At 68.0% G+C, this 56,065-nt stretch carries 54 protein-coding genes and 1 pseudogene (1 of these 55 cut by a window edge); 33 read left to right on the forward strand and 22 right to left on the reverse strand.

Going from position 1 to position 56,065, the window contains the following annotated elements; all coding sequences use genetic code 11:
• Positions 1-436: 436 nt before the first annotated feature.
• The 3 genes from CWC60_RS17115 to CWC60_RS17125 all read right to left on the reverse strand — a co-directional run bounded on the left by CWC60_RS17115 (position 437) and on the right by CWC60_RS17125 (position 2,763).
• A complete protein-coding gene (locus CWC60_RS17115; protein ID WP_109795139.1) occupies positions 437-1,645 on the reverse strand; it encodes an MFS transporter in 1,209 nt (402 codons plus the stop codon).
• A gap of 227 nt (positions 1,646-1,872) precedes the next feature.
• Positions 1,873-2,256, reverse strand: a complete 384-nt coding sequence (locus CWC60_RS23725; RefSeq protein WP_109795140.1) for a hypothetical protein — start codon at positions 2,254-2,256, stop codon at positions 1,873-1,875.
• 72 nt (positions 2,257-2,328) lie between these two features.
• A complete protein-coding gene (locus tag CWC60_RS17125; RefSeq protein WP_109795141.1) occupies positions 2,329-2,763 on the reverse strand; it encodes a nitroreductase family deazaflavin-dependent oxidoreductase in 435 nt (144 codons plus the stop codon).
• A gap of 208 nt (positions 2,764-2,971) precedes the next feature.
• Here CWC60_RS17125 and CWC60_RS17130 point away from each other — a divergent pair, with 208 nt between their 5' ends.
• The 8 genes from CWC60_RS17130 (at position 2,972) to thpD (ending at position 8,592) form a co-directional block, all read left to right on the forward strand.
• A complete protein-coding gene (locus CWC60_RS17130) occupies positions 2,972-3,385 on the forward strand; it encodes a Tat pathway signal sequence domain protein (RefSeq protein ID WP_109795142.1) in 414 nt (137 codons plus the stop codon).
• Between the two features lie 36 nt (positions 3,386-3,421).
• Positions 3,422-4,171, forward strand: a complete 750-nt coding sequence (locus CWC60_RS17135) for a MotA/TolQ/ExbB proton channel family protein (protein ID WP_206419994.1) — start codon at positions 3,422-3,424, stop codon at positions 4,169-4,171.
• Positions 4,125-4,553, forward strand: coding sequence for an ExbD/TolR family protein (locus tag CWC60_RS17140; protein WP_109795143.1), 429 nt, complete (start codon positions 4,125-4,127; stop codon positions 4,551-4,553). The genes CWC60_RS17135 and CWC60_RS17140 overlap by 47 nt, the downstream gene beginning before the upstream one ends.
• The gene (locus CWC60_RS17145; RefSeq protein WP_109795144.1) at positions 4,550-4,951 is read left to right on the forward strand and encodes an ExbD/TolR family protein; all 402 of its coding nucleotides are present in this window, start codon (positions 4,550-4,552) and stop codon (positions 4,949-4,951) included. The genes CWC60_RS17140 and CWC60_RS17145 overlap by 4 nt, the downstream gene beginning before the upstream one ends.
• On the forward strand, positions 4,948-6,186 hold the full coding sequence (locus CWC60_RS17150; RefSeq protein WP_109795145.1) for an energy transducer TonB: 1,239 nt from the start codon (positions 4,948-4,950) through the stop codon (positions 6,184-6,186). The genes CWC60_RS17145 and CWC60_RS17150 overlap by 4 nt, the downstream gene beginning before the upstream one ends.
• A 27-nt stretch (positions 6,187-6,213) precedes the next feature.
• Complete coding sequence (locus CWC60_RS17155) at positions 6,214-6,699, forward strand: ester cyclase (protein ID WP_109795146.1); 486 nt, start codon at positions 6,214-6,216, stop codon at positions 6,697-6,699.
• A 27-nt stretch (positions 6,700-6,726) separates the two neighbouring features.
• Positions 6,727-7,428, forward strand: a complete 702-nt coding sequence (mtgA, locus tag CWC60_RS17160) for a monofunctional biosynthetic peptidoglycan transglycosylase (RefSeq protein ID WP_109795147.1) — start codon at positions 6,727-6,729, stop codon at positions 7,426-7,428.
• A gap of 252 nt (positions 7,429-7,680) precedes the next feature.
• The gene (gene thpD, locus CWC60_RS17165; RefSeq protein ID WP_109795148.1) at positions 7,681-8,592 is read left to right on the forward strand and encodes an ectoine hydroxylase; all 912 of its coding nucleotides are present in this window, start codon (positions 7,681-7,683) and stop codon (positions 8,590-8,592) included.
• Between the two features lie 199 nt (positions 8,593-8,791).
• On the opposite strand, the gene CWC60_RS17170 is transcribed toward thpD, so the two are convergent.
• Complete coding sequence (locus CWC60_RS17170; RefSeq protein WP_109795149.1) at positions 8,792-10,009, reverse strand: MCT family MFS transporter; 1,218 nt, start codon at positions 10,007-10,009, stop codon at positions 8,792-8,794.
• A 334-nt stretch (positions 10,010-10,343) separates the two neighbouring features.
• On the opposite strand from CWC60_RS17170, the gene CWC60_RS17175 reads away from it, so the two are divergent.
• Both CWC60_RS17175 and CWC60_RS17180 read left to right on the forward strand, forming a co-directional pair.
• On the forward strand, positions 10,344-11,006 hold the full coding sequence (locus CWC60_RS17175; protein WP_109795150.1) for a hypothetical protein: 663 nt from the start codon (positions 10,344-10,346) through the stop codon (positions 11,004-11,006).
• A 53-nt stretch (positions 11,007-11,059) separates the two neighbouring features.
• Positions 11,060-13,012 (forward strand): protein-L-isoaspartate(D-aspartate) O-methyltransferase, encoded by a 1,953-nt coding sequence (locus CWC60_RS17180; protein ID WP_109795151.1) that lies wholly within the window; start codon positions 11,060-11,062, stop codon positions 13,010-13,012.
• Here CWC60_RS17180 and CWC60_RS17185 read toward each other — a convergent pair.
• The 11 genes from CWC60_RS17185 to CWC60_RS17235 all read right to left on the reverse strand — a co-directional run bounded on the left by CWC60_RS17185 (position 12,994) and on the right by CWC60_RS17235 (position 26,351).
• Positions 12,994-13,650, reverse strand: a complete 657-nt coding sequence (locus tag CWC60_RS17185) for a hypothetical protein (protein ID WP_109796436.1) — start codon at positions 13,648-13,650, stop codon at positions 12,994-12,996. The two genes, CWC60_RS17180 and CWC60_RS17185, sit on opposite strands and share 19 nt — an antisense overlap.
• On the reverse strand, positions 13,647-15,317 hold the full coding sequence (locus CWC60_RS17190; protein WP_164516611.1) for a transporter substrate-binding domain-containing protein: 1,671 nt from the start codon (positions 15,315-15,317) through the stop codon (positions 13,647-13,649). Before CWC60_RS17190 ends, CWC60_RS17185 begins: the two co-directional genes overlap by 4 nt.
• The gene (locus tag CWC60_RS17195; RefSeq protein WP_125182817.1) at positions 15,310-15,999 is read right to left on the reverse strand and encodes a class I SAM-dependent methyltransferase; all 690 of its coding nucleotides are present in this window, start codon (positions 15,997-15,999) and stop codon (positions 15,310-15,312) included. The genes CWC60_RS17190 and CWC60_RS17195 overlap by 8 nt, the downstream gene beginning before the upstream one ends.
• A gap of 44 nt (positions 16,000-16,043) precedes the next feature.
• Positions 16,044-18,146 (reverse strand): adenylate/guanylate cyclase domain-containing protein, encoded by a 2,103-nt coding sequence (locus tag CWC60_RS17200; protein ID WP_164516612.1) that lies wholly within the window; start codon positions 18,144-18,146, stop codon positions 16,044-16,046.
• A 131-nt stretch (positions 18,147-18,277) separates the two neighbouring features.
• Positions 18,278-19,093 carry an LOG family protein gene (locus CWC60_RS17205; protein ID WP_109795156.1) on the reverse strand — a complete coding sequence of 272 codons (816 nt, stop codon included), beginning with the start codon at positions 19,091-19,093 and terminating at the stop codon, positions 18,278-18,280.
• Between the two features lie 25 nt (positions 19,094-19,118).
• Positions 19,119-19,373 (reverse strand): TFIIB-type zinc ribbon-containing protein, encoded by a 255-nt coding sequence (locus CWC60_RS17210; RefSeq protein WP_109795157.1) that lies wholly within the window; start codon positions 19,371-19,373, stop codon positions 19,119-19,121.
• Positions 19,374-19,451: 78 nt separating this feature from the next.
• Entirely contained in the window at positions 19,452-20,603 is a 1,152-nt protein-coding gene (locus CWC60_RS17215; RefSeq protein ID WP_109795158.1) for an acetyl-CoA acetyltransferase, read from the reverse strand.
• 16 nt (positions 20,604-20,619) lie between these two features.
• Positions 20,620-21,000, reverse strand: coding sequence for a Zn-ribbon domain-containing OB-fold protein (locus tag CWC60_RS17220; RefSeq protein ID WP_109795159.1), 381 nt, complete (start codon positions 20,998-21,000; stop codon positions 20,620-20,622).
• Positions 21,001-21,071: 71 nt separating this feature from the next.
• Positions 21,072-23,003 (reverse strand): ATP-dependent zinc metalloprotease FtsH, encoded by a 1,932-nt coding sequence (gene ftsH, locus CWC60_RS17225; protein ID WP_164516613.1) that lies wholly within the window; start codon positions 23,001-23,003, stop codon positions 21,072-21,074.
• A gap of 98 nt (positions 23,004-23,101) precedes the next feature.
• On the reverse strand, positions 23,102-23,911 hold the full coding sequence (locus CWC60_RS17230; protein ID WP_109795160.1) for a hypothetical protein: 810 nt from the start codon (positions 23,909-23,911) through the stop codon (positions 23,102-23,104).
• Complete coding sequence (locus tag CWC60_RS17235) at positions 23,901-26,351, reverse strand: Lon protease family protein (RefSeq protein WP_109795161.1); 2,451 nt, start codon at positions 26,349-26,351, stop codon at positions 23,901-23,903. The genes CWC60_RS17230 and CWC60_RS17235 overlap by 11 nt, the downstream gene beginning before the upstream one ends.
• 186 nt (positions 26,352-26,537) lie before the next feature.
• Between CWC60_RS17235 and CWC60_RS17240 the strand changes: the two genes are divergently transcribed.
• From CWC60_RS17240 to CWC60_RS17275, 8 genes are all read left to right on the forward strand, one after another.
• Positions 26,538-27,002: a phasin family protein gene (locus CWC60_RS17240; protein ID WP_125182818.1), complete on the forward strand. Its 465-nt coding sequence runs from the start codon at positions 26,538-26,540 to the stop codon at positions 27,000-27,002.
• 25 nt (positions 27,003-27,027) lie between these two features.
• Positions 27,028-27,240, forward strand: a complete 213-nt coding sequence (locus tag CWC60_RS17245) for a hypothetical protein (protein ID WP_109795163.1) — start codon at positions 27,028-27,030, stop codon at positions 27,238-27,240.
• 95 nt (positions 27,241-27,335) lie between these two features.
• Positions 27,336-27,785, forward strand: a complete 450-nt coding sequence (locus CWC60_RS17250) for a host attachment protein (protein ID WP_164516614.1) — start codon at positions 27,336-27,338, stop codon at positions 27,783-27,785.
• Positions 27,786-27,792: 7 nt separating this feature from the next.
• Positions 27,793-28,389 carry an HPF/RaiA family ribosome-associated protein gene (locus tag CWC60_RS17255; protein WP_206419995.1) on the forward strand — a complete coding sequence of 199 codons (597 nt, stop codon included), beginning with the start codon at positions 27,793-27,795 and terminating at the stop codon, positions 28,387-28,389.
• 51 nt (positions 28,390-28,440) lie between these two features.
• The gene (locus CWC60_RS17260; protein WP_109795166.1) at positions 28,441-28,878 is read left to right on the forward strand and encodes a DUF3775 domain-containing protein; all 438 of its coding nucleotides are present in this window, start codon (positions 28,441-28,443) and stop codon (positions 28,876-28,878) included.
• 43 nt (positions 28,879-28,921) lie between these two features.
• Positions 28,922-29,665 carry an ABC transporter ATP-binding protein gene (locus CWC60_RS17265; protein ID WP_109795167.1) on the forward strand — a complete coding sequence of 248 codons (744 nt, stop codon included), beginning with the start codon at positions 28,922-28,924 and terminating at the stop codon, positions 29,663-29,665.
• 47 nt (positions 29,666-29,712) lie between these two features.
• Positions 29,713-32,034 carry an ABC transporter permease gene (locus tag CWC60_RS17270; RefSeq protein ID WP_109795168.1) on the forward strand — a complete coding sequence of 774 codons (2,322 nt, stop codon included), beginning with the start codon at positions 29,713-29,715 and terminating at the stop codon, positions 32,032-32,034.
• Between the two features lie 4 nt (positions 32,035-32,038).
• Positions 32,039-33,238: an efflux RND transporter periplasmic adaptor subunit gene (locus CWC60_RS17275; protein ID WP_109795169.1), complete on the forward strand. Its 1,200-nt coding sequence runs from the start codon at positions 32,039-32,041 to the stop codon at positions 33,236-33,238.
• A gap of 12 nt (positions 33,239-33,250) precedes the next feature.
• Here the strand turns inward: CWC60_RS17275 and CWC60_RS17280 are convergent, their stop codons facing one another.
• Both CWC60_RS17280 and CWC60_RS17285 read right to left on the reverse strand, forming a co-directional pair.
• Positions 33,251-34,231, reverse strand: coding sequence for an NAD(P)H-quinone oxidoreductase (locus CWC60_RS17280; protein ID WP_109795348.1), 981 nt, complete (start codon positions 34,229-34,231; stop codon positions 33,251-33,253).
• 112 nt (positions 34,232-34,343) lie between these two features.
• On the reverse strand, positions 34,344-34,994 hold the full coding sequence (locus CWC60_RS17285; RefSeq protein ID WP_109795170.1) for a hypothetical protein: 651 nt from the start codon (positions 34,992-34,994) through the stop codon (positions 34,344-34,346).
• A 157-nt stretch (positions 34,995-35,151) separates the two neighbouring features.
• On the opposite strand from CWC60_RS17285, the gene CWC60_RS17290 reads away from it, so the two are divergent.
• From CWC60_RS17290 to CWC60_RS17300, 3 genes are read left to right on the forward strand one after another with little or no spacing between them, the layout of a single operon-like run.
• Complete coding sequence (locus CWC60_RS17290) at positions 35,152-35,919, forward strand: SDR family NAD(P)-dependent oxidoreductase (RefSeq protein ID WP_109795171.1); 768 nt, start codon at positions 35,152-35,154, stop codon at positions 35,917-35,919.
• 22 nt (positions 35,920-35,941) lie between these two features.
• Positions 35,942-37,378 (forward strand): N-acyl-D-amino-acid deacylase family protein, encoded by a 1,437-nt coding sequence (locus tag CWC60_RS17295; RefSeq protein WP_109795172.1) that lies wholly within the window; start codon positions 35,942-35,944, stop codon positions 37,376-37,378.
• A 31-nt stretch (positions 37,379-37,409) separates the two neighbouring features.
• Positions 37,410-38,270, forward strand: a complete 861-nt coding sequence (locus CWC60_RS17300) for a TauD/TfdA dioxygenase family protein (protein ID WP_109795173.1) — start codon at positions 37,410-37,412, stop codon at positions 38,268-38,270.
• Here CWC60_RS17300 and CWC60_RS17305 read toward each other — a convergent pair whose 3' ends face one another.
• From CWC60_RS17305 to CWC60_RS17325, 5 genes are all read right to left on the reverse strand, one after another.
• Entirely contained in the window at positions 38,271-39,479 is a 1,209-nt protein-coding gene (locus CWC60_RS17305; RefSeq protein ID WP_109795174.1) for an acyl-CoA dehydrogenase family protein, read from the reverse strand.
• Complete coding sequence (locus tag CWC60_RS17310; protein WP_109795175.1) at positions 39,476-39,850, reverse strand: DUF6285 domain-containing protein; 375 nt, start codon at positions 39,848-39,850, stop codon at positions 39,476-39,478. Before CWC60_RS17310 ends, CWC60_RS17305 begins: the two co-directional genes overlap by 4 nt.
• Positions 39,847-40,866: a phosphotransferase family protein gene (locus tag CWC60_RS17315; protein ID WP_109795176.1), complete on the reverse strand. Its 1,020-nt coding sequence runs from the start codon at positions 40,864-40,866 to the stop codon at positions 39,847-39,849. The genes CWC60_RS17310 and CWC60_RS17315 overlap by 4 nt, the downstream gene beginning before the upstream one ends.
• Positions 40,867-40,948: 82 nt before the next feature.
• Positions 40,949-41,479: a rhodanese family protein gene (locus CWC60_RS17320; protein ID WP_109795177.1), complete on the reverse strand. Its 531-nt coding sequence runs from the start codon at positions 41,477-41,479 to the stop codon at positions 40,949-40,951.
• 2 nt (positions 41,480-41,481) lie between these two features.
• The gene (locus CWC60_RS17325; protein ID WP_109795178.1) at positions 41,482-41,808 is read right to left on the reverse strand and encodes an ArsR/SmtB family transcription factor; all 327 of its coding nucleotides are present in this window, start codon (positions 41,806-41,808) and stop codon (positions 41,482-41,484) included.
• Positions 41,809-41,896: 88 nt separating this feature from the next.
• Here CWC60_RS17325 and CWC60_RS17330 point away from each other — a divergent pair, with 88 nt between their 5' ends.
• From CWC60_RS17330 to CWC60_RS17385, 12 genes and pseudogenes are all read left to right on the forward strand, one after another.
• On the forward strand, positions 41,897-42,784 hold the full coding sequence (locus CWC60_RS17330; RefSeq protein ID WP_109795349.1) for an MBL fold metallo-hydrolase: 888 nt from the start codon (positions 41,897-41,899) through the stop codon (positions 42,782-42,784).
• Positions 42,781-44,544 carry a SulP family inorganic anion transporter gene (locus CWC60_RS17335; protein ID WP_109795179.1) on the forward strand — a complete coding sequence of 588 codons (1,764 nt, stop codon included), beginning with the start codon at positions 42,781-42,783 and terminating at the stop codon, positions 44,542-44,544. The genes CWC60_RS17330 and CWC60_RS17335 overlap by 4 nt, the downstream gene beginning before the upstream one ends.
• Positions 44,545-44,583: 39 nt before the next feature.
• The gene (locus CWC60_RS17340) at positions 44,584-44,994 is read left to right on the forward strand and encodes a VOC family protein (RefSeq protein WP_109795180.1); all 411 of its coding nucleotides are present in this window, start codon (positions 44,584-44,586) and stop codon (positions 44,992-44,994) included.
• Positions 44,995-45,178: 184 nt separating this feature from the next.
• Positions 45,179-45,739, forward strand: coding sequence for a TetR/AcrR family transcriptional regulator (locus CWC60_RS17345; RefSeq protein WP_109795181.1), 561 nt, complete (start codon positions 45,179-45,181; stop codon positions 45,737-45,739).
• 48 nt (positions 45,740-45,787) lie between these two features.
• Complete coding sequence (locus tag CWC60_RS17350) at positions 45,788-46,000, forward strand: acyl-CoA carboxylase biotin carboxyl carrier protein subunit (protein WP_109795182.1); 213 nt, start codon at positions 45,788-45,790, stop codon at positions 45,998-46,000.
• A gap of 7 nt (positions 46,001-46,007) precedes the next feature.
• Positions 46,008-47,570, forward strand: a complete 1,563-nt coding sequence (locus CWC60_RS17355) for an acyl-CoA carboxylase subunit beta (RefSeq protein WP_206419998.1) — start codon at positions 46,008-46,010, stop codon at positions 47,568-47,570.
• Between the two features lie 88 nt (positions 47,571-47,658).
• Complete coding sequence (locus CWC60_RS17360; RefSeq protein WP_206419999.1) at positions 47,659-49,293, forward strand: AMP-binding protein; 1,635 nt, start codon at positions 47,659-47,661, stop codon at positions 49,291-49,293.
• Positions 49,294-49,318: 25 nt separating this feature from the next.
• Positions 49,319-50,857 (forward strand): acyl-CoA carboxylase subunit beta, encoded by a 1,539-nt coding sequence (locus tag CWC60_RS17365; RefSeq protein ID WP_109795184.1) that lies wholly within the window; start codon positions 49,319-49,321, stop codon positions 50,855-50,857.
• Between the two features lie 64 nt (positions 50,858-50,921).
• Entirely contained in the window at positions 50,922-52,055 is a 1,134-nt protein-coding gene (locus tag CWC60_RS17370; RefSeq protein ID WP_109795185.1) for a C4-dicarboxylate TRAP transporter substrate-binding protein, read from the forward strand.
• Positions 52,056-52,146: 91 nt separating this feature from the next.
• The gene (locus CWC60_RS17375; RefSeq protein WP_109795186.1) at positions 52,147-52,674 is read left to right on the forward strand and encodes a TRAP transporter small permease; all 528 of its coding nucleotides are present in this window, start codon (positions 52,147-52,149) and stop codon (positions 52,672-52,674) included.
• A complete protein-coding gene (locus CWC60_RS17380) occupies positions 52,674-53,981 on the forward strand; it encodes a TRAP transporter large permease (protein WP_109795187.1) in 1,308 nt (435 codons plus the stop codon). Before CWC60_RS17375 ends, CWC60_RS17380 begins: the two co-directional genes overlap by 1 nt.
• A 77-nt stretch (positions 53,982-54,058) precedes the next feature.
• Positions 54,059-56,065 (forward strand): annotated as a pseudogene (locus tag CWC60_RS17385) (indolepyruvate ferredoxin oxidoreductase family protein); it runs 1,487 nt beyond the window's last position.

A 56,065-nucleotide genomic window follows, 5' to 3' on the forward strand; every position in this document is an offset into this window, starting at 1 on the left:
TCGTGCAGCGCCTTGCGCCCAAGGTCTGTCAAAGCCAGCGCCGCTCTGAAGCGCCCGTGCATGGCCTGATCAATGGCGCTGGTCCGAAGCGCGTTGGAACCGGCGCCTGGGGGATTTCCCTGGGGAATTCGCTGCTCCTGGCGCGCGGTTCCCTGCATTCGGTGTCGGATTCCCTGCTCGCCGGTTCCGGCTCCCTGTTCCGGGACGCCAATTCCCTGTTCCTGGTCACAGGGAAATCGCGCGAAAAGGAACCGGATTTCAGGGGGTTGCGGCAACCGAAAGCGCCCCGCCGGGGCCGAAAAAGACGAAATTTCCCTGTTCTTCCCTGTAAACAGGGTAGCGATGCACGAGAGCCGTACCGTGGAGACTGCCGACGCCACCACCCCGTCTCCCGCGAACCCACGACCACACCACGCCCCGGCGGAGACCGGCGGCGCTACGCCGTCTTCGGGATCGGCCCGTAGGTCAGGCGGAAGCCGGCCACCGCGGCGACCAGCAGCGCGGCCTGCATCAGCGCCAGCGGCAGCATGGTGCCGTCGTTCAGGAAACCGACGACGACAATCACGCCTGCAGCGGTCAGCATCTGGGAGGCGCCGAGCAGCGCTGCGCCCGATCCGGCGCGGCCCGGCGCCTCGATCACCACGCCGGCGGCGGTGAACGGCGCCATGCCGCCGACCAGCGCGACGATCAGGAATTCCAGCGCCAGATAGGCGTACTGGTGCAGCAGCCCCGTCTGATAGAGCGCGATCTGCACCAGCAGCGGAACGATCGAGGCGATGACGAAATAGTGCGCGCCCTGGGGCACGCCGATCGACGCCGCCAGCCGGCGGGCGATCATCAGCCCGGTCAGGAAGCCGGCCATCACCACGCCGACGCTGATGCCGACGCCGAGTGGCCCGGCCTGGCCGTTCGCCAGGTCGATGAACGGTGCGTTGGCGACGAAGGTGTAGGTCGCGCCATAGGCGCAGCAATGCGTTATCAGGTAGGCGAAATAGCGCCCGTGCACGAACAGGCCGGTATAGGTCCGGGCCATGCGAATCGGGTTCAGCCCGGTCGTCATCCGCTCCTGCAACGTCTCGCGGAAGCTCGAGACCACCCAGACACAGGCGATGCCGGCGACCAGCAGCCCGGCGAGAATCGCGGCCCGCCAGCCGCCATGGGGCATCAGCGCCTCGCCGATCAACGGGCCGCAGATCATCATCGAGCCGTTGGCGATGAAAAGCGGCGCCATCATCCGGGCGGTCTGGCGGTCATCGGTCGCTATGTCGCGCACCACCGCCCGGGCCAGCACGTAGCCGGCGCTGGCGCCGGCGCCCTGGACGACGCGGCCGGCGATCAGCGTTTCGATGCCGGGGGCGAGCGCCGCCAGCACGGAGCCGGCGCCGAACAGCACCAGGCCACCGATCAGCACCGGCCGCCGGCCGAAAGCGTCGGAGAGCGGCCCCATCAGCAACTGGCAGAGGCCGAACGCCATGGCGAAGCCCGAGATCGCGAGCTGGGCGGTGACGTCGGGCGTGCCGAACTCGCGGGCGATGCCGGGCAGACTTGGCACCAGCAGCGAGGTCGACAGGTCGCCGACTGCGAACAGCAGCATCAGGAGCGGCAGGATCCGCGGTGTCACTGCCCGCTCGCCGGTTGCCGTCATCGCGCTATTCCTCCCCCTCGCGCCGGTCGTCCCCCGACAGATAGCGCCCTTGTTCCGGAAATCGATCAGTCCCCGACCGGTTGGCGATCGTGCGGGCAGTCCGCCGTTCGGGAAAGCATGTCTTCCCTGGACGCTTGCCGAGGTTCCCCGATTGCGGCTCCGATGTCCCTGTCAGGGGCGGGCACTCTCATCAGACCGCCGAGGGCGCGGTGAGCGCCGCCGCCGCTTCAATCGATTTCGAGTTGATAGTGCTCGACCACCTCCGGCGCGACGATGCCGGCATGCAGGGCGAGCAGGATGAGTCGGGCGTCCGGGCCCGTGCCGGCGCCGACCGCCGCTGCGATGCGGTCTTCGACGCCCGCCGCGGCGCCGGCGCCGTTGTCTTCGGCGAACACGCCCCGACCGTGCATCAGATAGCCGAACAGCTCGGCCGCATGTGCGCATGACGCTTCGTCCGGGCCGTCTTTGCTCCGGGTCGTCTCGAGCTGGCGTATCGTGGCGAGCTTCACCGCGCCCGGCACCAGGCGCGGGTGCACGCCGACGGCGCGCAGGGCGCTATCAAGTCTTTGGACCGGACGCGAGGCGCCGAACAGTTCCAGGAACCCGAGCATTGCCAGTATCCTACCGGCACGGCGTGATGGTGGAAAGGCGGGCCGGAACCGGACGGTACAACGATGGCCCCTTCAGGCCGGTTCGGCGACGAACACCGGGATCAGCCGCGAGGTCTTCGCCTGGTACTCGGCATAGGGCGGGAAGGCCTCCACACCGGCACTCCACAGCCGGTCGCGTTCCGGCCCTTCGGGCACTTCTCGCACGCGCATCGGGAACACTTCGGTGCGGTCGCGGATCTCGACATCCGGATGGGCCCGGAGATTGTGGACCCAGACGGGATCCTTCGGCCGGCCGCCATAGGAGCCGATCAGCACGTAGCCGTCGCCGGCCTTGACCCGCATCAGCGGGATCTTCCGGATGGCGCCTGTCCTGTTGCCCCTGTGGGTGACGATGATGCAGGGCAGGCCGGAGTCGCGCAGCGTCGTCCCTTCGGTCCCACCGCTGCTCTCGTAGAGTTCGACCTGCTCCCGGACCCAGTCGATCGCGGGTGGTATGTATTTCGTCATGCAATCCTCCTTGTGCGGCGGGCAGCGTGGACCTTGCCCGGACGAAATGCCAGTCGCTCCCTTTCCGTACTGTCAGTCGCTCCCTTTCCGTACTGTCATTCGAATGGCAGTTATTGCGATTGAGAGTCATAGTCATTATTGATGTGGCTGCGCGAGCGGGTGCTGGCTGCTCGCGCGGTGTGTCCGGGGGTCAGCAATCGAGGTTCCGATGTTTCGCATCCTGATGATCGCATTGGCCGCTCTGGCCTTGGCGGGCGGCGCGGCCGCGGCGGCCGAGCGGCTGGGGCTGGAACTCAACAAGCTGGAGCCGCGCGACGGCGCCTGCCGCGCCTACATCGTCATCGAGAACGGGACCCCGACGGCCTTCGAGAGTCTGAAGCTGGACCTGGTGATGTTCGACAGGGAAGGGATCGTCGCCGAACGGCTGGCGCTGGAGGTTGCGCCGCTCCCGGCCGGCAAGACCAGCCTGAAGGTCTTCGACGTGGCGGGCCTGGCCTGCGGCCAGGTGGGGCGCGTGCTGCTCAACGAGGTGCTGGCCTGCGACGATGGTACGGGCGCGCGCGATGGATGCATGGATTTCGTCGAGACTTCGGCCCGCGGCGGCCTCGAATTCATCAAGTAGCTGCCGGCGGAGGGCAGGCATGGAGGCGTATTTCCGTTGAACCGGGAAGGCGAACAGGCAGGCGCGGTGCTGACGGGGCCGGCGGCGCCCGCGTCGGGCATGACACAGTTTCTCGAAACGCTGCAGGCCGGCGGGCCCGTGGTCGCCCTGCTGCTGGCCATGTCGGTGGCGGCGCTGGCGATCGTGCTCGCCAAGCTCTGGCAGTTCCGCGATCTGCGGTCCGGCGAGACGCCGCGCGCCCACCGCGCGCTGACTCTGTGGCAATCGGGCCGCAAGGGGGAGGCGCTGACTCTCCTGCAGAGCGCGCGCGGACCGCTCGCCGGGATTGTCGCCGCAGCGATGCAGGGCCTTCGGCGCGACCTGCCGGCCGGCGAGGTGCGGGAGGAAGCCATGCGCCGGGGCGGCGACGTGCTGGAGGCTTTCAGAAGCTGGCTCAGGCCGCTGGAGGTGATCGCCTCGCTGGCGCCGCTGCTGGGCCTGTTCGGCACCGTGCTCGGCATGATCGAGGCGTTCCGCCAGCTCGAGACCGCCGGCAACCAGGTCGATCCGTCGATATTGTCGGGCGGCATCTGGGAGGCTCTGCTGACCACCGCCGTGGGTCTCGCGGTCGCCATCCCCGCGGTCGTCGCGCTGAACTGGCTGGAACGGCGCGTCGAGCGTCTGGCCCACGAGTTGGACAGCGCGATCACCCGGCTGTTCACCCGCGAACTGTCCCCGGTTTCCGAACAGGAGGCGCGCCATGCCGGCGAAGGCTACCGCCCCGCCGTCGCTCACGGCGGCGATTAGCGGGCGACGCCGGCCGCTGATCAGCCTGACGCCCCTGATCGACGTCGTCTTCATCCTGCTTGTCTTCTTCATGCTGGCGTCGTCCTTCCTGGACTGGCGCGCCATCGACCTGACGCCGCCCGCGCGGGCCGGCGCGGGCACGCCGCTGGAAGGCGCGATGCTGGTCGATGTGCGGCCCGACGGTCTGCGGCTTTCGGGCGAACGGCTCGATCTGGAGACGCTGGCGGGGCGCGTCGAAGCGCGTCTCGCGAAAATGCCCGACCAGAGCGTGATCGTCCGTCCCGCGGCTGGCGTGTCGCTGCAGGACACGATCCGTGTCCTCGACCGTCTGGCCGTCGCCGGCGCGGCGAACCTCTCGCTCAACCGGGCGGGCGGGCGATGAGCCGTCTGCCGGCGCGAAACAGGGCGCGGCCGCGCAATGACGATGACCGGATCATGCCGCTGATCAACGTCGTCTTCCTGCTGCTGATCTTCTTCATGCTCGCAGGCCGTCTGACCGCCGCCGATCCGTTCGAGATCGCGCCGCCGGAATCGGCGAGCGGCGGCGACCCGGCCGCCGAGGAGATGCTGATCCTGGTCGCGGCGGACGGGCGGCTGGCGCTGGACGGTGCGATGGTGAGCGAGGCCGAACTGGCCGAACGACTGGGCCGCGAGCCGCGCCGGGTCCGGCTGAAGGCCGATGCCGACGCCGAGGCGGTGCGCGTCGTGCAGGTCATGGAAGTCCTGCGCGACGCCGGCGTCGGCAATCTGTACCTCCTCACGGTGCCGGCCGGACGATGACCGGAATCCGCCGCCCCACCTGGGTTCTGGCTCTGGCGGCCGCCCTGCTGATTCATGTCGGCGCGGCTGTTGTGCTTGTCTGGCAGCCCCCGACCTTGGGCGCGCAGAGCTACGGTGCGGCCGGCGTGGCGGTGGGTCTGGCGGCTGCAGGTGCGCCGCCCGGCGCCGATGCCGCGGGCGATCCTGCGCTTGCCGAGGCCGAGGCCGCCGCTGCCGAGAGCGCGAGAACGGCGGAAGCGGAGACGGCGCAGGAGGTCGCGGCGGCCGAGACCGAGACCGTGCGTTCGGCGGAAGCCGAGCCCGTGACGATGGAAACCGCGAAGGATGTCGTGGCGAAGGCGGTCCGGCCGGCAGCGGCGGCGCCTGTGACAGCGGAAGCGCCTGTGGAAGCGCCGCCAGCGGAGGTTCAGGCCCGGGAAGCGACGGCGGCGGCCGCGGAGACGACGCCCCAACAGGCCACTCAGACCGAAACGCGGTTGGCCGAACCGCTCCCTCCGGGCGCAGAATCTCTCACGGCCTCGCCATCCGAGCCCTCACTGGCTGCCGAGCCGGTGACCGTGGACGCTGCCGAAGCGGAAGTGGCTGAGGACGAACTCCCGGTACGCGAGGCGACGGAAGCGGCCGTTGCGGCCCCGCCGCCGCCGCCCGTACGGCCGGCCCGGACCGATCCGGAACCCCGGAGCACCAGACCGGAGCCACCGCGCGAAGACCGGGCGCCGCCGCCACCCTCGCCTCCGGCGTTATCGGCGCCCGAACGGACGGTCGAGCCTGTCGAGGTACCGGAAGGCGGAACCGAGATCGCCGCGGCGCCTGCGGCAACCGCGCCGCCCGGCGGCGGAGACGCCGGCAGACGGGCCGTCCCGCCGGGCTCGGGCGGCCGCGCCGGTTCCAAGGCCGAGTCCGAGACCGGCTACGGACCGGGCGCCGAGGGCGGCGGCTCGCCGGGAGAGCGCGCCGACTTCCTGGCGCAGCTGCAGGCCTGGCTGGAGCGGCACAAGGAGTATCCGCGCCGGGCACAGCGGCGACGGCAGGAGGGGACGGCGACGCTCTTCTTCGTCATGTCCCGCGACGGGCGGGTGCTGGACTTCCGGATCGAGGAGAGCTCCGGCCACGAGGCCCTGGACCGGGAGGTCCGCGCCATGATCGAACGCGCCCAGCCGCTGCCGGCGATTCCCGACTCGATGCGCCAGAGCCGGCTGGAACTGGTCGTTCCCATCGTTTTCTCCCTGCGCTGAGGCCCTTCCGGCCCCGGTCGGCAGGTCATGCAGGCCGCGCAGTTGTCCTGTCGCCCCGCGCGGCGCATGATGGCCGGCATGAAACGCACACCCAGACAACTGATGGAAACCTACCTTCTGGAGGTTGCCGCGAAGGGCCGGCTCGAACTCATCGAGGAACTGGCCCAGCCCGACATGGTCGACGAGGCCAACCAGGCGTTCGGCGGGCCGCCTGGCCGCGAGGGGCTGGTGGCGCACGTCGTGGGCTTCCGGCGCAATGTCGGCGAGCTTGAACTGGTCATCGAACGGATCGTCGCCGGCGACAACGAGGTGATGGCGTGGTGGTCCTTCAGCGGAAAGCATGTCGGGCCGTGGCTCGGCCGCGCGCCGACCGGCCGCGATATCTCCGGCGACGTGTTCAGCTTCTTCGATCTCGCAGATGACCGGATCAGCCGCTACCGGGTCTGGCTCTGCGCCGATTTCGACGAGCCGGTGGTGTTCGACTCCTCCCGCGCGGTCCCGTCGCCGACCTGAACCGGGCGATTTCACGCCGGGAAGCCGATGATCCGTCCGCCCACATCGCGGCAGAAGCGCTCCCGGGCGAGCCGGTATTCGAGACGTCTTCTTCTGACAGTCGTCGCCCTGCTTCTGCTCCCCGTCGTGCTGAGCGCGCTCTACCGTATCGTGCCGCCGCCGGGGACGCCTCTGATGGCGATACGCGCGCTGGAAGGCGAGGGGGCGACGCGCCGCTGGGTGGCGCTGGACGACCTGCCGGACCATGTGCCGCTGGCGGTGCTGGCGGCCGAGGACAACCGGTTCTGCGGGCACGCCGGCTTCGACTGGGAGGCCATCGGCGACGCCATCGACGAGGCCCGCGCCGGCCGCGGCCTGCGCGGCGCCAGCACGATCTCCATGCAACTCACCCGCAACCTGTTCCTGTGGCCGGGCGGCGGCTGGTTCCGCAAGGGGCTGGAGGCGCTCTGGACGCCGGCGGTGGAACTTTTCCTCGGCAAGCGGCGGATCATGGAGATCTATCTGAACGTGACTGAGACGGGCATCGGCACATTCGGGTTCGAGGCTGCCGCACAGCGCTATCATGGCAAGGGAGCCGCCGCCCTGTCGGCGCGGGAGGCCGCCGCCATCGCTGCAATCCTGCCCAATCCGCGCGGCTGGAGTCCCGGACAGGGCCACGCGGGCGGGCGCGTGCCCGTGCTGCTCCGCCGCATGCGCGACATCGCCCCCCTCGCCGCGTGCATCGAATGAACGGGCTGACTCGCCAGTGACCGCTGTCCTGCGATTTCCGCGACTCAGCCTCACGGCCAGTTGAAAAGCCGCGCCCTTTCCCCAACTCCACGAACGCCACGGTTGCCGTGAGCCGCCATTTCGACGGCCACGGGCGATCTGTCGGCATTCGAACAGCGCGGCCCCGAAGAAGGGCCTGTCGGCGGCCGTCGCAAACGGGCCGCCGACCCGGGACTGCAGAGTTGAATCGAGGGGCAAGAAAGGAGGTTGGAAATGGAAGAACTACGCGACCCGTATCCCTCGCGCCGCATTTCGAAGCCCTATGTCGCGCCCCGCACCGAACCGGTGATTCATGCGCATGACGCGGCTCGCCGGACCGGCCCTCTCGACGATGCGCAACTCGACCGCTTCGAGCGGGACGGGTTCCTGTTTATTCCCGAACTGTTTCCTGCGAACGACGTCAGGGCGCTGCGGGCGCGGCTGGACCGGCTGTGCCGGGAGGGCCGTGATTCGGAGGCCGAGGAGATCATCCGGGAGCCGGAGAACGACGAGGTCCGCTCGATCTTCGCCGTTCATGAGTCCGATGACCTCTTCGCGCGGCTTGCCGACGATCCGCGGCTGGCCGACGCCGCGCGCCAGATCCTCGGCAGCGACGTCTATGTCCACCAGTCCCGCATCAACTACAAGCCGGCCTTCGCCGGTACGGGGTTCTTCTGGCACTCCGATTTCGAGACCTGGCACTGCGAGGACGGGATGCCCCGGATGCGCGCGGTCAGCATGTCGATCCTGCTGACCGACAACACACCGCACAACGGCCCGCTGATGCTGATACCCGGCTCGCACCGACACTTCGTCGGTTGCGTGGGCGAGACGCCGGAGGATAATCACAGGACGTCGCTGCGGCGGCAGGTGATCGGCACGCCGGACACGGAAAGCCTGAAATGGCTGGCGGAGCGCGGCGGCATATCCGCGCCTCTGGGCCCGTGCGGCTCGGTGCTGATCTTCGACTGCAACACCATCCACGGATCGGCCGACAACATTTCGCCCGATCCGCGCAGCAATGTCTTCATGGTGTTCAACAGTGTCGAGAACCGGCTCCGCGCGCCATACGCCGCGCCCGCGCCGCGGCCCTGGTATCTGGCGTCCCGGCCCCGCAACGACGAAGCGGCGGCCCAGGCTGCCTAGATCGTTCCATTGCTTGATGGAATCTACCCTCCGATTTCTCCCCCTTGTGGGGGAGGTGGCTGCACGGCAGCCGGAGGGGGTAGGCCGAAGGTCATTTCGGATTCGCCGTTTCACCCCCTCCCCGACCCTGCCCCATCAAGGGGGAGGGAGAACGATGCGATCAGAAGCTGGAATGTTCTAGGACGGGAATCCCGCGGTTTCATTCCCGGCGCCGCGCAGCGGTGACGGCCAGGCAGACGGCGCCGGCAAGCATGCCCGCCACGGCCACGGCGATGGCGAGACCGTAGCCGCCGGTGAGGTCGAACAACAGCCCGGCCATGGTCGGCCCCAGCAGCACGCCGAGACCGGCGCCCGAGTAGTTGACGCCCAGGATCGAACCCAGATGCCGCACGCCGAAGACATCGGCGACAATCGCCGGCATCAGCGGTGCGAAGCCGCCATAGAGCGTGCCGAAAACGGCGGCGAACAGGGCCAGGGTCCAGACCTCCCGGGCGAAGTGCCAGAAGGCGAGCATCACGGCGAGCCCGATATAGACGCCGATCAGGGTTTTCAGCCGGCCCAGCCGGTCGGCCACGACACCCACCAGGAAGCGCCCCGCGATGCTGGAGACGCCGATCACGCCGAGCAGCCATGCGCCGGTCGCTTCGTCCATGCCATGGTCCAGCACGTAGGGAACCATGTGCACCAGCGGCACGAACAGCGAGAAGGAAATGAACATGCCCGCCGCGCCGAGCAGCCAGAATTCGCCTGCGCCCAGGGCTTCGCGCAGGGTCGCGGCAGGTCCTGCCGGGGCCGCGGGGTCCGGTGGCGGGCCGCCGTCGGGATTGAGCCCGCGCTTCTCGGGCGAATGGCGCAGCGCCAGCATCGCCAGGCCGCCGATCGCCGCGACCGCCAGAGCCAGCGTGGTCATCGCCCCGCGCCAGCCCTGCAGTTCGATCAGCCAGTTCGCCACCGGCGGCGTCACCAGCGTGCCTGCGCCGATGCCCATGACCGCCAGTCCTGACGCCAGGCCGCGGCGGCGCACGAACCAGCGTTGCACGGCGCTGATCGCCGGAATGTAGATGCAGCCCGTGCCAACGCCGACGCCGAGGCCATAGGCCAGATAGACGTGCCAGAGCTCGGTCGCCCGCGAGGCCGCCAGCAGGCCGCAGGCGATCAGGATCATGCCGGTCGACGCGACTGCGGCCGGACCCAGCCGGTCGGCCAGCGGGCCGCTGGCGGCGCCGAGACTGAACAGCAGGCAGCCTGCGATGGCGGACACCAGCGCCACGTCCGAGCGGCTGGCCTGGAATGCGGTTTCGATGGCGGGAAAGAAGGGGCCGAAGGAATAGGCGATGCCGAAGGCGAAGAAGGTGCCGACGAAGGCCGCGCCGACCACGATCCAGCCATAGAAGAATTTCGCTTGCCCGGCGGTCATGAACGCCCAGCGCCTCCCCCCGCTTGCGCCGCCGCGTTCTTCGCCGCGGTCGCGCCATCGGACGGATCATGCACGTCGGGCAGGCGGACCGGAAGACGTTGGCGCGGGCAGCAGGCATGCCGGCGCCCGGCCCCGTGTCCATCGGCCCATGCGCGGCTTCTTCCCGCCCCTGTGACAATGCCGCTGCCGGCCTGTTCGGGTCTTGCAACGCGTCGGCGCATTCTCATCTTCCGGGCCAACGAAGAACCAGGGCGCCGGTCAACGGCGCGATGCTGACGCCTTGCCGCCAGCGATCCCCCGCGACCGCCGCCGCAACGAAGCGGAGGAATGAACCATGACCAATCGCAAGGGTTATCTGGGCATCTGCTGCGCCGCAGCGCTGCTGGCCGCGCCGGCGGCTGCGGCCGACAACAGCGCGCCCCTCGGTGAAGACGAGGAATGGATCAGCCTCACAGGGACCGTGGAATCGGTCGAGGACGACGATTTCGTCATGGTCTATCGCGGAGGCGGAATCGCCGTCGAGATGGACGAGCATGAGGTGGACGCGGAGAACTGGCTCAGGGTCGGTGACCGCGTGACCGTATCGGGGGAAGTCGACGAAGACTTCTACGACCGCCGTTCGATCGAGGCGGATTCGGTCTATGTCCCCCGACTCAACGAGTATTTCTATGCCGATCGTGAGGACGGTCTCCGTCATGACCACGCCGTGGGCGCCCATACCGCGGCGGGCCTCGACAGGATCGCCACCGCCTCGGATGACGAGTTCCTGTCGGTTACGGGACGGGTCGTGGCGATATCCGGCAATGAACTCATGGTCGACGTCGGCGGACGGGCCGTGAATGTCGACGGGGGCGATCTGGACCGCCCGGCGATCGATGAGGATGTCGATGTCGGCGACCTCGTTTCCGTGTCCGGTGAGATGGATGCCGCGGGGCTGTTCAATACCGAGCCCGACATCGACGCGGATTCCATAACCGTGCTCCGGCACGCCGGGTAACGGACCCGCGCCGGTCGCAAGCACGCGTTCACCGCCAGATCACGGAGGAACGAATGAACGGCGCCATCGAAACCATGGTCGAACGCCAGATTGCCGCGCGCGGGGTCCGTGACGAACAGGTTCTGCGGGCCTTCCACGCCGTGCCGAGGCAGATGTTCGTGTCGGAGGAGATGACTGAATTCGCCTACGAGGACTCGCCGCTGCCGATCGGGGAAGAGCAGACGATATCTCAGCCCTTCATCGTCGCCTTGATGACCGAGGCCCTGGGTCTTGAGGGCGGCGAGCGCGTTCTCGAGGTCGGCACGGGTTCGGGTTACGCGGCGGCCATACTCGCGGAGATCGCCGGCGAGGTCGTCACCATCGAGCGCTTCGAGAGCCTCGCGGAAACGGCCCGCCTCCGATTGGCTGAGGCCGGCTATGACAATGTCACCGTCATCGCCGGCGATGGCACGAAGGGCCATGCCGCGCGGGCGCCCTACGACGCGATCGTGGTCGCCGCCGGTGGCCCCGACGTGCCGCAGTCGCTGCGGCGGCAGCTGAAGGTGGGCGGCCGGCTGGTCATCCCTGTCGGCGGTGCGATGGACGTCCAGAGGTTGAAGCGGATCACGCGAACCGGCGAGGACGGTTACGAGGAAGAGGATCTGGGCGGCGTCCGGTTCGTGCCGCTGGTGGGCAGCGAAGGCTGGGATCCGTCGCCCGGTCCGCCGCAGGACGGACGCAGCATCACCCGGGTGATCGGCGACGAAGCCGAACCGATCGATGACATCGACAGCGTCCGTCTGGATGGTCTTCTGGACCGCATCGGCGACGCGCGCGTTGTCCTGATCGGCGAGGCCTCCCACGGCACCTCCGAATTCTACCGCATGCGGGCGCGCATCACCCGGGAACTGATCGAGAAGAAGGGGTTTTCCTTCGTGGCCGCCGAAGCCGACTGGCCCGACGCGGCCCGTATCGACGACTGGGTCCGCCATCGCGAACGCGCCGCCGACTGGACCGCGTTCGCCCGCTTTCCGACCTGGATGTGGCGCAATGCCGAAACCCGGGAGTTCGTCGACTGGCTGCGCGCGCGCAACGCTGATCGGCCCGAGACGGACCGTGCAGGTTTCTACGGTCTCGACCTCTACAGCATGTACGGCTCGATCGACGCCGTGCTGAGATATCTCGATGAGACCGATCCGGCGGCGGCGCGCGTGGCGCGCAACCGGTATGGCTGCCTGACCCCCTGGCAGCACGAACCGCAGGCCTATGGCCTCGCCGCCGCCAGCCAGTCCTTCGAGGGCTGCCGGGACGAGGCCGCGAAGATGCTGCGCGACCTGCTGGAGAGGCGGATCGAAGACGGCCTGACGGAGGAATCAGCGTTGTTTGACGCGCAGCAGAACGCCCGGCTGATCGCCAATGCCGAGGCCTATTACCGGGGCATGTACGCCGGTCCCGACAAGTCGTGGAACCAGCGCGACAGCCACATGTTCGAGACGCTCGAACAGCTCCTCGACTTCCATGGACCCGGCGCGCGCGCCGTGATCTGGGCGCACAACTCCCACGTGGGGGACGCTTCCGCGACGGAGATGTCGGCGCGCGGCGAATACAATATCGGCGAGCTCTGCCGCGATGCCTACGGTCTCGGCGCGTTCAGCATCGGCTTCGGCACCCACAGCGGGACGGTGGCGGCGGCCGACGACTGGGGCGAGGCGATGCAGGTCATGGATGTCCGCCCGGGCCGCGAGGACAGCTACGAGGGCCTGTTCCATGCCGCCGGTCCGGAGGCCTTCCTGCTGCCGCTCCGCTATGGCGGCGAGACCCTGCGCGAACAACTCGGCGAGGCCCGGTTGCAGCGCGCCATCGGTGTGATCTACCGCCCGCGCACGGAACGGGCGAGCCACTACTTTCAGGCCATCCTGCCGGCGCAGTTCGACGAATACATCTGGTTCGGAACGACGCGCGCGGTCCGGCCGCTGGAAACGAAGGAACTCGAGGGCGTCCCGGAGACCTATCCCTTCGGCGTCTGAGCTGCCGCCAGGCCGGCCGCCACCCTGCGGCCCAGATGCCGGTGCAGCAGGTTGATCAGCGCAAAGCCGCCCTGCAGCACCGCCCCGAAACACAGCACGCCGATCCCGAACAGCACCAGCTTGTCGCCCAGATGCGGCATGCGGTCGGCGAATTGCAGGATAACCGCGATGCCCTCGTGAACGCCGATGGCGGCGCCGGTGCTCGACGACATCACCAGCACGAAGAAGACCCGGGTCACGTTGGGAAGAAAGAGCAGCGCCCCCAGCCGCGATCCGGCTCTGAACCGGCGCAATGCCTCGACACCGTTGTCGGCGATGTAGGCGGCCGAATAGGGCACCAGGGAAAGCGCTACCGTCATGACGCCCGACGGCGAGACGTTCACCCCGAACAGCACCGCTTCGCGCGGGATGGCGTTCAGCAGGAAGAACATCACGACGAATGTCGGCGCCGCCCGCATCACGCCCAGCAGCAGGATCGCCGGCGCACGCACGGCCCCCGGTCCCAGCCGCGCCAGCGCCAGGAGCAGGCCCAGCCCCAGGCCGACGGCGAGCGCGATGGCCGCGATCTCGAAATTCACGGTCATGCCCGAGAGGAAACGGGGCAGGAATTCGTCCATGATCGTTTCGAGCTGGATCATGCCGCCGCCTGCCGCCGCTCGAGCCAGAGGCGCAGCCGCCCGCAGCCCCACATCACGGCCATCACCACCAGAATGTAGAAGATCAGCAGCAGGCCATAGGTGGTCGCCCGGCCGCTGGCGAAGGAGGTGATGTCGGTCAGCGCGCTCAGCAGTTCCGGCGCGCCGACGAAGGCGGCGATGGGCGTTCCCTTGGTCGCGTTCACCAGGAAGGAGACGATCTGTGTCGCCGAGAGTGCCACGGCGCGCTGGAACAGGCCGCCGTCCGCCGCGCCTTCGGCGCGCAGCGTGCGCATGGCCTCGGAAATCGCCTGCCCCGCATTGCAGCCGTTGGCGAGGCCGAGTGCGACGATGGTGGCGCAGAGGGCCACCGCGGTGGAGTAGGCGAACAGTGCGTGCGCCAGGGTCGCCATGATCACCAGGGTGAGCACGATGGGCGAGGACTGCAGCACCATGGTGAGCGCGCGCGCGGCCCAGCGGAGCGGCGCGGCGCGGGCGGTGAACATGGCGCCTATGAGCAGCGCGAATGTCATCGTCGCGGCCAGCGCGCCGGCGACGAGCATCAGGGAGTTGACCACGCCCGACCAGAACAGGGTCCAGGCGGGCTTCGTCTTCAGCATGGCGAGGCTGAGCGCGACGCCCGTGCGGTCCTTCATCCACGCCTCGAAGGCTTCGACACGTGCGGCGAACTCCGTCGGCTCGATCGCCGCGTCCAGTGCCGGCAGCACGCAGGCGGGGTCGTCATTGCCCCCGGCGCGATTGCAGGCGGCGCTGCTCCAGATCGCCTGCTGCGCCTCCAGAAAGACGGTACGGATCCGGTTCTCCTGCGCCAGCCGCAGAAAGACGCCGTCGCGGTGGAAGATCTGACTGACCAGGTCGAGGGCGTCGCCCAGCCGCTGGCTGCCGGTGCGGGCGACCGCCATGCCCCAGGGCACCTGAGCAAATCCGAATTTGACATCGTAGCGCGCGGCGAATGCCGGCTGGGCGAAGTAGTACGCGAAGAAGCTGTCGTCCTGGGCGGCGAGCGCACAGGTGCCGTCCTGCAGCCGCTCGGGCAGGGCGCCTGCGTTGTCGAACAACATCAGCCGCGCGCCCTGCGAAACCATGTTCTGGTTGGAGCCGTTGCCGATGGTCACGCAGATGCTGCGGCCCGCGATGTCGGACCAGTCCTCCACCTCCAGTTCGCGCGGACCGACAAGGATGGTTTCCGAACGGTAGTAGTGCGGGCGGATGAAGCGAACCTGGCCGTCGCGCGGCGTGTTGTGGCCCATGGTGGCGATGATCAGGTCGATCCGGTCCTCCGCCAGCATTGGGATGCGGTTGGCGGCATTCACCCTGGCGTAGTCGACACCGACGCCGAGCCGGGCGGCGATGGCGCGGCCGACGTCGACGTCGTAGCCGCTGTATTCACCGCCGGTCATTTCGCCGAACAGCGGATAGTGATGCCGCACACCGAGGCGGATCTCGCCGTCGCAGACAATGCGGACAAGGGAATCGGCCGCCGGGGCGGCGCAGGCGCCGGGCCGGGCGGCTTCCGCGCGGGCATCGGAAAGCAGGGTCTCCAGGGCCGCGTCCGGCCGCTGGTCCGCCGCCGCGGTCCCGCCCGCCGTCCAGAGCAGCAGAAGCAGGGCGGTCAGACCGCCGATGAACGGGAACCGCCGGCTAGCCATCGGCGCCCAGATCCCCGGGCCGCGCGATCTCAACCACCAGCATTTCGCCGAAGACATAGGGGCCGTAGCGGAAGATCGTGCGGCCTTCTTCGCGGGCGAGGACCGTCGCCGTCATCCGGGCCAGCTTGTCCTCGGTGATATGGACCAGGGTGGTCAGCGCCGGGCGCATCGCCAAGCCGGCGCTCTCCGCCTGGGCCCTCGTGGTCGCCAGCCCCGAGAAGGCGTTGTGGGTCAGCAGTGCCCGGCCGCCGGGGGCAAGATGTTCGCTCAGTCCCGAGACGAACACCTCGAGATAGCGCCGGCCGTCCGCGCCGCCGGAACTCCAGCTCGGCCGCCGTCCGCCATATTCCGCCGGCGGCATGGGAAAGTGAGGCAGGTTGGCCACGATCAGACCGAAGCGCCGGCCGGCGACCGGCCCCCACATGTCGCCACGATGCAGGGTCGACACCTCTGCCAGCCCGAGATCGCGGAGCAGGGCGGCGCCCGATTCGACCGCTTCCGCCTCGATGTCCACGCCGCACAGCGCCCCGGCGCCCATGGCGCCGAGGGCGGCCAGCACGACGCCGCTGCCGAAACCGATCTCCAGGGCGTCCGCGCCTTCCACGGCGTGCCGGCGCTGGCGCAGCGCCTGGATCAGAGCCGCGGTGTACTCGCTGGGACGCAATGCGGGGTTCGCTGACAAATGATCTCCCATTCGATTGACATGCAGGACGCCGCTGACCCCATTCAGCATGCGGGCGGCCGGGCGGCCGCGTCCTGCATGTTCGCCTCGACGCTCGCGATCATCCGCTTGGCCACCGTATCCTCAGGGAACGACGCCAGCACTTCCCTGTAGTGACGCAACGCCGCTTCCTTGTCGCCGGCGACCAGCGCGCTGTAGGCCCGCCGGGTCATTTCGGCCAGGGTCACGGCGCGCTCGTCGGGCTCCAGTTCGGCGTCCGCGCCGCGCACGCCCAGCAGTTCGTAGATCGGAATGGTGGTACGCCGGCCCTTGACCGCCACGTCCTCGATCGGCCGGACCAGCAGACGGTCCCCTGCTTCCTTGAAGACGCTGTGGCTGATGCAGACGCGGGTGCCGTAGACCTTGTTGATGCCCTCCAGTCGCGCAGCGACGTTAACGCCGTCGCCCATGACGGTGTAGCTCATGCGCTCGGCGGAGCCGACATTGCCGACCAGCACCGCGTCGCTGTGGATGCCGATGCGGACGTTCAGCGGCCGATCGTCCTTGCCCGTCCAGCGTTCGTTCACGGCGACCATCTCGCGCTGGATGCGCATGGCGGCGACGCAGGCGTGCCAGGCGTGATCCTCCAGCAGGTTGGGCGCGCCCCAGAAGGCCATGACCCCGTCGCCGATGAACTTGTCGATCGTGCCCGCTTCCCGGTTCACCGCCCGTGTCACCGTCTCCAGATAGGCGGAGACCCTGAGCATCAGCTCCCGCGAGGGCAGCTCCTCGGACAACGTGGAGAAGGATTCCAGGTCCGAGAAGAAGATCGTCAGGAAGCGGCTCTGGCCGCCCAGTTCCAGCTTCCGCTCCGAATCCACCAGCTGGCGCACCAGGCCCCATGGCACGAAGGCGGCGAAGGACCGGACGGTCTTGTCCAGGGTCTCGACGGCGCGCGAAAGCACCGCCACCTCCCTGATCGAGGAATCGAGCGGAGGCGAATCGTTGCGGCCCGGTTCCTGGAGGGCGCTGACCTTCATCGCCAGCCGTTCGAGTGGCTTGGAAACCACGCCGGAAAAGACCCAGATGATCAGAATCTGCAGGACGAGGGCGCCCAGGCCCAGGGCCAGCAGGCGGATATTGTTCTTCTCCAGCGCCGCGGTGAATTCGTGGATCGGCGTGACGATGAAGAGCTGCCAGCGCTTGCCGAACTCGGGCTTCAGGGTGGACAGGGTGGCGACGTACTCCCGCCCCTCGTGACGGAAGGTGTAGAGCCTGTCGGAACCGTCCCGTGGACGGGCGCTGAAGGCGATCGCGGGCAGTTCCTCCTCCAGCGAGGTGACGTGACGGATTTCCAGCTGTCCGTCGCGGGTTGCGTAGGTGCGCGCGCCCTCCGAATTGGCAATGACCCGGCCGCCATGGTCCAGGATATAGCTGCGCGTGCCCGGGCTGATCCGGTTCTCGGCCAGGTAGTCCGAAAGGCCGTCCAGCGTGATGTCGACCGCGGCCACGCCCAGCAGGCGGTCGCCCTCGTGATAGGGCGCGGATACCGTGAAGCCGATCAGGTCGAAGATCGCGAACACCGTCGGGTCGGTGATGTGGAGCCCGCCTGCCTCCACGGTCTGCCGGTACCAGGGCCGGATACGGGGGTCGTAGCCAGTCGCGCGGGTGGCCTGGCCCAGCAGCTGGCCGGTGTCGTCCAGATAGGCGAAATTGTCCAGCCGCCGGCCGTCGACGTCCAGCGGCGGCATCCACCTCAGTGCGAAACGGGTCCCGGCGGGCGCGCGGTCGCCCTCCACGCCGCCGTCGGCGTCCAGCCGCCGGGCCTGACGGAAGGAGCCGTCCTCCTGTCCGACATACATGGCCACCATGCGGTCGCTGTGGCGCAGGATGGTCAGCAGATAGGGCAGGGAGCCGTTGTCACCGTAGAAGCCGGGCGAAGCCTTGCCCACCTCGGCGGCGCTGCGCACCAGCGACTTGATGGGATCGAAGGTGTTCTGGATGTTCTGAAGCGCTTCGCCCCGGAAGCGTTCGACCAGTTCATGGGCGTTGGCGCGCGCGGTACGGTCATTGGCGATGTAGTTGATGGCGACGATCGCCACCACGACCGGCACCGTGAGGACGGCGAACAGGATCAGGATGATCGGCCTCAGCCGCAGCTTCTTCACGACGCGGCCCTTCCCCTCGACGCGGCCCCAATCACGCCCGACAATAGCGAAGTTCGAACGTGACACAACTCGGCCCCATGCTGGCCGGGTCGCATCAAGGCGAAGTTAACGGTGCGGGACAGATCCTGCGTTCAAAGGCGCGCGCCGGGCGCGTCCAGATTGTATTCCAGAAGCTCTCCGGTGACGAACTCGAAGGCGTCTTCGATGGAATCGGTGCGGTGCATCAGTTCGACGTCGCGGGCGTCGATGGTGCCGTGGCGGGCAAGCTCGTCGAAATCGACGATGCGGTCCCAGTAGTCGGTGCCGAACAGCACGATGGGCAGCCGTTTCCGCATCTTTCGGGTCTGCACCATGGTGAGAATCTCGAACAGTTCGTCGAGCGTGCCGAAGCCGCCGGGAAAGACGAGTACCGCCTTGGCCAGGTAGAGAAACCAGAACTTCCGCATGAAGAAGTAATGGAAGTGCACGTCCAGGCCCCGGGTGACATAGGGGTTGTCGAATTCTTCCAGCGGAATGGAGATGGTCAGGCCGACATTGACGCCCTTCGCTTCCGAGGCACCGCGATTGGCCGCCTCCATGATGCCGGGGCCGCCGCCGGTGCAGACGACGAAGCGCTGTGCGTCGCTTTCCAGGCCCTTCGACCAGCGGGTGAGGCGTGCGGCCAGTTCCCGCGCCGCCTCGTAGTAGCGCGACATCTCCAGATCCCGTCTCGCGCGGTCGAGGCCCTCGCCGGCCACTTCGGCCTCCCGCAGGGCCTGTTCCGCATCGGCCTTCGCCTTCAGCCGCGCCGAGCCGAGGAAGACGATTGTGTCGTTGACCTCGTGCCGCTCGAAGCGGCTCAGCGGCTCGACATATTCCGAGAGAATGCGCAGCGGGCGCGCATCCCGCCCGCTCATGAACTCGGGATTGTTGTATGCCTTCAGCCTGTGTCCGGGATCCCTGGCCATGTCCGTTCCCCTTCCTTTCGGCCGCTCAGAAGTCGAACAGCTCGCTGAGGAAGGATTCGCGCTTCTTCTTGCGATAGGGCATGCGCTCCTGCGGATAGCCGCTCTTGTCGGAGCGTTCGTGCCGGCCGGCTTCGGGCGGCATCTGCGCGGCGGCGCGTTCGATGATCTTGTCCAGTTCGCCACGGTCCAGCCAGACGCCGCGGCATTTGGGGCAGTAATCGATCTCGACCCCGCTGCGGTCGGTTATGACAAGGGTTTCGTTGTCGATGGGGCACTTCATGGCGCGCTCGGTGTCCTTAGAGAATCTGCCGGAACAGCGGATATGGGCGCGTCGGGTCGGCTCCACAACCGGCCCCGTCTACAGTGTCTCACCGGCGCCGATCACCGCCGTGACCTGGCTGGAGAGGAACCCGCCATTGCCGTGCGCCAGCGCCAGTTTCGCCCCCGGGACCTGACGCACGCCGGCGGCGCCCGTCACCTGGGCGACGGCCTCGACCACGGTGAACAGGCCGTACATGCCGGGATGGACGCAGGACAGCCCGCCGCCGTTCGTGTTGACCGGAATCTCGCCGCCCGGCGCGGTGCGGCCGCCCTCGAAGAAGCGGCCGCCTTCGCCCTTGGGACAGAAGCCCAGGTCCTCCATGAACAGGATCGGGTTGATGGTGAAGGCGTCGTAGAGTTCCACCACATCGATATCGGAGGGCTTCACACCCGCCTGCGCCATGGCGCGGGGGCCGGAGTCGGCCGCCGCGGTGACGGTGAGGTCCGGCATCTGGGAGATGTTCTGGTGCGTGGTCGCCGCCGCCGCGCCCAGCACATAGGCCGGCTTCGCCGCATGGTCCTTGGCGCGGTCGGCGCGGGTAAGCACCACGGCCGCGCCGCCGTCGGTGACCAGGCAGCAGTCGCGAACGCCCAGCGGGGTCGAGACCCGGCGCGCCGACAGCACGTCGTCCACCGAGAGGTCGCCCTGCATGAAAGCATCCGGATTGAGATTGGCCCATTGCCGGGCCGAGACGGCGACTTCCGCCAGCTGCTCCGGCGTGGTGCCGTATTCATGCATGTGACGCGCGGCCGCCAGGGCGTAGGCCGAGACCGGCAGGCGCGGCTTGTACGGACCTTCCCAGGGATCCGGCGCGGCCGCCGAAACCAGCTTGCCCGCGGCGGACCGCTGATTGCTGCCATAGGCGATCAGCGCCACGTCGCAGAGCCCCGCATCGAGCGCGAGACAGGCCGACGCCAGGTGGGTCAGAAAGGCCGAGCCGCCGGTGCGGTTGTTTTCGGTGATCTTCGGGCGGAGGCCCAGATACTCGGCGAAGCCGAGGCCCGAAAGCATGTTGTCGGGCAGACAGATATAGAGCGCGTCGACGTCGGCCGGCGTCATCCCTGCCTGTTCCAGCGCGCCGATGCTGGCGTTGACGGCGATGTCCATGCTGGAGAGGCCCGGGGCCTCGCCCATTCCGTATGTGGCGCTGCCGACGATGGCGGCCTTGCCGCGGGGAAATCCGTTCATGATTGCTGGCCTCCGCTCACCAGTCGGGGTCGAAGACGACGATGGGCCGGTCATTCTCCCGGGTGATCCGGGCTTTCACCTTCATGCCGATCTCCACCTTCCCGGCGGGTACGCCTTCGACCCGGCTCATCATGCGGGGGCCTTCGGCCAGATCGATCAGGGCGACGTTGTAGGATTCCTTCGGCGGCTTCTGCTGCACGGCCGTCGTCGAATAGACGGTGCCGTGACCCGAGGCCTCCACCCATTCGAGATCGGTGGCGCCGGTGCCGGGCTCGGCCACGCGCGGATAGAACATGCAGCGTCCGCTGGCGCGGCTGCGCAGCAGCATGAAACGGCCCGCTTCCAGATGCGCGATATACTCCTGTTCGGGCTTGACGCCCGATCGGTCGGCGGTCATCGATTCCTCCCCTTCGGATGACCCAGCGAGATTGGCCCGCATGCGAGCCGGGCGCAACTCGACTTCTTCCTTCAGTCCTCGGTGTCGCGCCGCCTGGCGTCCTGCTGGCTGCCGGGCGTCTCCGACCGTCTGGACCTGCCGCCGACCTCCTTCGGTCCGAGGCAGACCGCGATCTCGTTGCGGTCCAGCGTCTCCCGCTTCTCCAGCGCGTCGACGAGCTGCTCGATCTGCCGGCGATGCCCCTCCAGCGTCGCCACCGCGCGTTCTTCCGCTTCGACCAGGTAGCGTTTGACCGCGTGGTCCGCGGCGGCAGCGGTAGCCTCGGAGAAGCGGCGCGGCTGGGCGATCTCGCGACCGAGGAAAGGGTGGTCCTCGCTCTCCCGGACGTCGACCGGGCCGACCTCCTCCGACATGCCCCAGCGGCCGACCATGCCGCGGGCCAGCTGCGTGGCCATGCGTATGTCTTCGTCCGCACCCGAACTCAGGCTGCCGAGAAAGACTTTTTCCGCGGCGCGGCCGCCCAGGATCACCGCCAGCCGGTCGTGCAGATATTCCTCGGACAGGGTGTGACGTTCGATCTCGGGTAACTGGTGCGTGCCGCCCAGCGCCCGGCCGCGGGGGATGATGGTCACCTTGTGCAGCGGATCGGTATTCGGCAGGTAGTAGGCGAGGGCGGTGTGGCCGGATTCGTGGACCGCGAGGCGGTGCTTCTCCTCCTCGTGTATCGCCATGGTGCGGACCGTGCCCATGATGATGCGGTCGCGCATCTCCTCGAAATGCCTGTTCGCGACGCGTTCGCAACCTTCGCGGGCGGCCGCCATCGCCGCCTCGTTGACGAGGTTGCGCAAATCCGCGCCGGAAAAGCCGGGCGTCGCCCGGGCGACGCTCTGAAGGTCCACATCGGCGTCGAGCGGCACCTTGCGCGTATGCACCCGCAGGATTGCCTCGCGTGCGTCGACGTCGGGCAGTTCCAGCGTGATATGACGGTCGAATCGGCCGGGGCGGAGCAGGGCGGGATCCAGCACATCCGGCCGGTTGGTGGCCGCCATGACCACGACAGCCTCGTGGCCCTCGAAACCGTCCATTTCCGCGAGGATCTGGTTCAGCGTCTGCTCGCGCTCGTCGTGGCCGCCGCCCAGGCCCGCGCCGCGGACACGGCCGACGCTGTCGAGTTCGTCCATGAAGATGATCGCCGGCGCATTCTTCTTGGCTTCCTCGAACAGCTTGCGCACGCGGGAGGCGCCGACGCCGACGAAGACCTCGATGAACTCCGATGCCGAGGTGCTGTAGAATGGCACGCCGGCCTCGCCAGCCAGCGCGCGGGCCAGCATGGTCTTGCCGGTACCGGGCGGGCCCTCCAGCAGGATGCCATGCGGCATCTCCGCGCCGAGCCGCCGGTAGCGCTCAGGGTCGCGCAGGAAGGTCAGCAGCTCCGTGACCTCGCGCTTGGCGTTGTCCTGGCCGGCGATGTCGTCGAAGCGCGTACTGGGCGTCTCGGTCTGTTCGACCTTTTTCGCCCGTCCCTTCAGGAAATCCCCCAGTCCGTCGCGGCCGAAACCGCCCCCGAGACCGCCCAGGCCGCCGGACATCCGCCGCCAGAGCAGATACCAGACGCCGAAGATCAGCAGCCACGGCACCAGACCGGCGATCCAGCCCAAGGCGCCGCCGCCGCTTTCCCGGGCGCGGACCTCCACGCCGTGCTCCTCCAGCATGTCGAGAAGTTCCGGGTCGTCGACAGGCGGCAGGTGCGAACTTACGTGAACGGAGGTCTCGCCGAGAGGGCCGGATGCAGCCGGCGCCAACTCGGCTTCTATGGTCCGGTCGGTGAATGTGACCGAGGCGACCTCGCCCTTCTTCACCATCGACTTGAACTCGGAATAGGCGACCTGTCGGCTTTCGACGCCCTGAAAGGTCAGGAACATGGCGTAGACCATGAAGCCGATCATCACCCAGACGAACATCGGGATCGCCGTGCGCTTCGGTCCTTTCGGCTGCTCGTTCATTCCATCATGTCCACGTGTCTTCCCCGGCCGCGGCGGAACGATCCGCCATCGGTCGACGACCGGCATTGACCTGCATCAACCCGGTCTGCACCTCTGTATCAGACGACGCAGATATCGGCTGACCTCCGCGCCTCCAGCAGGCTGGCGGTATCGATCCCGCCGGACGCGCCGCCTTGGCGGTCCAGCACGATGGCCGCAGCGTCGAACGCCGCCAGGCGGGCCAGAAGCCCTTCTTCCTCGACGTTTTCGATCTCCACCGGGACGTCGGCGGCCTCGGCCTGGCGCCTGATCGCGTCCGCATTCGCGGCGTTGCCCGGGCGAAGCCAGACTTTCAGCGCGCTCTGTCGCAGGGAGGCGAGCAGGATCGCCCGGGCCAGCGCCGCCTCGCCCCCGCCATGGAGCAGCAGCACCGGCCGCCGGCCGCGCCGCTGACGCGGGCTGATCATCAGAGGATGGCCGAAGGCGCCGGCCAGGCGGGCGATCGCGTCCAGTTCCGCCTCCCGCTCGCCGCGGCCCGCCGGCAGCACCAGGCTGAGCCAGTCGTCCGCGCCGAGGACCTGTTCGAGGACAATGTCGAGCCGTCCGCGCCGCCGCTCCTGACGGAGTACGACGCCGTGGCGCCGCGCCAGCTCGGCGACCACTGCTTCGGTGCGGGCGCTCCAGAAGCCCAGCATGCGCTCCATGCCGCCGGCGTCGACGGCCTCGGTCTTCAGGTCGTGGCCCCGCACGAGCTGTGTCACTGACAGGCCCGCAGCCCACGCCCAGTCGGCGCGTTCGACCGTGACCAGCACCAGGGCGCGGCCCTCCCGCGCGGCCAGCAGGACGGACTGCTCGACGGCTTCCGGGTCGGCGTCGGCGCAGTCCAGCGCGAGGTAAAGACTGCCGCCCTTCGGCGCGTCATTCGCCATCGCGCTCTCCTTCTGCTTCCTCGGCGGACCGCGCCAGCGCCTTGCGGATGTCGTTGAATTCCTTCAGGCGGTCCTGGACGGCCCTGTTGACCGTGCCTTCCGGGTAGACGCCCTTGTCGTCGGCCTGTCCGGCCGCGGTCCCGGTCAGGAGCTCGATTCCCTGATCGACATGCTCGACCGCATGGATGTGAAAGCGGCCCTCGCGGACAGCGTCGACGACCCGCGGGTGCAGCATCAGGTGTTTGACGTTGCTGGCCGGGATCAGGACGCCCTGGTCGCCGGTCAGTCCGCGCGCGTTGCAGACGTCGAAGAAGCCCTCGACCTTCTCGTTCACGCCGCCGATGGCCTGGACGTTGCCGTACTGGTCGACCGAGCCGGTGACCGCCCACGACTGGCGGATCGGAATGCCGGAGATCGCCGACAACAGGGCGTAGAGTTCGGTGGACGAGGCGCTGTCGCCATCGACGCCGCCATAGGATTGCTCGAAGACGAGGCTGGCGTTGAGTGACAGCGGCTGGCGACCGCCGAAGCGGCCGCTCAGGAAACCCGTCAGGATGAGCACGCCCTTCGAGTGGGTCGGGCCGCCCAGCTTGACCTCACGCTCGATGTCGACCACGTCGCCGCGGCCCAGACGGACGCGGGCGGTGATGCGGCTGGGCTTGCCGAAGAAGAACTCGCCCATCTGATAGACCGCCAGACCGTTGATCGCGCCCGTCGCCGCGCCTTCGGTCTCGATGCGGATCGTGCCGCGCTCGATCTGTTCCAGCATGCGTTCGCGGATGCGTTCCCCGCGCCGCCGCCGCGCGTCCAGCGCGCGCGTCACGGCGTCGGCGGTCACCGCCTCATCCTTGCGCCGGCCGGCCCAGTAGTCGGCTTCCCTTAGCAGGTCCGCGAGGGCTTCGTGGTGCAGGGTCAGGCGCTCCGAATCGCCGGCGTGGCGCACGGCTTCCTCCAGCACCAGCGCCATGCCGCCGCGGTCCAGCGGCTTCAGACCCTCTCGTCGCGCGATCGCGGCCAGCATGCGGACATAGGACGCCAAGGCGTCCTCGTTGCGTTCGATCCGGTCGTCGAACTCGGCCGCGACCTTGAACAGGCGGGGGAATTCGGGATCCAGCGCCGACAGCATGGCGTAAAGGCGGGGGTCGCCGATCAGCACAACCTTCACATCCAGGGGGACCGGCTCGGGCTCGAGCGACGAGGTGGCAAGCATGCCCAGTTCGTCGGCCAGTGGTCGGATGCGGAGCTGGCGCGCCGTCAACGCCCGCTTCAGCCCGTCCCAGGCCATCGGGCGCGTCAGCACCTGACGGACGTCGAGGATCAGATAGCCGCCGTTGGCGCGGTGCAGCGCCCCGGGGCGGACCAGAAGGAAGTCGGTGTGCAGCGTGCCGAAACGGGCCTGGTGCTCGATGCGGCCCAGCAACTGGTCGAAGCCCGGCGAATCCTCGAACAGGACCGGTGGCGCGGCGCAGTCGCCATTGTCGACCAGCAGGTTCACGCGATAGCGCCGGGTGACGGGATGGCCGTCCTGTCCGGCGGGCAGCATCGCCTCGCCGCCGCCCTGGGGTTGCTGCAGGATGGCTTCGACATTCAGCGCGATATCCCGCTCGACCGCGTCGAGAAAGGACGAGACTTCCTCAACGTCGCCATAGGCCGCGCGCAGTTCGCCGATCATGGGGGCGACGGCGAAGCCCGCGGTCTCCCGGTTGAGTTCGCGGAGGCGCTCCTGCGTCTCCTTCATCCAGACCGGCACCTGCCGGAGGTCGCGCTGGAGCCGCTCCTGGAATTGCCTGATCGCATCCTGAACGCGCTCCTTCTCCTCTTCCGTCAGCCGTTCGAAGACCTCGGGTTTGATGACCTCGCCATTGCGCATGGGCGCGAACACGAAGCCCATCGGGGTATGCATCAGCGCCAGCCCCGCCGCCCGCGCATCGCGGTCCAGCGCCTTGAGCACCTGTTCCTGGCGCTCCTTCAGCTCGTCCTCGACGGTCTGGCGGCGGTTGCGGTACTGCTCACCCTCGAAGGCCGAGCGCAGCACATTGCCCAGATCGCGGACGAAGGCGTCGACATCGGTCTTCAGCCGCCGGCCGTGGCCAGCGGTCAGCTGCACGGCGATGGGCGCGCGTTCGTCGTCGAAATTGTTGATGTAGCAGAGGTCCGGCGGCACCGGCCGGCCGGCGGCGTGACGCTCCAGCATGGCGGTGACGATGCCGTGCTTGCCGAAGCCCTCAGGCCCGTGGACGAACAGGTTGTAGTTCGGCCGGTCCATGTCGATGGCGAAGCCGATGGCCTCGATCGCGCGCGGCTGTCCGATGGGCTCACCCGGGTCCGCGAGGTCGGCTGACGTAACGAAGTCGAAGGTTCCCGGATCGCAGCGCCAGCGCAGCCGGTCGGCCGGAAGTTCTGTGCCGGATGGCGCGGCCGTGGCGCTGTTGTCAGTCATTGCGGCTTCCTCTCGTTCATCGGCGCGTCGGATGCAGACTAGCCTAACGGATCATGGCTGGGGATTGATCCATCGCAATTGCACCGCCGACGTGCTTCGTACTGAAGACAGCTGCAAGGATTGACCTGAATCAATGCCGGTCCCCGGCGACGCGGTTAACGTCTCGTCAACCTGTCGGCAAGGCGATTGCTGCGGCGCCCTCAGGATGGATGGAATGAATCCGGCATTGGGGCATCAGAGATGAGCACACATACGAACCACGCAGGAACCGTCGGTAGCGACAACGCCGCAACGGCATTCCCTTTCTCCCGTTTGGCCGAGGCCAACGGTTCCAGCGCCCTGGCCTTCTTCGGGATGACCCACGCGCTGATCGACGACTGGCGGGAAATGCAGCACGAGACCCAGAGATTCATGCAACACAGGTTCAAGGAGAACGTCGACCGGAGCCGGAAACTCGCCGGATGCAGGGGCGCGGCCGAGGCCTGGTCGGTGAATGCCGATTTCGTTCAGAAAATGGCTTCGGACTATGCCGAAGCGACCAGCCGGATGGCCGAACTTGCCTGCGAGATGGGCGCAGCCTGTTCGCGCTTCGGCTCTGACATTGTCCATGTTGCCGAGGATGCCGGGGAGACCGGCGCCGGCAACGGCTGAACTCTATCCGGCGAGGGGTTGCGGCATGACACCGACCGACGACGACATGCTGACCGAACGGCTGCACAAGAGCTTCGTTGCGGGAGTTAACTGGCCCGTGGACGCGGCCTCGCTCGCCGCGCTCGCCGATATCGGTCTGGGTGATGGCGAGATCGCCGCCTATTTCGGCGTCACCGCGGCGGAGGTGGCTGAACTGCGGCGCCGTTACGCGGCGGCGGTTCGCAAACGGGCGAAATGATCCAGATCAAGGACCGCGGTTCGCGGCGCGCCTAGTGATGGCCTCACAATGCCGGGATGCCTCGGCCCGCCACCGCATTCACAGGAGCGCAGGAAATGAAGAAGACGGTCACCTGGATACTTGTCGCCGATCATCAGCACGCGCGCGTGTTCGCCAACGACGGACCGGGGCGGGGCATCGAAGCAGTTGACGACATCGCCCTCGATACGCATCTCGAGCGCAGCGGCGATCTGGATCCGCACGATCCGGATACCGGGTTTTCGGCGAAGGACGGTGTTCACCACGGATACGAGCCGCGCAGCGACCCGCACCGCAAGGCGGGACGGCGATTCCTCAAGGACGCGGTGGCGGCGCTCGATGCTGTCGAGAGGAAGCACGGGTTCGACCGCCTGATTCTGGTCGCGCCGCCACGCGCCCTCGGCGAACTGCGGCAGATGCTGCCCGAGACGCTGAAACAGCGGATCATCGGCGAACTCGATCAGGATCTGACGAAGGCCACGGCGCCCGAACTCGCCACCCATCTCGAAGGCGTCCTCGCCGTCTGAGCGGCCCTTGATCGAAGCGGAGTTGGAAGTAGTGGAAACGCCCCTGGAAATCGCCTTTCACGGCATGGACCATTCGGACGCCGTCGAGGCCCGCATACGCGAGCGCGCTGACCGGCTTGAGCGCCATTTCGACCGGATCGTGAGTTGCCGCGTCGTCGTCGAGGCGCCGCATCGGCACGGCCATCAGGGCAAGCTCTATCGCGTCAACATCATGATCGGCGTGCCGGGCCGGGAACTCGTGGTCAACCGCGCCAGGCCCAACAGCCACGCCCATGAGGACGTCTACGTCGCTCTCCGAGACGCCTTCGACGCGGCCGACCGCCTGCTGGAGGACCACGCGCGCAAGGTCCGCGGCGACGTCAAGACCCACGAGCCGCCGCTGCTCGGCACGGTCTCGCAGATGTACCCCGATCACGGCTTCGCGGTGGATGCGGAGCGACGGCAATATTACTTCCATCGCAATGCCGTGGTCGGCGACTACGAGAAGCTGGAGCCCGGCGATGAGGTCCGGATGGTCGTCGTCTATGGCGAGAGCCCCGATGGCCCGCAGGCGACGACGATCGAACCTACCGGGCGACTGGGCGCCGGCCATCGGGAAGGCTGAGCGCCATCCGGCCACGTCATCACCCGCCCAAGGAACTGGAGTGAGAAGCCAATGAGAGCCTCGACTTCCGATGAGACCCCACCGCCGCTCGACCTCTCGCCCGAGAAGGTCTGCTACCTGATCGTCAAGGTGCGCGAGTTCGACGTGAAGGACGCCGAGACGGAGCCCGATCCCGGCTCCAATCCGGCGGATGACAAGATGTACGGCGTCCTTGAGGACCACAAGGACGATCCGGTGGTTCAGGAGATCGTCGAGATCGTCAACGACCTCAACGAGGACGAGCAGAACGCCCTGGTGGCGCTGTACTGGCTGGGCCGCGGCGATGGCACGCTGAAGGACTGGTCGAACCTGCGTCACGAAGCCAAGCGCGCCCACAATGACCGCACGGCGGACTACCTGCTGGGCGAGCCGCTGCTGTCGGACTACCTGGAGGAGGGCCTTTCGCAGTTCGGCCACTCCTGCGAGGAGTACGAGCTGGGCCATCTCTGAGGCTGTCCCGGCCGGACTGCGGCCGCAGCGAGGGGCGCGAGCGATGTCGGAGATTACCGGGGCTTCCGGCCCTGACGGTGACAGGCCGGTCGCCCTTTCGGCCCGCGGCCTGACCAAGGTCTACCGCATGGGCGCAGTCGAGGTGCAGGCACTTCGCGGCGTCGACCTCGATCTTTACGAAGGCGAACTGGTGGTGCTGCTGGGACCCTCGGGCAGCGGCAAGTCGACTCTGCTCAACATCCTGGGTGGGCTCGACGCGCCGACCGACGGGACCGTCCGCTTTCAGGGTGAAGAACTGACCGGCGCCGATGACAGGACGCTGAACCGTTATCGCCGCGACCATGTCGGCTTCGTCTTCCAGTTCTACAATCTGATTCCCAGCCTGACGGCGCGGGAGAACGTCGCCCTGGTGACGGAAATCGCCCGGAATCCCATGGCGCCGGCCGAGGCGCTCGAACTCGTCGGTCTGGGCGCGCGTCTGGATCATTTCCCGGCCCAGCTCTCGGGCGGCGAGCAGCAGCGCGTCGCCATCGCCCGCGCCATCGCCAAACGTCCGGACCTGTTACTCTGCGACGAGCCGACAGGCGCGCTGGATAGCGCCACCGGTATCCTGGTGCTGGAAGCCCTGCTCAAGGTCAACGAGGAACTGGGCACGACCACGGCGCTGATCACCCACAACGCCGTCATCGCCGACGTGGCCGACCGGATGCTGCGCTTCGCCGACGGCCAGATCGCGGAGATCGCCGCGAACGCCCGCCGCCGCTCGCCGAAGGAACTGGCCTGGTGAGGGCGCTCTCCAGCCTGGACCGGAAACTGGTTCGGGAAATCTGGCGAATGAAGGCCCAGGTGCTGGCCGTCGCCATGGTCATCGCCTCCGGCACTGCGCTGTTGATCATGGCGCTGACGACGATCGAGGCGCTGGAGGAGACCCGCGACGCCTACTACGAGCGGACGCGTTTCGCCGATGTCTTCGCAGGGGCCCGCCGCGCCCCGGAACGGCTGGCTGCCGACATCGCTTCGATCCCCGGGGTTCGCATGGCGCAGACCCGCATCGTCGAGGTCGCAATGCTGGACATGCCGGGCTTTGGCGAGCCCGTGATCGGCCAGATCAATTCGCTGCCCGAGCACGGGCCGCAACTCCTCAACACCCTGGTGCTCCGCTCGGGACGCCTGCCGGAAGCGAACCGCCCGGACGAGGTTGTCATAGGGGAGCCGTTCGCCGAGGCGCACGGTCTGGTGCCTGGCGACAGCTTCGGAGCGATCCTGGAGGGGCGCAAGCGGACCCTGCAGGTCGTGGGCACCGCGCTCAGTCCGGAGTTCGTCTATGCCATCGCGCCGGGCGGGCTGATGCCCGACGACGAGCGTTTCGGCGTCCTGTGGATGGGCCGCGCGGCCATGGCGGCCGCCTATGACATGGACGGCGCCTTCAACAGCGTCACGCTCGGCCTGTTGCGCGGGGCCGACCCGAACGCGGTCATCACGCGACTGGACGCGCTGCTTGATCCCTATGGCGGAGCCGGCGCGGTGGCCCGGGCGGAGCAGCTTTCGAACTGGTTCCTTCAGAACGAGATCGATCAGCAGAAGAACATGTCGACCCTGCTGCCGGCGATCTTTCTGGCTGTCGCGGTGTTCCTGACCAACATGGTGATGGTCCGCCTGATCCAGACCGAACGGCACGAGATCGGCCTGCTCAAGGCCTTCGGCTACACGGACCTCGCGATCGGGTGGCACTATGCCAAACTGGTGCTGCTGATCGGCGGCATCGGCGTCGGACTGGGCGCGCTGATGGGCGCCTGGCTGGGCCATTTTCAGACGGAACTCTACGCCGATTTCTTCCGCTTCCCGTTCCTGCTTTACCGGCCCGGGCCATCCGGCTTTTTGCTGGCGGGCGGGATCAGTCTCGCCGCCGCGCTGGCGGGCAGTCTGACATCGGTCCGGAAGGCCGTCGCCCTGCCTCCGGCCGAGGCAATGCTGCCGCCGTCGCCACCGGTCTACCGCCGCGACTGGCTGTCGCGCAGCGCCCCGGCCGCGGGACTCGACGAGCCGACGCGCATGATTCTGCGGCGCATCCTGCGCTGGCCGCTGCGCGCCTTCCTGGCCAGCGCAGGCGTCGCCATGTCGGTAGCCGTGCTGGTCCTCGCCCTGCAATGGTTGGACGCTGTCGACCATCTGGTCGAGAGCGTCTTCGAGCATGGCCAGCACCAGGACGCGACGATCGGCTTCGTCGACATCCGGCCGGCCTCGGCGGAACGCAGCTTCGCCGGCCTGCCCGGCGTGCTGACCACCGAGCCCTTCCGCAACGTGGCGGCGCGCCTCCACAACGGCCATCTCGGTCTCCGCGAGGGCATAGGCGGCGTGCCGTCGGCGGCGAAGCTGAGCCCCGTGCACGATTTCGAGCTGGGGCCCGTGCCGGTCCCGGAGGACGGGTTGCTGATGTCCCGAATCGTGGCAGAGCATCTGGAGGTGGGCGTCGGCGACGTCGTCCGCGTGGAGGTGCTGGAGGGCCGCCGGCCTGTTCTCGAATTGCCGGTCGTGCGCATCTTCGACACCTATATCGGCCGGCCCGTGCACATGGAACTGAGTGCGCTCAACCGCGTCATGGGCGATGGACGCGTGATCGACGGGCTGCACGTCACGCTCGACAGCGGCCGCCGCGACGAATTCCTGGCCGAGGTCAAGGAACTGCCGGGGGTGGCGGGTGTCCTGTTCCGCCGGGCGGCGATCGATCAGGTCTACGAGACCATTGGCGAGACCATGTACATCTTCGTGGGCTTCTTCGTCGCCTTCGCCGCCGTGCTCGCGGTCGGGGTGACCTACAACTCGGCCCGGATCGCCCTTTCGGAGCGGGCGCGCGAACTGGCGACGCTGCGTGTGCTGGGCTTCGGGCGGTGGGAGATCTCCTACATCCTGCTGGGCGAGATCGGTCTGCTGACCTGGCTTGCGCTGCCGTTCGGCTGCGCCGTCGGCTTCGGGCTCGCCTGGTACATTGCCGGGGCCTTCGAGACCGAGCTGTTCCGAGTGCCGTTGGTCATTGCCGACGCGACATATGGCAAGGCGGTGCTCATTGCCCTGGCCGCCACGGCCGCCGCCGCGGCTTTCGTCCGGCAGCGCCTGGATCATCTCGATCTCATCGCCGTTCTGAAAACACGGGAGTAGCCATATGGGCGCCAGGACAAGACGCATCGCAATCTGGGTCGTTCTGCTTCTGCTGCTGGCCGCCGGCATCGCCTGGGCGCTCCGGCCGCAGCCGGTGCCCGTCGACCTGGCCGCGGTCGAGCGTGGCACGTTGCGCGTGACCATCGACGAGGAGGGCGAGATCCGCGTGCGCGACGTCTACACGGTTTACGCGCCGCTCCGCGGGCATCTGCTGCGCGTCGAGGCGGAGGCCGGCGATCCCGTGAAGGCGCACGCCACGGAACTGGCACGGATCGAGCCGGCCTCGCCTGCCTTCCTGGACGTCCGCACCGAAGCGGAACAGGAGGCCGCAGTGGAGGCCGCCCGCGCCGCCCGCGAACTTGCTGCCGCGGAGGTTGCACGGGCCGAGGCGGACCTCGCATTCGCCGACGGCGAACTGGAAAGGGCCCGCCGGCTGATCCGCCAGCAGACGATTTCGGAGCGCGCGCTGGACGAAGCCGAGCGCGCCCACCGTGTGGCAGAGGCGGCGCTGCAGACCGCGCGCGCCGCGCTCAATGTCCGCGAGCACGAACTCAAGCAAGCCCGGTCGCGCCTGCTCACCCGGCCGGAGATCGAGGAACGCGGCGAGCGCTGCGAGTGCGTACCGGTCACCGCGCCTGTCAGCGGCGTCGTCCTGCGGGTGATCCGCCGCAGCGAAGGAGTGGTCGAGGCGGGCGCCGAGCTTATGGAGATCGGCGATCCCGGAGATCTCGAAGTGGCGGTCGACCTGCTGTCGGAAGACGCCGTACGCATCGAGCCCGGCCAGCCCGCCATCCTGAGCGGTTGGGGTGGCCCGGACCTCGCGGCGGTCGTGCGCCGGATCGATCCCCTGGCCGAGACGCGGATCTCGGCCCTGGGCATCGAGGAACAGCGGGTGGAGGTGGTGCTCGACATCACCAATCCGCCCGAGGACTGGCGGCGGTTGGGGCACGGCTTCCGCGTCGATGTCGGCGTGGTTCTGTTCCAGGACGAAGTCCTCAAGGCGCCGCTCGGCGCGCTGTTCCGCGAAGGCGGCGACTGGGCTGTTTTCGTCGAAGGCGGCGGCCGGGCGGAACTGCGCTTTGTCGAGACGGGCGCGCGCAACAGCCTTTTCGCCGAGATCCGCGGCGGTCTCGACGCTGGCGAGAGCGTCGTGCTCTATCCCAGCGACCGCGTGCGGGACGGCGGCCGCATCGAGCCGCGTTGAGCCGGCGGCCCGTCAGGGGCGGAGCAGGATCTTGCCCACGTGGCTGTTGGTTTCCATGAAGTCGTGCGCCTCGCCTGCTCGCTCCAGCGGGAAGACCCGGTCGACCACCGGACGGACCGCGCCGCTCTCCAGCAGCGGCCGGACCTCCTCGTCCAGCGCCTGACGGATTTCGGCCTTCTGCTCGATCGTCCGCGCCCAGAGGGTGGAGCCGGTAATGGTCAGCCGCCGGGTCAGCAGGGTGCCCACGGCGAAGTCGGCGCGGTCGCTCTCTAGCAGGCCGATCATGACGACCTTGCCCTCCACCGCCAGCGCCTCGAGGTTCCGCTGCATGTAGGAGCCGGCGACCATGTCGAGGATCAGGTCGACGCCCTCGCCGCCGGTGAGCCGTTTCGCTTCCGCGACGAAATCCGATTCGCTGTGGTTGATGACGTGTTGCGCGCCGAGCTGGCGGCAGATCTCGCCCTTGGCGTCGGAGCCGGTCGAGGCGATGACCTCGGCGCCGAAGGCCCGGCCGAGCTGCAGTGCGATCACCCCGATACCGCTGCTGGCGCCGTGGACGAGGAAGCGCGTGCCTCGCTTCAGCCCGCCGCGGTCGAAGACGTTGGTCCAGACGGTGAAAAGCGCTTCGGGAAGGGCGGCGGCTGCGGCGAGGTCGACATTCTCGGGCACGGCCATGGTCAGCCGCTCGTCGGCGAGCGCATGACTGGCATAGGCGCCGTCCTTCATCAGACAGCAGACCCTGTCGCCGGGTTTCCACAGCGTTACCTGGTCGCCCGCCGCCACGACACGGCCGGAGACTTCCAGGCCGAGCACATCGTAGTCGGTGCCCGGCGGCGCGGGGTAGGTCCGCGCGCGCTGCAGGATATCGCCGCGGTTGATACCCGTGGCCGCGACCTCGACCAGCACGTCGCGCGGCCCCGGCACGGGCATTGGCCGGTCCTCCGCGACCAGTGATTCGGGGCCGCCGCCTTTCCTCGCAGAGACGACGCGCATCGTCGCCGGCAGGTTCTTCACTGAGGCTGTCCCCACCTTCTCCCCCTCGGTTCGAACAGAAATGGAAACCGCAAGGATAGGGCGGCGGGCGGCGCAATCAACGCAGGCGGCGTCAGGCGGCCCGCTTCTCGATCCTGTCCAGATCCTTCGCCAGGTCGGCGCGGACCAGCGCGGCGACCAGTGTCTGGAAACGGTCCCGTTCCACCAGCTTTGCAAGCCGGTCGCCGCGGTCCGGCAGGCCGAGTTCCTTCGCGGCGCTGCGCGCCTTGCGATCGGCGAAGGGGTACAGCTCCTCCCAGGCGATCTGCGCCTCGCGGAAGAAGATGTCGACACCGACGTCGCCCAGCCCCTTGAACGCCTTCAGGTGTTTGCGCATCTCCGCCGGGTCCTTGTCGGCGCGGCGGCGCAGGCTGCGCAGGTCGCCGTCATATTCGTCCATCAGGCGCTCGACCATGTCGCCCAGCATGCTGGCCGTGCTCTCGTCGAAACGGGCGTAGCCGGAGCGGTTGAGCACATCCACGCGCTCTCGCCAGGTGCTGTCGGCCAGTTTCGGCGCGGTGGTCCAGCCGGCGTCAGCCAGCCCCTGCGCCGCGCTCACGGCCTTGTCGGCGGAGATGCGGGCGCTCATGAGGATCGAAGCGCAGAGCCAGCGGAAAAGCGGCGAAGGCGTGTTCTTCGAAAGGTCGATACCGAGCTCGCCGGAATATGTCCGGCCGTGGCTCTTCATCAGGGCGTCGACCAGCGAGTCGCGTTTCGCGCTCATCGTTCGATCTCCTTTCTTCGGATGACGATATGATCCGGATGTCGAGGCCTGCGCCGCGGATTCAATGGGCGCAGATCAGGGCCGCGGCGGGTCGGCTTTCCGCCTGCGGCCATCCGCGCTATCAAGGCGGCGTCGAACAATCTGGGGGGCGAGAGCGATGAGCGAACTGTCCGGCAAGAGCTGTCTGATCACCGGCGCCAGCCGCGGCATCGGCGCGGCTGCGGCGCGCCATTTCGGCGAACTGGGCGCCAGGGTGACGCTGCTCGCACGCAGCCGCCGCACGATCCAGGAGATTGCCGACGAGATCGTGAAAGCGGGCGGCCACGCCATCGCGGTGGGGGCCGACGTCGCCAGCTACGCGGATGTCGAGGCCGCGGTGGCGAAGGCCGTCGAGGCGCATGGCGGCCTGGACGTGCTGGTCAACAATGCCGGCCTGATCGAACCGATCGCGCGCCTTGCCGAGAGCGATCCGGACGAATGGACCAAGGTGGCGGACGTCAACTACAAGGGGGTCTATTTCGGCCTGCGCGCCGCCCTGCCGGTGATGCTGAAGTCGGGCGGCGGCACCGTCGTCAACGTCAGCTCCGGCGCGGCGACCAGCGCGCTGGAAGGCTGGAGCCACTATTGTTCCTCCAAGGCTGCGGCGCTCTCGCTGACCGCCTGCGCGCACAAGGAATACGGCGCGGAGGGCATCCGCGTGCTCGGCATCAGCCCCGGCACTGTGCGCACCGACATGCAGGTCGCCATCAAGGCCTCCGGCATCAATCCGGTCAGCCGGCTCGACCCTTCGGTCCACATTCCAGCCGAGTGGGTGGCGAAGGCCATCGCCTGGCTCTGCACCGAGGCGTCCGACGACTGGCTCGGCCGCGATTTTCCGCTGCGCTCGAAGGAGGGCCGGGCCGCCGTCGGCCTGACCGCCGATTGACGCCACCGGCCGGGAGGACGCCATGACCGCCTATGACACCGTCTTCTCCGGCGCCCGGATCTTCGACGGCACAGACGCGGCGTCCTTCATCGGCACGGTCTGCGTCCGGGGCGACCGCATTGCCGCGGTCGAGAAGGGCGCGGTGCGGCCGGAAGCCCGGGAAGTGATCGACGCAGCCGGGCTGGCGCTTGCGCCGGGCTTCATCGACGTCCACACCCATGACGACATCGCCCTGATCGAGAATCCGGCGATGGAGATGAAGACCAGCCAGGGCGTCACCACGGTGATCACGGGGCTTTGCGGCTACAGCCCGGCGCCGTTCCTGCCGGAGGCCAGACTGCCGGCCGAGTTCGAGATTCTGATGTTCCGTCCCGAACACCGCTTCGAGCGGTTCCGGAGATACCTCGACGCGGTGAAGGCGGCGCGTCCGGCGGTGAACACCCTGGCGCTGGTCGGCCATTCGACCCTGCGCCTCAGTGTCATGGACGACGTGAACCGGCCGGCGACAGAGGGCGAGATTGCGCGGATGGGCGAACTGCTGGAGCAAAGCCTGTCCGACGGCGCGATCGGGCTGTCGTCGGGCCTCGCCTACGCCATGGCCAGTCGCTCGGAGACATCCGAACTGATCGCGCTGGCGAAGCGGATGCCGAAGGGCGGGTTTTACGTCACCCATCTCCGCGACGAGGCCGAAGGCCTGCTCGATGCGGTCGACGAGGCGCTGGAAATCGGACGGGCCAGCGGCGCGCCGGTGATCTTCTCCCATCACAAGGCGGTGGGCGGGGCGAACCACGGCGCCGTGCGCCACTCCCTGGCCCGGATCGACGCGGCGAGGGGCGTGCAGGCGGTGGGCCTCGACCTCTACCCCTACGACTTTTCCTCCACGGCGCTGACGCCGGAGCGGGCCCGTGCCGCCGGGGGCGAGCGGGTGACGATCACGCGCTCGAAGCCGATGCCGGAAACCGCCGGCCGGAAACTCTCCGAGGTCGCCGCGGATCTTGGCTGCACGGAAGAAGAGGCCGTCGAACGGCTGATGCCGGCCGGCGCGCTCTATCACACCATGGCCGAGGCCGACGTCCGCACGGTGCTGGCCCATGACCTCGCCATGATCGGCTCCGACGGTCTGCCCTTCGACGCCAGGCCGCATCCCAGGCTCTGGGGCACGTTCCCGCGTGTGCTCGGACACTACGCGCGCGACGAGGGCCTGCTGTCGCTGGCGGAGGCGGTGCGGCGCATGACCGGCCTGCCGGCCGAGATCTTCGGCATCCCGGACCGCGGCTTCGTGCGCGAAGGCTGCTTCGCCGATCTCGTGCTCTTCGACCCGGGCAGGATCCGCGACAGGTCGAGCCTCGCGGAGCCGACCGCACCAGCCGAGGGCATCGCGCAGGTCTACGTCAACGGCATGGCTGCCGCGCCCGGCGCCGGGCGGCAAATCCTTCCCGCGCACGCCACGGTCGCATAGACTCGCCGGGAACATCCTGGGGAGGATTGCGATGAGCGAGCATTTCGACGTCGAGCCGCTGGACGCCAGTTTCGGCGCGCGGATCACCGGTCTGAAGCTCACCGAGATGAGCGACGCGGCTTTCGACGCGCTCTACGAGACCTGGCTGGAACATGGCCTGCTGCTGTTCCCGGACCAGCACATGGAGCCCGAGGCGCAGGTCGACGTGGCGCGCCGCTTCGGTCCGCTGGAGGTGAAGCTGTTCGCCATCAGCAATCTGAAGGACGACGGCAGCGTCCGCACCAGCGACGAGGACGATCTGGTCAAGATCCTGAAGGGCAACATGGGCTGGCATCATGACAGCACCTACATGCCGCTGCAGGCGAAGGGCGCCGTCTTCAGCGCCCATGTAGTGCCGTCGGAAGGCGGGGAGACGGGCTTCGCCGACATGCGTCAGGCCTGGGACGCGCTGGATGACGACATGAAGCGCAGGCTGGAGGGGCTGACCGCGCTGCATTCGCTGCACTACAGCCAGATGAAGGCCGGTTTCCGCCGGAAGGAAAAGGACAGCGAATATATCGGCTATGGCCTGGACGAGCGGCCGCCGGTGCGCCGCCAGATGGTCAAGGTCCACCCCGAGACCGGCCGGAAGTCGCTGCTGGTCGGCCGCCACGCCTTCGGCGTCAGCGGCATGTCGGAGAAGGAGTCGGAAGAATTCGTGGACGGGCTCAACGAGTTCGCCGGCTCGGGCGACTGGACCTATCACCACAAGTGGACGCCCGGCGAGGTGGTGCTGTGGGACAACCGCTGCCTGATGCACCGCGCCTGCCCCTGGGACATGACGAAGCCCCGGGTGATGTATCACTCCCGCATCGCCGGCGACCCGGTGAGCGAGGCCGAGGTCGCCGCCTGATCAGCCGGCGTAGCGCCGCAACAACTGCCGGGCGAGCGACGACATGTGGACCTGATCCGGCCCGTCGCCGACCCGGATATAGCGCGCCCAGGTCCAGGCCCTGGGCAGGAAGGTATCCTCGGTGAAGCCCTTGGCGCCGTGCACCTGCATGGCGCGGTCGATGACCTCCGTCGCCATCTTCGGCACCACGATCTTGGCCGCGGCGATCAGGTCCCGGGCGGCCTTGTTGCCCTCCCGGTCCATCTTGTCGGCGGCCCGGAGCGTCAGCAGCCGCGCCTGCTCGATCTCGCAGAAGGATCGGGCGATGTCCTCGCGCAGCGAGCCGTGCTCGGAGAGCTTCATGCCGAAGGCGCTGCGGCTTTCGGCGCGCTGGCACATCAGCTCCAGCGCCCGCTGGGCCGAGCCGATGAAGCGCATGCAGTGATGGATCCGCCCCGGACCGAGGCGGCCCTGGGCGATCTCGAAGCCCCGGCCCTCGCCGAGCAGAATGTTCGACGCCGGCACGCGGACATCCTCGAAGACGATCTCCGGGTGGCCGCCGGGCGCGCCGGAATAGCCGAAGGTGGTCGGGTTCCGCTCCAGCCGCAGGCCGGGCGCATCCTTCGGTACGAGGATCATCGACTGCTGGCGGTATCGGTCGGGATCGTCCGGCGCCGTCTTGCCCATGACGATGACCAGCCGGCAGCGTTCGTTGGCGAAGCCGGACGAGAACCACTTGCGGCCGTTGATGACGTAGTCCTCGCCGTCGCGGGTAATGCGGCACTCGATGTTGGTGGCGTCGGACGAGGCGACGGCCGGCTCGGTCATGGAGAAGCAGGACCTGATCTCGCCGGCCAGCAGGGGCTCCAGCCACTGCTTCTTCTGCTCGTCGCCGGCGTAGCGGGCCAGAGTCTCCATGTTGCCGGTGTCCGGGGCGGAGCAGTTGAAGACTTCCGGGGCCCATTCGACGCGGCCCATGATCTCCGCCAGTGGTGCGTATTCCAGGTTGGTGAGCCCGGCGCCGTAGCGCTCGTCGGGCATGAACAGGTTCCACAGGCCCTCGGCCCTGGCTTTCTCCTTGAGGTCGTCCAGCACCGGCGGCGTGGTCCAGCCGCCGGCTTCGGCGACGTGTCGGTCGTACTCGTGCTCCAGCGGGTAGACATGCTCGTCCATGAAGGCGGCGACTCGCGCCTGCAGGTCCTTCACCTTGTCCGGGAATTCGAAGTTCATCTGTTTTTCTCCCCCTTGTCGGCCGGCGCCAGCGCCGCGGGCCGAACGACCTTCATCTTCAGTTCGACAGTGCGGTTGACCGCCGCCAACGCCTCGTCCCAGCGGTTGTCGAGGGCGCCAGCGCGCAAGGCGCGGCAGAGCGCGTCGATCGCGTCCTCGCCCTCCTTGGCGCCCGTCAGGTCGCGCAGCGCCGCGCACTCATCGTCCTCGAAATCCGGCCGGTCGCGGAGCTCGCGTTCAACGATGCCCAGCAGGTGGGTAGCGACGCGCAGATCGAAGCGGTGTTCGTCGTCCAGCTTTCCGGCGAGACCTTCGAGGTATTCACGGACCGTGCCGACGAGGTCGTGGGCGGCGGGCTGATCCTGTCTCATCGCGGGCTCCTGCCGTTCAGCGCCTGCATCAGTTCGTGCTCGACCATGGCGACGTTCCGCCCGCAGGCGGCCCAGACCATTGACCGGCGGCCTTCGTAGACGTGACCGAAGCCCTGCATGACGTTCAGGATCGCCCAGCGGACCATGCCGAAGATCTCCCAGTAGCGGACTTCCTCTTCGTCCACCCGCCGTCCGCTCGCCGCTTCGTAGGCGGCGTATAGGTCTGCGCGCTCGCCGAAGCCGCCGACAGGCCGGTCCGTATTGCCGAAGCGCCAGGACGGGACGCAGAGCCAGCCGAGATCCTCCATCGGCCGGCCATGATGGCTGCATTCCCAATCGAGGATGGCGACGATGCCGGTTTCGTCGACGATGAAATTGCCGTTCCGGAAGTCGCCGTGGAGCGAGGCCGGCGCGCCGCTGGTCGGGCGATTCAGTTCCAGCCAGCGCAGGCCGAGTTCGAGCGCCGGGTGCTTCTCCCGGTAGAGGTCGAGACGCTCGCGCTGGGCCGCCAGCGGATCGGCGGAGTCGGCGACGTCGGTCAGGAAGTCCGTCGCCTCAAGGCCGAAGTCGTGGATCGCGGCCAGCAGTTCGCCGCAGCGCGCGGCGAGGCCGGGCCGGATACCATCGAAACGCGGGTCGTTGTTGATTCGCCGGGGCAGGGTCTCTCCCTCGACAAAGCCCATGACGAAGCCGTTGCCGAGATTGTCCGCCGGCTGCAGTTCGAAGACAGGCTCAGGCACCGGAAGGCCGCGCGCGTGCGCCACTTCCAGCAGGCGGTACTGTTTGTGCGAGGCAATGAAGGGATTGCCGATGCCCTCGATTGTCTCCCGGCGCAGCACCAGCCGCCGGGCCGCGCCTGCGGCTTCGGCCACCTCGAAGATGGCCGTGTGGTTGATCCCGCCCATGCTGGGCTCGCCCACCGGCGTGACGGCGGCAGCTTTGCCGAAGCGCCGGCGTACCGCCCTCGTCAGCCGTTCGACGAAAGCCGGCTGGTCGAGCGCCTTCGATGCGGTCATGCGTCTCCCTCCCCGGATGCGCCGCCCGGTGCTTTCTAGCACCTCGGCGCGGGCGGCGTCTTCCGGGTTCGGGAGCTGCCGATCAGGCGCCGGCGGGGCTGCGCCGGTTCCAGGGCATGACGCCGAGCAGCCGGGCCATGCCGCACCAGCCGGTGGCCCCGGCCTGGAACAGACCCGCGCCGACGAAGCCGGCCAGCAGGAACCACCAGGGTGAGAGCGCATAGCCCAGCGCCACGCCGAGCACGATCAGCAGACCGGCGGCCATCTGCACCTGGCGCATCAGCGGCAGGGGCTGGCGGCGGTCGACATTGACCGGCAGGCCCGCCTTGCGCCAGGCGTCGAAGCCGCCTTGCAGCACATAGGCTTCGGCGTCGGCGAGCTGCCTGAGCTGGCCGCTGTTCTCGCGGGTGCGATTGCCCGAACGGCAGAAGAAGATCACCGCCGGGGCGTCGTCCAGACGCGCCGCCGCGTCTCCCATGCCGGAGAGCGGGGCATGCCGCGCGCCGGGAATGTTTTCCCGCGCGACTTCGTCGGCCTCGCGGATGTCGACCAGGATGGCGCCTTTATCGGCCAGACGCCGGGCCTCTTCGGGGGTGAGTTCCTTCAGATGCATGTTCAGTCTCCGTTTTCGGGGGACGCGCAGTAGATTGCATAGAGCGCGTCGAGCAGCCGGCGAACCTTCTCGTCGGCGATTCTGTAGTGGACCTGCTGGGCTTCCCGCCGGACGGCGACGATGCCGTCGGCGCGGAGCCGGGCCAGGTGCTGCGACAGGGCCGATTGGCCCAGGCCCGCCGCCGCCGCGAGGGCCGAGACGGTCATCTCGCCCTCCTTGATCAGGCGGCAGAGCACCAGCAGGCGTTTCTCGTTGGCGAGGAGACGCAGGGTCGCAGATGCTTCCGAGGCCTTCGCTTCCAGGTCGTCGATGGTGTCAAACTGGTTCATGTGGACCCTATATATTAGGCATTGCTAAATTAGCAATATCTAATATATGTGGAAAGCACGCACACGGGCTGTGATTTGGGAGGCCGACATGACGGACAGTGAACGACTGGCGATCCGCGCCTTTTTCGACGAAGCCACCAACACCATCAGCTATCTGGTCTGGGACCAGGAGACGATGAAGGCAGCGGTGATCGATCCGGTGCTGGATTACGACAACCGCTCCGGCAGGGCGTCGACGCACTCGGCGGACGCCATTCTGGAAGCGGCGAAGGCGGAAGGCGTGGAGATCGAATGGATCCTGGAAACCCATGCCCATGCCGATCATCTGTCCGCCGCGCCGCATATCAAGCGCGCCACGGGTGCCCGGATCGGCATCGGCGAGCACATCACGGATGTCCAAGGCATCTTCGGCCCCTTCTTCAACCTGGACAACGTCTCAGGCGACGGCGCGGAATTCGACCATCTGTTCCGGGACGGCGAAACCTTCCGGATCGGCGGTCTGACGGTCGAGGTGATGCATCTGCCCGGCCACACGCCGGCCTGCATCGCCTACCATGTCGAGGACGCGGTCTTCGTCGGTGACACCATCTTCATGCCCGATTACGGGACCGCGCGCGCCGATTTTCCCGGCGGCGACGCGCGGACGCTCTATCGCTCCATCCAGCGGCTGCTGAGTCTGCCGGACGAGACGCGTCTGTTCATGTGCCACGACTACAAGGCTCCGGGCCGCGATGCCTATGTCTGGGAAACCACGGTCAGCGCGGAGAAGGCCAACGTCCATCTCGCGGGCAAGAACGAGGATCAGTTCGTCGCCTGGCGGGAAGAGCGGGACTCCGGCCTCGCCGCGCCGACGCTGTTGCTGCCCTCGATCCAGACCAATATCCGCGCCGGCCGCCTGCCGGACCCGGAATCGAACGGTACGCGATACCTCAAGCTGCCGATCACGCTGGCTGATACGGACGACTCTTCGGCATGAGGCGCGGCGTGGGCAAGCGGGCCGCCCGGTTCCTGCCGATCCTGAACTGGGGGCGGGAGTACGGGCCCGGCCCGCTGACCGATGACCTGATCGCCGCGGCCATTGTCACGGTGATGCTGGTGCCGCAGTCGCTGGCGTACGCCATGCTGGCCGGTCTGCCGCCGGAGGTCGGGCTTTACGCCTCGATCCTGCCGCTGCTCGCCTATGCGCTGTTCGGCACCAGCCGGACGCTGGCCGTCGGGCCGGTCGCCGTGGTCTCCCTGATGACGGCGGCCGCGATCGGCGGGATCGCGGCGCCGGGTACGCCGGAATACGTCGCCGCAGCCATCGCCCTCGCGCTGGTTGTCGGCGCGATGCTGCTGGTGATGGGGGTCTTCCGGCTCGGCTTCCTCGCCAATTTCCTCAGCCATCCGGTGATCTCGGGTTTCATCAGCGCCTCGGCCATTCTCATCGCGCTCAGCCAGGTCGGGCATCTTCTGGGTATCCGGGTGAGCGGCCACAACCTGCCGGAAATCGTGCAATCCCTTGTCCGAAGCGTTCCGGCCGCGAATTTCCCGACACTGCTGGTGGGCGGCGGCGCCGTGATCTTCCTGATGCTGGCCCGGCGACAGCTCGGCGGTCTGCTGAGGGACCGGCTGGGTCTGCGCCCGCGCATTGCCGATATCGCCGTCAAGCTGGCGCCGATGATCGCCGTCATCGTCACCACCCTTGCCGCCTGGGCGCTGGATCTGGGCGCTGACGGCGTCGGCCTGGTGGGCGATATCCCCGCCGGCCTGCCCATGCCGTCGCTGCCCGACTTCAGCCCTCAACTCTGGCTTGATCTGCTGGAGCCGGCGGCGTTGATCGCCGTCATCGGCTTCGTCGAATCCGTCTCCGTCGCCCAGACGCTGGCCGCGCGCCGGCGGCAGCGGATCGATCCGGATCAGGAACTGGTCGGCCTCGGCGCCTCCAACATCGCCGCGGCGGTGGGCGGCGGCTATCCGGTGACCGGCGGCTTCGCGCGCTCCATCGTCAACTTTGACGCCGGCGCGCGCACGCCGGCCGCCGGAGCGTTCGCCGCCCTCGGCATCGCGCTGGTCACGCTGTCGCTCACCTCGCTGCTCTATTTCCTGCCGCGGGCGACCCTGGCGGCGACCATCATCGTCGCCGTGCTGTCGCTGGTCGATCTGGGCGGTCTTCGCCGCACCTGGGTCTATTCGAAGAAGGATTTCGCCGCCGTCGCCGCGACGATCCTGGTGACTCTCGGGGTTGGCGTGGAGGCCGGCGTGATGGCGGGCGTCGTCATTTCGCTGGGGCTGTTCCTGTTCCGCACCAGCCGACCTCACATGGCGGTCGTCGGCCTGGTTCCGGGCACCGAGCACTTCCGCAACATCAAGCGCCACGCGGTGCTGACCGACCCTTCCATCCTCGGTCTCCGGGTCGACGAATCGCTCTACTTCGCCAATGCCCGGTACCTCGAGGACGCGGTCTACGACATGGTCGCCCTGCAGCCAGAACTGAAGCATGTGATCCTGCAGTGCAGCGCGGTCAACGAGATCGACGCCAGTGCCCTGGAGAGCCTGGAGGCGATCAACGAACGGCTGGGCGAACTGGGCGTCGCCTTTCACCTGTCGGAAGTGAAGGGACCGGTCACGGACCGGCTCGGGCGCACGGGTTTTCTGGACGAATTGTCGGGGCGTATGTTCCTGTCGCATTATCAGGCGGTGGCGGCGCTCGCCCCGGACCTCGTGGAGAAGGGAAGGTCTCCGGCCGGGGCCTGAACCTGGCCGCCGTGGTGCGCGAAGGGGAGAAGAGCGTCCATGACCGAGCAGCTTCATCACGTCCACATATTCTCGTCCGACATCGATGCGACCGTCGACTGGTGGCGCGACATGCTGGGCGGCGAGGTCGCCTTCGACGACGATTTCGGCGGCGCGCGCAACGTCTTCATGCGCGTCGGCGGCGGGCGGCTGCACATCTACGAACAGCCGCCGCGCGACGAAGGCCGCGGCGCCGTCCACCACATCGGCATCCGCACCGACGACCTGGAATCGCTGGAAGCGCGGCTGCGCGCGGCGGGCGTCGCCTTCCGCAGCGGCATCCGCGATTTCGGCGCCTGGAAGTACATCATGTGCCCCGCGCCGGACGGCGTGCTGCTGGAACTGTTCCAGGCCGACGCGGAAAAACTCTCCGGCGAAGCCGCGCGATACTTCGCCGATCCGGTCGACTGACCGCTATCTCCCTGATCTGACTGGACGATCGATCAGGCACCTGACGCATGGCTGATCCACGGTTGCCAACGCCTCTTTCTTCTGCCTTATATTTGCTGGTCAACAAGCAAATAGGTTCGCCTTGCCAGACGCTCCACAGCCGCGCCGCAGCCAGACCGAAAGGCGGGCCCAGTCGGACAGGAAGATGATCGCCGCGGCCCTCCGCCTGATCGCGCGGAATGGTTCGGCGGGCTGCAGCCTGGCGCAGATCGGCACGGAATCGGGCTACAGCCGCGGCCTGCCGGTGGCGCGCTTCGGCACCAAGCAGGCGTTGCTGGAGGCCGTGGTCGACACCTGCGACGCCTGGTTCCAGCACCGCCTGGCGAAGGCGCTGGGCGACAGACGCGGTCTTGACGCGCTGTTCGTCCGCATGGGCGCACACATGGCCGGCGCCCGCGACAGCGCGCCTGCGACCGTCGCCGTCTACCAGCTCTATGTGGAGTCCATGGGCTCCGCATCGGAACTGAAGCCGCGCATGCAGGCGCTGGGCGAAGGCTATCGGGAGGGCTTCCGCCGCCACCTGCAGGAGGCCCGGGAAATGGGCGAGCTGCGCGCAGACGTCGATATCGACCGCTTCGCCACCATGATCCTGGGCGCGGTGCGCGGCGTCATCGTCCAGGCGCTGGTCGACGGCGGCAAGACCGACCTGGACAGCGCCCGCGACGACCTCGTGGGCATGTTCCGGCAGGTTCTGGCCGCACATTGATGGAATTTCGGGCGCCGCCGGGAGCAGCGCCAGGTTGGGAGAAGTTGCATGGACGTCAAATCGGAAATCGCCGGCAAGGTGTGGAAGATCGTGGCCGCCGTCGGCGATGCGGTGGAGGAGGACGAGGAAATCCTCATCCTTGAATCGATGAAGATGGAGATCCCGGTCATGGCCCCCGCGGCGGGGCGCATCGCCGAGATTCTGGTCGAGGAGGCGGAAAGCGTCCAGGAAGGCCAGATCGTGGTGCGGCTGGAGAGCTGAGGTCATCATGTCCAATCCGATGCCGAACAGGAGCGGGGCCGAGGCGGAAGCGGCGATTGCGGCGGCGCGCGACGCGCTGAGCGACGAAAGCCGCCCCCGGGCGGTCGAGCGCATGCTTCGCCGCGCGGAAATGACCGCGCGCCAGCGCATCGCCTGTCTCGTCGACGAAGGCAGTTTCCGGGAGATCGGCGGCCTGGTCTGCGACGATGGCGGAGACCGCGACTCGCGGCCTGCGGACGGCGTGGTCACCGGCGGCGCGCGGATCGACGGCCGCCCGGTGGTGATCGCCGCGCAGGATTTCACCGTGCACGGCGGCAGCAGCGGCAAGCTGGGTAGCGCCAAGCTGCGCCGCGCGGTCGAGCAGGCGATCCGCGAAGGCTGCCCGATGATCTTCCTGCTGGATGGCGGCGGTCACCGCATCCAGGACGGCCAGGATTCGCGGCACTTCGCAAACGGTTCGCCCATGTTCCACAATCTTGCCCGCATCTCCGGCTGGGTGCCGGTGGTCTCGGCGATGATGGGCGCGGGCTTCGCCGGTCCGACCAACTACGCCGGCATGTCGGATTTCGTCGTCATGGTGCGCGGTCAGGCCTGCATGGGCCTCGCCGGGCCGGCGCTGGTCAAGGCGGGCACGGGCGAGGATATCGACATCCAGTCGCTGGGCGGCGCGGAGGTTCAGGTCGACCGGCACGGGCTGGCCGATCTGGGTGTGGAGACGGAAGCCGAGGCGCTGGACGCGGTGAAGCGCTATCTGTCCTACCTGCCGTCCAACGCGCGGATGACGCCGCCCGAAACCGGGGGCGGCGAGAGCGGCGAGCAGGACAAGCTGGCGGCCATGGTGCCGGCCGACACCCGCAAGGCCTATGACGTCCGCCGGGTGATCCGGGGTTTCGCCGACACGGGCAGTGTCTTCGAGATCAAGCCCACCTATGCGAAGAACGCCATCACTGCCTTCGCCCGGCTGGAGGGCCGGCCGGTCGGCGTCATCGCCAATCAGCCGATGCATCTGGGCGGCATGCTGACCTCGCCGGCCTGCGAGAAGATCTCGCACTTCGTCGCCATCTGCGACGCCTTCGGCCTGCCGCTGGTCTACCTCATCGACGTGCCGGGATTTTCCATCGGTTCGTCCGCCGAGCGTTCGCAGCTGGGCCGGCGCAGCGCGCGGATGATCTACGAACTGGGTCACGCCACGGTGCCGCGTGTCTCCATCGTCCTGCGCAAGGGCTACGGCCTGGGCTACATCGCCATGTGCGGCGGGCGCAGCTTCGATGCCGACGCGGCGCTGGCCTGGCCGACCTCGGAGATCTGCGCCATGTCGCTGGAGGGCGCGGCCAATGTCGCTTACCGCAAGCAGATCGAGCAGGCCGACGATCCGGATGCGAAGCGCCAGGAACTGATCGCGGAGATGCGCGCGCAGGTCAGCCCGCTGCGCGGGGCCGAGGGTTTCGGCATCGACGACATCGTGGCGCCGGAAGATACCCGCCGGCGTCTGGTGGAGGTCCTGGCACGCGCGCCGCGCCGCCGGGAGAACAACGTGCCGCCGAAGGTGAGATCGATCTCGCCGATCTGAGTTCCGCTGGGGAGCGGAGAGGCCCGGTGGGCGGTCGGCGCAAGGGGAGGCGCCGGCCGACAAGGGAACGACAATGGGGAGGAGCGACGTGAACCAGCAGGTCAGCGAAGCGGGCGAGTTCAGCGACCCGCGCATCCCGAACCGCGACCGCTGCGTGCTGCGCCATATCCTGGATCGGCATGCCGAGGCGACGCCGGATGCGCCCTTCGCCTGGTTCGAGGGCGGCGAATTGTGGGATTATGCCCGAATGCGGTCCGAAGCCGCCCGTACCGGCGCCGGGCTGCAGAAGATCGGCGTCGCGCGCGACGACCGTGTGCTGGTCTGGCTGCCCAACGGGCCGCTGATGCTGCGCTGCTGGTTCGGCATCAACTACGTCGGTGCGGCCTATGTCCCCATCAACACCGCCTATCGCGGCGGCCTGCTGGAACATGTCGTCCGCAATTCGGACGCGAAGCTGATGATCGTGCACGCCGACCTGGTCGAGCGGCTGTCCGAGATCGACCTGGCGAAACTGGAACGGCTGATCGTCGTCGGCGGGGAGACGGATTTCGACCGCCTGCCGGTGGAACCGGAGGATGCGCTGGGCGCGCCCGGCGACGAGCCGGCGCCGCTGGAGCGGCCGATCGATCCCTGGGACCTGCAGTCGATCATCTACACGTCCGGCACGACGGGACCGTCCAAGGGTGTGCTGTCGTCGTACCTGCACCTTTTCACCATGGCGACGAGCGCCCGGCCGATGCTGGACCACACGGACCGGCGGCTGATCAACCTGCCGCTGTTTCATGCCGGCGGCACGGGCAACAGCTATGGCATGCTGGCCAAGGGCGGCTCCATCGCGCTGGTCGACAGCTTCAAGACGGACACGTTCTGGGACACGGTGCGCGAATCCGGCTCCACCTGCGTGACCCTGCTCGGCGCGATGACGCCCTTCCTGATGAAGGCGGACCCCAGCCCACGCGACCATGACCACCCGCTGCGCACCGTCTTCATGGTGCCCCTGTCGGAGGACGTCACGGCCTTCACGCAGCGCTTCGGACTGGACGTCTACACCACCTTCAACATGACCGAGATCTCGTGCCAGCTGATGTCGGAGCGGAACCCGCAGAAGGTCGGTTCCTGCGGCAAGGTCCGGCCCGGCGCCGAGGTCCGGCTGGTCGACGCGAATGACTGCGAGGTGCCGGTCGGCGAGATCGGCGAGATGATCGTCCGCGAGGAACGCCCCTGGGGCCTCAACCACGGCTACAACAACAATCCGGAAGCCACGGCGAAAGCCTGGCGCAACGGCTGGTTCCATACCGGCGACATGTTCCGCAAGGACGCCGACGGAACCTTCTATTTCCTGGACCGGGCCAAGGACGCGATCCGCCGCCGCGGCGAGAACATCTCGTCGTTCGAGGTGGAGAACGAGGTCAACGCGCACCCGGATGTGCGGGAGAGCGCCGCGGTGGCCGTGCCCAGCGAGTTCTCGGAGGACGAAGTGCTCGTCGTCGTCGCGCCCGTGCCGGGGCGGTCGGTGGACCCGGCGGCGCTGCTGGAGTTCCTCCAGCCCCGCATGGCGCACTTCATGATCCCGCGCTTCATCCGGGTCATGGACGACCTGCCCAAGACGCCGACGCAGAAGGTGCAGAAGCATCTGCTGCGTGCAGAAGGCGTGACGGAAGACACCTGGGACCGCGAGGCGGCGGGCGTGAAGATCCGCCGCGACCGCATCGGCGCGGCCTGAAGCCGAAGGAGCGGAACCGAACACGATGAACCGACACGAACCCATGCCCGGCGAGACCGGCGAGATCCGCGAGGCGCTGCGCCAGATCCTGGAGGCGCGCCAGGCGACGCGCGACGAGGCGCGGACGGCCGCCGTCGACAAGCAGCACGCCCGCGGGCGCTGGACGGCGCGGGAGGGCATCGCCGGCATGCTGGACCCGGACAGCCTGGTCGAGTACGGCGCGCTGGCGAAGCCCGCGACCGAGGGCATGTCCGGCGCGGCCGACGGGCTGGTGACGGGGACCGGTACGGTCGACGGCCGGCCGGTCGTCATGGTCGCCTATGACTATACCGTCTACGCGGGGACCCAGAGCGCGGTGAACCACACGAAAATCAGCCGGATGTTCGAGTTTGCCGAGAAGCAGCGCCTGCCGGTGATCTGCTGGCTGGACGGCGGCGGCGCGCGGCCGCACGACATGTTCGTGCCGAACCGGCTCGGCTCGCCGACCTTCGTGACCTTCTCCCGGCTTTCGGGGCAGGCGCCGACCGTCGGCATCGTGCCCGGCCGCGCCTTCGCCGGTCACGCCAACCTGGCCGGGCTCTGCGATGTCGCCATCGCGACGAAGAACGCCTCCATGGGCATGGCGGGGCCGCCGCTGGTGGAAGCGGCGCTGGGCGTGAAGCTGACGCCCGAGGAGATCGGACCGGCCGAAGTGCACTACAAGTCCGGCGCGATCGACCTGCTCGCCGAAGACGAGCGGGAAGCCTGCGCGCTGGCGAAGAAGTATCTCTCCTTCTTCAGCGGCCCGCAGGAGACCGTTCCGGCCCAGGACCAGACGAAGCTGCGCGAATTGGTGCCGGAAAGCCCGCGCCGCGCCTATGACGTGCGCAAGGTCATCGAGGTCATGGCCGACGGCGATCAGATGCTGGAGCTGAAGCCCGCCTATGGCCGCGCCATGGTCACGGCGCTGACCCGGATGGGCGGGCAGACGGTCGGCGTCATCGCCAACCAGCCGATGTTCATGGCCGGCGCGATGGATGGCCCGGCCTGCGAGAAGGCGGCGCGCTTCGTCCAGATCTGCGACGCCTACGACATCCCGATCCTGCTGCTCTGCGACACGCCGGGCCTGATGGTCGGCCCGGAGATCGAGCAGACCTGTCTGGTCCGCCGCAGCGCACGATTGCTCTCGGCGCTCGCCAACGCCACCGTGCCGCTGATGACGGTCGTGCTGCGCAAGGCCTACGGGCTGGGCTACTACATCATGGGCTCGCGCCCGCTGATGCCGGCAATCCTGCTGGCCTGGCCGACCGCCGAATTCGGCGGCATGGGGCTGGAAGGCGCGGCCAGCATCATCTTCCAGAAGGAACTGGCGGCCATCGAGGATCCGGCCGCCCGCGCCCAGGCGCACCGCGACTACACCGACGAACTCAAGGCCTACAACACTTCGCTGCGCGTCGGTGAACGCTTCGGCTTCGATGATGTCATCGATCCGGCGGAGACGCGCGACATCCTGATCCGCACCCTTGGCACCTTTCCGCGCCCGCCCGAGCGCACCACAAGGAAGCGGAGCATCGAGCCGTTCTGAACCGGGCAAACAAGACCCCGGGGCGAGAAGTCCCGGGCCAATCCTGAGACAGGGGAGAAAACCGATGACCTACATGAAACATCTGACGGCGATCGCTCTCGCCGCCGGCATGGCCGCCGGCGTCGCGGGTGGCGCGGCGGCGAAGGAGCTGAAGGCCTCCGTTCATCTGCCGCCCAAGAACAACACCGTCGCCGACGGCTGGGAGCCCTTCGCCGAAGGCGTGAAGGAACGGACCGACGGCGAAGTGACCGTGAAGCTGTTCCTCGGCGGTTCGCTGCTGGGGCCGAAGGCGGCCTCCGAAGGTATCCGCGACGGCATGGTCGATCTGGGCTACGTCATCGTCGGCTACCACCCGGCCGAGTTCCCGCACACGGCCTTCATCAACGACATGGCCGCGATCGGCACCAACGCGCTGATCGTCACTGCGGCGACGACCGAACTGATCCTGACCCAGTGCGAGCCCTGCCGCGAGGAGTACAAGCAGCGCGGCAACGTCTACACCGGCACCTACGCGGTGCCGCCGATGGTGATCATGTCGTCGAAGATGATCGACAGCCCCGAAGACATCAAAGGCCTGAAGATCCGCTCGGCCGGCGCAGCCTGGGACAACTTCGTCAAGGCCGTCGGCGCGACGCCGGTCAACGTGCCCTCGTCGGAGCAGTACGAGGCCCAGAGCCGCGGCGTCGTCGACGCCTCCTTCCACGTGGCCGCCTCGCTCAAGACCTACGGCCTGTGGGACATGACCAAGGACGTGCTGCTGGTAAACGTCGGCGCCTACCGCGCGATCAATACCTTCGCGTTCAATCCCGATACCTGGGCCGGGCTCACGGACGAGCAGCGGCGCATCATGCTGGAAGAAGCCTCCGACGCCAATTTCGGCATCGCAGCCGGCTACATGGCCACGGACCGGGAAGCGCTGGAGGAGAGCAAGGCCAAGGGCATCCGCGTGCAGGAGATCTCCGACGAATTCAAGGCGATCCGCGATGAGTACGTCGCCGCGGAGAAGGCCGGCCTCGTCGAGAAGGGCAAGGGAACCCGTGGTATCGAGAATCCCGAGCCGCTGATCGAGAAGATGAGCGCGCTCGTCGACAAGTGGACGCAGATCTACGAAGAGGTCGACGGCGATGTCGATGCGCTGCGCGAGCGCTTCAAGACCGACGTGATCTCGAAGGTCGACGTCTCGACCTACGGCATGTAGGCGGACCGGCTGCGGCCGGACCGGCGATGACGACGGGGCGGGGCGCCATCCGGGCGGCCCGCCCTGCCGCCGTACAGGGGAGGAGAACGCAATGATCGAGAGGACGCTCAGAATCCTGGCCAGGGTCTTCGGCTGGATCGGCATGCTCGGCATGTTCGCCATGCTGCTTCACGTCAGTATCGATGTGGCCGGCAAATGGCTTTTCGGCCTGCCTCTGCCCGTGACCATCGAAATGACCTCGCACTACTACATGGTGGCGGTGGTGTTTTTTCCGCTGGCGGCGGTCGAGTTTCGCAACGGCCACATCACGGTGGAGATCGTCTCGCAGTATCTGGCGCCAAGGATTCGCCGGACCCTGATCGGCTTGGTCTCCCTGCTGGGGGTTGTCTACTTCTCCATCCTGACTGCGCGCACCTGGCACGACGCGGTCAACAAGTATGAGATCGGCGAGTATCTCTACGGCACCGTGCCGCTGGAGATCTGGCAGACCCGCTTCTTCGTGCCGCTCGGTTGCGGCCTCCTCACTCTCGTACTTCTCTGGAAAGCCATCATGATGTTCCGCGGCGAGGAGCGCCTGATCCAGGAAGGCAATGAATCAGTCGAACTGGACGAAGCCTGATGTCCGACCTTCAGATCGGCGGGCTCGGCCTCGTCATCCTCATCATGCTGCTGCTCGCCCGGGTGCCCGTCGGCATTGCGCTGGGCGGCGTCTCCCTCGTCGGCATCTACACCCTTCTGGGCCTGAAACCGACGCTGGGCATCGTCACAGCGGTGCCCTACGAACTGGTGGCGCACTGGACGCTGAGTTCGGTGCCGATGTTCCTGCTCATGGGCTATGTCTGCTACCATGCAAATCTGACGGAATCGCTTTTCCGGCTGGCGCGTTACTGGCTGTCCGCCCTGCCGGGCGGCCTCGCCATCGCCTCCGTGGGCGGCGCCGCCGGCTTCTCGGCGGTGACCGGCTCCTCGGTCGCCTGCGCCGCCGCCATGGGCCGTATCGCCGTGCCCGAGATGCTCAAGGCAAGGTACGACAAGGGGCTGGCCGCCGGCTCCGTCGCCGCCGCCGGCACCATCGGCTCGCTGATACCGCCCAGCATTCTGCTGCTGATCTTCGGTATCTTTGCCGAGGTGCCCATCGGCAAGCTGTTCGTGGGCGGCTTCCTGCCGGGCATACTCACCGCGTTCATGTTCGCGCTGATGATCTATCTCCGTGTGAAGGCGACGCCATCGCTCGCGCCTTCCGTCCACGAGCAGATTTCCTGGCGCGATCGCTTCTACGCCTTCTACGATACCTGGCCGGTGATCCTGCTGGTGATCGGCGTCTTCGGCGGCCTGTTCGGCGGCGTCTTCACACCGACCGAGGCGGGCGCGATCGGCGCGGCGCTGTCTATCGTGATCGCCTTCCTCAAGCGGTCGCTCAACTGGGCCCGGCTGCGCGACGCCACGATGGAGGCCATGCAGTCGACGGCGGCCATCTTCATCATCGCCATCGGCGCCAACCTGCTGACGCGCTTCCTCGCCTTCGCGGGAGTCTCCGACTTCCTGGCGGACGTGGTGCTGGCGGAGGGCATCAGCGAGATCGCGCTGATCCTCGGCATCTCGGTGGTCTATCTCGCGCTCGGCATGTTCCTCGACCCGCTGGGCATCATGCTGCTGACGCTGCCGATCTTCCTGCCGGTGGTGGAATCGCTTCGCATCGACCTGATCTGGTTCGGCATCCTGATCGTCAAGTATCTCGAAATCGGCCTGATCACGCCGCCCGTCGGTCTGAACGTCTTCGTCATCAAGGGGATCGTCGGCGACGCCATCAAGACGGAAGTGATCTTCAAGGGCATCCTCTGGTTCGTGGTCGCGGACCTGATCACGCTCGGGCTGCTGATCGGGTTTCCGCAGATCACGCTCTTCCTGCCGGAGCTCCTCTACTGAGGCATTGCTGACACGCTTCGCCAAACGGCGAACCACGGTCTAGTATGTCGCAGCCAATCTTGGGGAGGTCGGGGATCATGGAACTGGCGAAGGTCGATCTGCGGGACAAGTACCGTCTGGAGAGCGGGCGCATCTTCCTCAACGGGGTGCAGGCGCTGGTCCGTCTGCCGCTGATGCAGCGCAAGCGCGATCTGGCGCAGGGACTGAACACCGGCGGCTTCACTCCGGCTATCGCGGCTCCCCGCTGGGCGGCTACGACAAGGCGCTGTGGGACGCCCGCGGCCTGCTGGAGCAGAATCACATCCGCTTCCAGCCCGGCGTCAACGAGGACCTGGGCGTTACCGCCGTCTGGGGCAGCCAGCAGGTCAACCTGTTCCCCGGCGCGAAGTACGACGGCGTCTTCGGCATCTGGTACGGCAAGGGGCCCGGCGTCGACCGATCCGTCGACGCCATCAAGCACGGCAACCACGCAGGCGCGAGCGCAACCGGCGGCGTCCTGCTGATGGCCGGCGACGACCATGGCGCGGTCTCGTCCACGCTGCCGCACCAGTCGGAACAGGTTCTCATCGCCTCGCTGGTGCCGGTGCTGAATCCGGCCAGCGTGCAGGACTATCTCGATCTCGGCCTGCTGGGCTTCGCCATGTCGCGATATTCGGGCGCCTGGATCGGCTTCAAGGCGATCTCGGAGACCGTCGAGTCCAGCGCTTCGGTCCGGGTCAATCCCGACCGCCTGCAGATCGTGATTCCGGACGATTTCGAGATGCCGCCCGGCGGCCTGAACATCCGCCTGGGCTACGATCCGGCCGGCGCGGAGATGCTGGCCAACGGGCCGCGGCTGGACGCGGTCGCCGCCTTCGCCCGCGCCAATCACATCGACCGTATCGTCTTCGAACCGGACCGGCCGGCGCGCATCGGCGTGATCTCCACGGGCAAGGCCTACATGGACCTGCGCCAGGCGCTGGAGGATCTCGGCCTGCCGGAGGGCCGCCTGAACGAGCTCGGCGTCCGCATCTACAAGGTCGCCATGACCTGGCCGCTGGAGCGCGAAGGCGCGCTCGGTTTCGCCGAGGGCCTGGAGGAGGTCATCGTCGTCGAGGAGAAGCGCGGCCTGATCGAGGACCAGCTCATGAAGCTGCTCTATCACCTGCCGTCGGACCGCCGTCCGGCGGTCGTGGGCAAGGCCGACGAAACCGGTGCGCCGCTGCTCAGCAAGATCGGCGAGCTTGATCCCGGCATGGTCGCGCGGGTCCTCGCCGAACGCCTGGAGAAGCGTGGCGCGATGGATTCGGCCCTGCGCCAGCGGCTGGCCCGCATCGAGGCCAAGCAGGCCGCGCTGCACGGGCCGCCGCCGAAGACCGTGCGCACGCCCTATTTCTGTTCCGGCTGCCCGCACAACACCTCGACCCGCGTGCCAGAAGGCAGCCGCGCCATGGCCGGCATCGGCTGTCACGGCATGGCCGTCTGGATGCCCGAGCGCCGGACGCAGACCATGTCCCACATGGGCGCCGAGGGCGTCACCTGGATCGGCCAGTCGCCCTTTACCGACGAACTCCACGTCTTCCAGAACCTGGGCGACGGCACCTACTACCATTCCGGCCTGCTGGCGATCCGCGCCGCGGCCGCGGCCGGCGTCAACATTACCTACAAGATCCTGTTCAACGATGCGGTCGCCATGACCGGGGGGCAGCAGCATGACGGGCCGCTGACCGTCTGGGACATCAGCCGCCAGGTTCATGACGAGGGCGCCAGGCGCGTCGTCGTCGTCACGGACGAGCCCGACAAGTACCCCATGGGCGTCCACTGGGCGCCGGGCGTGACCATCCATCACCGCGACGAACTCAACGCCGTGCAGAAGGAGCTGAGGGGCACGCCGGGCCTCACGGTGCTGATCTACGACCAGACCTGCGCCGCCGAGAAGCGCCGCCGGCGCAAGCGCGGCACCTATCCGGATCCGGCGAAGCGGGTCTTCATCAACGACGAGGTCTGCGAGGGCTGCGGCGACTGCTCGGTCCAGTCCAACTGCGTCTCGGTGAAGCCGCTGGAGACGGATCTGGGCCGGAAGCGCCGCATCGATCAGTCCGACT

The organism is Minwuia thermotolerans (assembly GCF_002924445.1).
GTDB classification, from domain to species: domain Bacteria; phylum Pseudomonadota; class Alphaproteobacteria; order Minwuiales; family Minwuiaceae; genus Minwuia; species Minwuia thermotolerans.

Excerpts from the sequence above, each read along its gene's own strand:
- CWC60_RS17145 (WP_109795144.1), top strand. The coding sequence starts at position 4,550 with ATGAGCCGTCTGCCGGCGCGAAACAGGGCGCGGCCGCGCAATGACGAT.
- CWC60_RS17310 (WP_109795175.1), bottom strand. The coding sequence starts at position 39,850 with ATGAGACAGGATCAGCCCGCCGCCCACGACCTCGTCGGCACGGTCCGT.
- ftsH (WP_164516613.1), bottom strand. The coding sequence starts at position 23,003 with ATGAACGAGCAGCCGAAAGGACCGAAGCGCACGGCGATCCCGATGTTC.
- CWC60_RS17365 (WP_109795184.1), top strand. The coding sequence starts at position 49,319 with ATGAACCGACACGAACCCATGCCCGGCGAGACCGGCGAGATCCGCGAG.
- CWC60_RS17230 (WP_109795160.1), bottom strand. The coding sequence starts at position 23,911 with ATGGCGAATGACGCGCCGAAGGGCGGCAGTCTTTACCTCGCGCTGGAC.
- CWC60_RS17315 (WP_109795176.1), bottom strand. The coding sequence starts at position 40,866 with ATGACCGCATCGAAGGCGCTCGACCAGCCGGCTTTCGTCGAACGGCTG.
- CWC60_RS17330 (WP_109795349.1), top strand. The coding sequence starts at position 41,897 with ATGACGGACAGTGAACGACTGGCGATCCGCGCCTTTTTCGACGAAGCC.
- CWC60_RS17130 (WP_109795142.1), top strand. The coding sequence starts at position 2,972 with ATGTTTCGCATCCTGATGATCGCATTGGCCGCTCTGGCCTTGGCGGGC.
- CWC60_RS17305 (WP_109795174.1), bottom strand. The coding sequence starts at position 39,479 with ATGAACTTCGAATTCCCGGACAAGGTGAAGGACCTGCAGGCGCGAGTC.
- CWC60_RS17250 (WP_164516614.1), top strand. The coding sequence starts at position 27,336 with ATGAAGAAGACGGTCACCTGGATACTTGTCGCCGATCATCAGCACGCG.
- CWC60_RS17340 (WP_109795180.1), top strand. The coding sequence starts at position 44,584 with ATGACCGAGCAGCTTCATCACGTCCACATATTCTCGTCCGACATCGAT.
- CWC60_RS17155 (WP_109795146.1), top strand. The coding sequence starts at position 6,214 with ATGCAGGCCGCGCAGTTGTCCTGTCGCCCCGCGCGGCGCATGATGGCC.
- CWC60_RS17345 (WP_109795181.1), top strand. The coding sequence starts at position 45,179 with ATGATCGCCGCGGCCCTCCGCCTGATCGCGCGGAATGGTTCGGCGGGC.
- CWC60_RS17275 (WP_109795169.1), top strand. The coding sequence starts at position 32,039 with ATGGGCGCCAGGACAAGACGCATCGCAATCTGGGTCGTTCTGCTTCTG.
- CWC60_RS17170 (WP_109795149.1), bottom strand. The coding sequence starts at position 10,009 with ATGACCGCCGGGCAAGCGAAATTCTTCTATGGCTGGATCGTGGTCGGC.
- CWC60_RS23725 (WP_109795140.1), bottom strand. The coding sequence starts at position 2,256 with ATGCTCGGGTTCCTGGAACTGTTCGGCGCCTCGCGTCCGGTCCAAAGA.
- CWC60_RS17190 (WP_164516611.1), bottom strand. The coding sequence starts at position 15,317 with ATGGCTAGCCGGCGGTTCCCGTTCATCGGCGGTCTGACCGCCCTGCTT.
- CWC60_RS17335 (WP_109795179.1), top strand. The coding sequence starts at position 42,781 with ATGAGGCGCGGCGTGGGCAAGCGGGCCGCCCGGTTCCTGCCGATCCTG.
- CWC60_RS17325 (WP_109795178.1), bottom strand. The coding sequence starts at position 41,808 with ATGAACCAGTTTGACACCATCGACGACCTGGAAGCGAAGGCCTCGGAA.
- CWC60_RS17290 (WP_109795171.1), top strand. The coding sequence starts at position 35,152 with ATGAGCGAACTGTCCGGCAAGAGCTGTCTGATCACCGGCGCCAGCCGC.
- CWC60_RS17140 (WP_109795143.1), top strand. The coding sequence starts at position 4,125 with ATGCCGGCGAAGGCTACCGCCCCGCCGTCGCTCACGGCGGCGATTAGC.
- CWC60_RS17210 (WP_109795157.1), bottom strand. The coding sequence starts at position 19,373 with ATGAAGTGCCCCATCGACAACGAAACCCTTGTCATAACCGACCGCAGC.
- CWC60_RS17380 (WP_109795187.1), top strand. The coding sequence starts at position 52,674 with ATGTCCGACCTTCAGATCGGCGGGCTCGGCCTCGTCATCCTCATCATG.
- CWC60_RS17320 (WP_109795177.1), bottom strand. The coding sequence starts at position 41,479 with ATGCATCTGAAGGAACTCACCCCCGAAGAGGCCCGGCGTCTGGCCGAT.
- CWC60_RS17125 (WP_109795141.1), bottom strand. The coding sequence starts at position 2,763 with ATGACGAAATACATACCACCCGCGATCGACTGGGTCCGGGAGCAGGTC.
- CWC60_RS17115 (WP_109795139.1), bottom strand. The coding sequence starts at position 1,645 with ATGACGGCAACCGGCGAGCGGGCAGTGACACCGCGGATCCTGCCGCTC.
- CWC60_RS17300 (WP_109795173.1), top strand. The coding sequence starts at position 37,410 with ATGAGCGAGCATTTCGACGTCGAGCCGCTGGACGCCAGTTTCGGCGCG.
- CWC60_RS17215 (WP_109795158.1), bottom strand. The coding sequence starts at position 20,603 with ATGAACGGATTTCCCCGCGGCAAGGCCGCCATCGTCGGCAGCGCCACA.
- CWC60_RS17235 (WP_109795161.1), bottom strand. The coding sequence starts at position 26,351 with ATGACTGACAACAGCGCCACGGCCGCGCCATCCGGCACAGAACTTCCG.
- thpD (WP_109795148.1), top strand. The coding sequence starts at position 7,681 with ATGGAAGAACTACGCGACCCGTATCCCTCGCGCCGCATTTCGAAGCCC.
- mtgA (WP_109795147.1), top strand. The coding sequence starts at position 6,727 with ATGATCCGTCCGCCCACATCGCGGCAGAAGCGCTCCCGGGCGAGCCGG.
- CWC60_RS17355 (WP_206419998.1), top strand. The coding sequence starts at position 46,008 with ATGTCCAATCCGATGCCGAACAGGAGCGGGGCCGAGGCGGAAGCGGCG.
- CWC60_RS17185 (WP_109796436.1), bottom strand. The coding sequence starts at position 13,650 with ATGATCCAGCTCGAAACGATCATGGACGAATTCCTGCCCCGTTTCCTC.
- CWC60_RS17375 (WP_109795186.1), top strand. The coding sequence starts at position 52,147 with ATGATCGAGAGGACGCTCAGAATCCTGGCCAGGGTCTTCGGCTGGATC.
- CWC60_RS17370 (WP_109795185.1), top strand. The coding sequence starts at position 50,922 with ATGACCTACATGAAACATCTGACGGCGATCGCTCTCGCCGCCGGCATG.
- CWC60_RS17270 (WP_109795168.1), top strand. The coding sequence starts at position 29,713 with ATGAAGGCCCAGGTGCTGGCCGTCGCCATGGTCATCGCCTCCGGCACT.
- CWC60_RS17220 (WP_109795159.1), bottom strand. The coding sequence starts at position 21,000 with ATGACCGCCGACCGATCGGGCGTCAAGCCCGAACAGGAGTATATCGCG.
- CWC60_RS17350 (WP_109795182.1), top strand. The coding sequence starts at position 45,788 with ATGGACGTCAAATCGGAAATCGCCGGCAAGGTGTGGAAGATCGTGGCC.
- CWC60_RS17150 (WP_109795145.1), top strand. The coding sequence starts at position 4,948 with ATGACCGGAATCCGCCGCCCCACCTGGGTTCTGGCTCTGGCGGCCGCC.
- CWC60_RS17285 (WP_109795170.1), bottom strand. The coding sequence starts at position 34,994 with ATGAGCGCGAAACGCGACTCGCTGGTCGACGCCCTGATGAAGAGCCAC.
- CWC60_RS17180 (WP_109795151.1), top strand. The coding sequence starts at position 11,060 with ATGAACGGCGCCATCGAAACCATGGTCGAACGCCAGATTGCCGCGCGC.
- CWC60_RS17295 (WP_109795172.1), top strand. The coding sequence starts at position 35,942 with ATGACCGCCTATGACACCGTCTTCTCCGGCGCCCGGATCTTCGACGGC.
- CWC60_RS17175 (WP_109795150.1), top strand. The coding sequence starts at position 10,344 with ATGACCAATCGCAAGGGTTATCTGGGCATCTGCTGCGCCGCAGCGCTG.
- CWC60_RS17260 (WP_109795166.1), top strand. The coding sequence starts at position 28,441 with ATGAGAGCCTCGACTTCCGATGAGACCCCACCGCCGCTCGACCTCTCG.
- CWC60_RS17280 (WP_109795348.1), bottom strand. The coding sequence starts at position 34,231 with ATGCGCGTCGTCTCTGCGAGGAAAGGCGGCGGCCCCGAATCACTGGTC.
- CWC60_RS17205 (WP_109795156.1), bottom strand. The coding sequence starts at position 19,093 with ATGGCCAGGGATCCCGGACACAGGCTGAAGGCATACAACAATCCCGAG.
- CWC60_RS17245 (WP_109795163.1), top strand. The coding sequence starts at position 27,028 with ATGACACCGACCGACGACGACATGCTGACCGAACGGCTGCACAAGAGC.
- CWC60_RS17265 (WP_109795167.1), top strand. The coding sequence starts at position 28,922 with ATGTCGGAGATTACCGGGGCTTCCGGCCCTGACGGTGACAGGCCGGTC.